Below are 56,513 nucleotides of genomic sequence, written 5' to 3' on the forward strand. Positions count from 1 at the left end.
CGCAAGCCGTGCGGGCGAGAACCCTTGTCTTGATGGATGTGGAAGGGAGACTTTCGATGAAACACCATCGCCGTATCAACCCCACGGCGCGTGAGCCGACCGGGGTCTAATTCCAAACGCTATCCCCCGGTGGCCGCACAGCGGTCATCCGGGGGACCGCGTCACATCCGGTGACAGATTTGGTGAGGTCTCCCGAATAAATCGGGGGATGGCGGGCGGAAGGGGGTGGAAACATAATCCTCGCAGGACATGTTTCCCCCCGCTCCGACCCGGCGCTTCGGCGCCGGGCCACCTCTCCCCGGGGAGAGGCCGGATGTTGAGGGTAGCCTCGCGGGGGCCCGGGTACCCCGCTTCCGCGAGGGCAATCAAGGTCCGGAATGAGGACGCTAAAGCAGGCGCGCCCTCTGTCCCATCCATGCTACCCTCACCCGGTTCCGCGTAAAAAATTTCACCGCCCCTCTTGCATTGTGAGTAAATACTCACAATATGTGAGTGAGTGCTCACCGCAGCGCTTTGCAGCAACCCAACTCCGAAGGGACACATCATGCTGACACGCGAAATTGGACATACCGGGATCTTCGTCAACGCCATCGGTCTGGGCTGTATGGGCCTGTCCGAGTTTTATGGTCCGGCGACTGACAAGACCGACGCCATCAAACTCCTGCACACCGCCATTGAGGGCGGGGTCAATCACTTCGACACCGCCGAAATGTACGGCATGGGCGCTAATGAGCGTCTCCTGGGCGAAGCCTTTGAAGGCAAGCGCGACAAGGTGGTGATCGCCACCAAGTGGGGACCGACCCGCGATCTGGAAACCGGCGCCTTTACCGGTGTCGATGGCTCGGAAGCCAATATGCGCCGCGCCGTCGAGAATTCCCTGAAATTCCTGCGCACCGATCATATCGACCTGTATTACATGCACCGTATGGATCAGACGCGGCCGATCGAGGAGACGGTCGGCGCCATGGCCAAACTGGTTGAGGAAGGCAAGATCCGCGCAATCGGCCTGTCGGAGGCCTCGGCGGAAACCCTGCGCCGAGCCAACGCCGTGCATCCGATCGCCGCGCTGCAGTCGGAATACTCCATCTTCAGCCGCGATATCGAGGACGGCCCGCTCAAGGCGCTTGAGGATATCGGCGGCTCGCTGGTGGCCTATTCCCCGCTTGGCCGCGGCATGCTGACCGGGCGCTATTCGCGTGAGAACAAGCCGGGTGAGATGGATTTTCGCTCCGGGGCCTATTCCCCGCGCTGGGCCGAGGGCGCCTTCGAGGCCAATCTTGCGCTGGTCGACGAGATCACCGCGATCGCCGCTGCGCACAAGGTCAATGCGGCCCAGATCGCCCTCGCCTGGGTGCTCGGCCGGGGTGAGAATATCCTGACCATTCCGGGCACGACCAAGGCGGCCAATCTCGCCGTCAATCTCGGCGCAGCCGAGGTGACGCTGAGCGCGGACGATATCGCCCGTCTCGATACGCTGGCCGACAAGGTCCAGGGCCTGCGCTACGCCGAAGCACAGATGGCCTCGATCAACGCCTGACCTCCCCACGGGCGTCATGCGGCGGCGCTTTTAATCAAAGCGCCGCCGTGCCTTATCTCTCGCACCTTGGCGTCAAATGGCTATGCTGCAGCGCAAACGACTCGCATCGCGGAGCGCGGCACATGGATTGGGACAAGCTGAAGACATTTCACGCTGCGGCGCAGGCCGGCTCGCTGACCAAGGCGGCGGAACGGCTTGGCCTGTCGCAATCGGCGGTCAGCCGCCAGATCGCCGCGCTCGAGGATGATCTCGGCATCACCCTGTTTCACCGTCACGCCCGTGGCCTGATCCCGACCGAACCGGGCAATCTCCTGAATGAAGCGGCGCACGAGATCGCCGCCAAGGTAGCGCTGGCCGAGGCCAAGGTGCTCGACGCCCGGGACGAACCGTCCGGCGAGCTCAAGGTCACCGCCCCGACCGCGCTGGGTGCGATGTGGCTGGCTCCGCGCCTGGCGGAATTCCAGGCCGGCTTTCCCGCCATCCGCATACGCCTGATGCTCGACGACCATGAGCTCGACCTGGCTGGGCTGGAGGCCGAAGTCGGCATCCGCCCCTGGCCCTCGACCCAGAATGATCTCGTACAACGCAAACTCCTGGGCGTACGCCAGCACCTCTATGCGAGCCATGACTATATCGCCCGCCGCGGTGAGCCGAGCAGTGCCGAGGACCTGGATAATCACGACATCATCTATTACGGCCCGCCCCAGCTGGCGCCGATACCGGGACTGGACTGGGCTGCTAAGGCCGGTCGCCCGGACGGCGCTGAACCGCGTCCGGCCGTGATCGAGGTCAATACGATTTACGGCGTCACCAAGACCGTCCAGGCCGGTATGGGCATCGCCGCCCTGCCCGATTATGTGGCGCGGGAGAATCCCAGCCTGGTGCGGGTGCTCCCTGACCTGCAGGGCCCGGATTTCGAAGTTTACTTCGTTTATCCGAGCGAGCTGCGCGGATCGCGCCGGATCATTGCCTTCCGCGATTTCCTGATCGAACAGGCGCGGCGGTGGGAAAGCTAGCGGCGGGCCCGGCTCTCGATCAGGGTTTCGAGCAGGCGGACAACCGTTTCAGACTGTAATTCCATCGCATCGACAGCGTCTTCCGCGCCATCCTTGTCGCCGGCATTGCAGCACTCGATAGCCTGGGCTGCGAGACGGTGGAATTCGGCATGCGGTTTTTCTAGCGCCTGGAAATTGGCGTCTGAACGCAGGATGTCATCACTGACGGAGTAATACCAATTACCCAACCGGCAGCCCTGATGGTTGGACACCTGGTCCTTTTCATGGGCGCTACGACCAACCAGCATTTCCGACAGTTTCTTCTTCCAGATCAGATGATCGGACTTGGCCCGATAAAGCACATAGTCGTGGATCTCGCGCTCATCGAACTCGGAAAAGGCCTGTTCAACCAGCGACTCGCTTTCGGCAACCGCTTCGATCACCGCCTCGATCCGGCCGCGCGCCTTGGTCGCAGACTTGGTGACCTCGGTGACGCCGCGCGCGAGCTCGCCGGTCGCCTGGGATTGTTCATTCATCAGACGGGCAATCTCGGACACCAGATGCGCGCTCTCCTCGACCAGGCCGACACCGGTCTGGACGCTGCTCGTCGCCCGTTCGGTGGCCTGGATCCCGCTTTCGATCGACGTCATGGAGTCGCGAACAGCGCCGATAATGCCGCTGACCTCGCCCTGCAGGTTATCGATCCGGTCGCGGATATCGCCTGTGGCTTTTTCGGTCTGGCCCGAGAGCGCCTTCACTTCCTCGGCCACGACGGAGAAACCACGCCCGGCTTCACCGGCCCGGGCTGCTTCGATGGTCGCATTGAGGGCGAGCAGATTGGTCTGCCCGGCGATCTCGGCGATGGTATCGACGATTTGCGTAATCTGCGCGGAAGCCGCCTCGAGGCGCTCAACCCGGCCCATAATGCTCTGATAGGCGGTATCAATCTCACCCATTTGCCGGGAGGACTGCGCCACTTCATCGAGACCGGTATTGGTCGCGGTGACACAATCGGTGAGGTTGCCTGCCGAGGTCCCGGCGAAGCTGGAGATCTGCTGGATCGAGGCGTCGAGCTCCTCGATAGCCGCCGCCATGGTCTGGCTCTGGCTGGCCACCGAGCGGATATCACCGGTGACCCGTGCCGTTGCCGCCATGGCCGAGCTGGCCTGCATGGAAAACCCGACCGAGCGGTGCAGGGACACCTCGTCACGGCCCGCAATCATGCCGATCAGGCGCGCCAGAGGTCCGGCGAGTGTTTCGGGCACGTCCGGCAGTCCGGTCAGCTCGCCCTCAGCCAAGCGATCAAGCGTTGACGCCAGTGATTGCACCCATTCCGGATCGCGCGCGGCAACGGCCCCGGCCATCACCGGTTCGTCCTCTTCGACAAGGTTGCGGCGCAAAAGTGCGTTCAACATTGGCGTCCTCCTCTTTCCCCGCGTGCGAGGTGCCCCCGACACGGTTAATTAAGGGTAATAATTGTGTGGAGAAACCAGATGCGGCGCATCCGGTCTGCGCGGGGAGATGGCGAGAAAGCCTTGCGTTTTTGCATAACCGATCTGCGAAGTCGGCTCTTCTGCGCAGCCCGGATCTGCGCCATATACGCGTCATCGACGGCGGCGAACACCGCTGTGTACCTCGAGTTTAAAGCATACCCGTCTCCTCCCCTTCAGGTATGCCAATCTGGCGCCGGATCCTCCCCTCCCCTTTATGGATCCGGCGCTATTTTCTTTTCAGGCTTATAAAAAAGAACCCCGGCTCGAAGGCCGGGGCTTTTTTGTGTCTGGAGATGTGAACCGGCGTCAGCCGCGCGGGTCTAGCCCAGGGTCGAGCGCAGCATCCAGGCGGTTTTCTCGTGAATGGTCAGGCGCGGCGTCAGCACATCAGCCGTTGCCTCGTCACCATGTTCGCCGGCCAGGTCGAGCGCCTCGCGGATCGTACCAACAACCTGTTCATGACCGGCGAGAAGATCGGCGACCATATCATTGGCATCAGTCTTGTCGGCTGAGGACGGCAAGGTCGCCGAAGCCGCCATGGCATCATAGGAGGCCGGAGCGGGAACGCCGAGGGCGCGGATCCGTTCGGCAATCTCATCGGTCGCTGTCCACAGCTCGTTATACTGGGTCTCGAACAACATGTGCAGATCGTGGAAACGCGGCCCGGTGACATTCCAGTGATAGGCGTGCGTCTTGAAGTAAAGCGCATAGGTATCTGCCAGGACCGCGGTCACGGCAGCAGCCATATCGGTGCGCTGGTTTTCGGTTAGGCCCATATTGAAGCTCATCGCTCTCTCCTCTGCGTCTCTCCGGTCATCCGGATTTTCTGTAGGGGGTTATAGCGGCGCCTCACCCATAAGCCAAACAAGTCTTATTTCTCGAATCTATCGATTTTGCCGATACTATCGCAGGCTGGCGCAGAACCGCTGGATACGCGCCGCGGCCTCACGCAGGCTGTCATCATCCGTGGCATAGGACACCCGGAAGCCCGGCTCCATGCCGAAGGCAATGCCCGGGACGACGGCCACCGCCTCGGCCTCGAGCAGACCGGCGCAGAAATCGGTGTCAGTTTCGATGACCTGGCCGTTTGGCGCGGTTTTGCCCATCGCCCCGGCGCAATCGGCAAAGATGTAGAATGCCCCTTCCGGCTTCGGCGCCGCCAGCCCGTCGGCAGCATTGAGCCCCTCCAGCATGAAATCGCGACGGCGACGGAAGGCCTCATTGCGCGGCTTGAGAAAGTCATGCTCGCCATTGAGCGCCGCGACAGCAGCCCATTGGCTGATCGAGCAGGCATTGGAAGTGGTCTGGGAAATCACCTTGCGCATGCCGGCGATCAGGGCCTCCGGGCCGGCGGCATAGCCGATACGCCAGCCGGTCATGGAATAGGCCTTGGAGACGCCATTCATGGTCAGGGTGCGCTCGTAGAGGCGCGGTTCGACCTGGGCGATGGTGGCGAACTCAAAACCGTCATAGACGATATGCTCATACATATCGTCGGACATGATCATGACGTGGGGGTGGCGCAGCAGAACATCTGCCAGCGCCTGCAGGTCCGCGGCGCTATAGCCCATCCCGGTCGGGTTGGAGGGCGAATTGAGAATGAACCATTTCGTCTTCGGCGTGATCGCGGCTTCGAGCTGATCCGGTGTGATCTTGAAACTGTTCTCGATCCCGGCCCGGACGATCACCGGTTCGCCGCCGAGCAGGCGGACGACTTCCGGATAGGTCACCCAGTAGGGCGCCGGAATAATGACCTCGTCACCGGCATCAAGGCTGGCGGTCAGGGCGTTGAAGATCACCGGCTTGCCGCCGGGCGCGATATGGACCTGGGAGGCGGTGTAATCGAGATCATTATCGCGGCGGAACTTCTTGACGATGGCGTCCTTGAGTTCGCCGATACCATCGACCGCCGTGTATTTGGTCTCGCCCCGGGCAATCGCTTCAACGGCCGCCTGCTTGATATGGTCCGGCGTATCAAAGTCCGGTTCGCCGGCACCGAGCCCGATGACATCAATGCCCTTGGCGCGCAATTCCTTGGCCTTCTGGGTGACAGCCAGGGTGGCAGAGGGTTTCACGCGCGAAAGCGCGGCAGAGGCCGAAAAAGTCATGGGCATTTCCTGAATCAGGCTTGAGACGTGGCGAGCCTAGTCCCGCGCGAAGATCGGGGCAATCAAAGCCCACACGGCTGATTGTCGCGGTCCTCAATTCGAAATTAAACTTGCATTGCAATATATCATGCATTACAAGACATGATTATGAACATCGACAGCTGGAAATCCCAATTGAGAAAAGGCGCAGCGGAGCTCGCCGTTCTCGCTCTGCTCAACCATACGCCAAGCTCGGGCATTGCCCTGGTCAAGAGGGTCGAGCCCTACCCGAATATCGGCCTGTCCGGCGGCGCTCTCTACCCGCTGCTCAACCGGCTCGAACGCGAAGGCAAGATTGCCGGCCGATGGTCAAGCGAAACCGTGGGGCGGCCGGAGAAGGCCTATGAAGTCACGCCCGATGGCAAAGCCTGGCTGGCGGCCATGCGCGAAGCCCGCACATTTTTCGATCAAGACATGAACGCAATCCTGGAGGCCAAGGCATGAGCACCGATCCGCGCATCGACAAATTTTGCGACGCTCTGGAGCAGAACCTGACCCGGCTCGGCGTTGAGCAACCCGGCGACATCGTTTCGGAGATCCGCTCTCACCTGCTTTCCGCAGCCGATTCAGGCGCGCTCGAAGCCGCTCTCGATGAAATGGGCAGCGCCGGGGATTACGCCCGCCAGTTCCGCGACGAGCTGCGCATCGAGGATGCCTATATCCGCTCCGGGCCGAAACACACCGTTGCGACCCTGATCCTGTTATCGGCGCACCGTCTTGGCGCCGCGATCGGCCTGTTCTTTACCGGAATACTCTATCTCACCGCTGTTTCAGTCCTGGTGACGATCGGGTTCGAGATCTTCAACCCCTCCTCCACCGGCCTGTTCACCGATGACAGCGGTGTCTTCTTCCTCGGAACAATCGCCAGCGACACCAGCGCCTACACCGAACATCTCGGCGGGTTTTACATCCCCGTCGCCGCAGCCATGGCGATGGGCTTCTACCTTGCCGGCGGCGCAATCGCCCGCCTCGCCCTGCGCCTGATGCGAAAGAAATCCAACCGTCAGGTCTGACGCACTCCCCTCCTGTTTGAGAGAGTTTCCATGAAACGCCATCTGATTGCGGCGCTTGCCGCCGTCGTCTTGCCGCTGGGCGCAGCCCTGGCCCAGGACGACACCCCGCTCGAAACCCCGGCTGCAGCCGCAGTTCCTGCCGAACCGGCACCCACGGCAAGCGGTCTCGACCCGGACGACATCGCGCTTTTCTTTGACAGCGCTATCGTAACCAATCTGGCCGAGAACGACATTCCCGGCGTTGTCGTCACCGTGGTGCAAAATGGTGAGCTGGTCTTTGCCAAGGGCTATGGCCACGCTGACGCGGCCCAGACCCGCCCGGTTGACCCGGCCACGACCCTGTTCCGCCCCGGCTCGGTGTCCAAGCTCTTGACCTGGACCGCCGTGACGCAATTGGTGGAGCAGGGACGGCTGGATCTGGATAGCGACGTTAACGCCTATCTGGACGGCACCGGGATCGAAATCCCCGAAGCCTTCGGCGGGCCGGTCACCCTGGCCCATATCCTCGCGCATACCGGCGGGTTTGAAGACGGCGCGGTGGGCTTCCTGTTTGCCGACGACGTGGACGATCTGCGCCCGCTCGGCGACGTCATGCTGGAACACCAGCCCGCCCGCGTCCGCCCGGCTGGCTATGCGGCCAGCTATTCGAACTGGGCGACCAGCCTGGCCGGCGTGATCGTGGCCAATGTCTCCGGCCGTGATTTCGAGACCTATATCGAAGAGAACATCCTGGGACCGCTGGGCATGACCCAGTCGAGCTTTCGCGAACCGCTGCCCGACACCATCGCCGCGGACATGTCAGAGGGCATGATGCGGGAGGCCGGCGAGACGCTGGACCAGGGTTTCGAATACATCGCCAATTTCGGACCGGCCGGAGCGCTGTCAGCATCCGGTACGGATATGGCGCGCTTCATGCTCGCCCACCTCAATGGCGGAGAGCTTGATGGCGCGCGCATTCTCTCGGCCCAGACCGCCGAGCGGATGCACAGCCAGCTCTACACCATGCACCCGGGTCTGCCGGGCATGGCGCACGGGTTCTTCGAGCAGGAATACAATGGCCAGCGGGTCATCTCCCACGGCGGCGATACGCTCTGGTTCCATTCCAATCTGGTCCTCGTACCGGAACACGATCTGGGCATCTACATCTCCACCAATGGCGCGGAAGGCGCCGCCCTGCGCGGCGACGTCTTCGAGGCCTTCATGGACACCTTCTATCCCGGAGAGCCGATTGAACTCCTGACCCCTGAGGCAGATACCGATCTGAGCGAATATGTCGGCCTTTACCGCTATAATCGCCACGCCTACACGACGCTGGAGAAGATCACGGCCGCCAGCGGCGACCTTACCGTCTCCGCAAGTGCGGACGGCGCCCTGCTTGTCACCTCCCAGTCGGGTACACGGCGCTATGTCGCGCTCGGCGATGATGTCTTCCGCAGCTATGACAGCGAAGCCCGCATCGCCTTCATGCGCGATGAGAGCGGCGCGGTGACGCATTACCTGCCCTGGAATGCGCCGATCTTCGCCGCCTATCGCATATCGCCGATGGAAAGCCTGAACACGCAATTGCTTGTGGTTGGCCCGGCTCTGCTCATCTTCCTCAACCTGGTCGCCGGCACGCTGGTGCACTGGCGCCGGGTGTTCGCGATGAACGGGATGCAGAAACTGGCGCGGCTGAATGTTTTCGCACTGGGCGCGACACAGCTGATTTTCATCGGCGGGCTGGCGATGGTGCTGTCGAGCGCCGGCACTGAGATTGTTTTCGGTTGGCCGCCGGCCTTGTCCACGCTGCTGGCCTTCCCGGTGATCGGCGCGGCACTGACCCTGAGCGGCGCCGTGCTGGCGTTCCGCCTGTGGAGCCGTGGTGATGGCAGCGTCCTGGCACGGCTGCGCTATTCTACCGTCATCCTCTTCTCAGCGGGCTATCTGGCGGTTCTGAACTACTGGAACCTGCTCGGCTGGAAGTTCTGAGCACAGCCTCACAAACACTTGATCCGGGGCGGTCTTGAATGACCGCCCCTGCATCACGACCTACAGCGCGACGCCGCTACTGGCGCCGCAAGCGAGGACACACCGTGATGAGTGATTTCACGATCCATACCGTCGACACTGCCCCGGACGGCGCCAAGGCGCTGCTTGAGAAATCCCAGGCGTCCGTCGGCTTCATACCCAATCTGCATGCCGTCATGGCCGAGGCACCGGAACTCCTGGAAGCCTACCAGACGCTCAGCGCGCTGTTTTCCCGGACCTCCCTGAGCAAGGTCGAGCAAAATATTGTCTGGCTCTCGATCAATGCCGAGCATGATTGCCATTACTGTGTCCCGGCCCACACCGCGATCGCCCAGATGCAGAAAGTCCCGCAGGACATTATCGACGCGCTGCGCGAAGAACGCGCCCTTCCCGATGCCAAGCTGGAGGCCCTGCGCCAGTTCACCCTGAAGACCGTGCGTCAGCGCGGCGTGGTGTCCGACGCCGATACGGCGGCCTTCCTGGCAGCGGGCTATACCCGCCGCAATATCCTCGATGTCGTGCTCGGCGTCTCGCACAAGGTGATGTCGAATTATGTGAACCATTTCGCCGACACGCCGGTCGATGAGGCGTTCAAGCCCTTCGCCTGGACCAAAGGCGAGGCTGTTCCGGCGGAATAAGCCAATCGCAACATAGTTTTGCGGGCGTCTCCTCACGGGGGCGCCCGTTTTTGTTTGCCCAATTTCGCCGCAATTTTCCCCGCAATCGCCGCAAACCGGCCCTTTGCCCTCCCCGATCCGGGCGCAGCTTGACCAAGGACAGGGAAGCGAACCGGCCGCGAAACACACGATCGCAACGGTTCGATTTATGGGGAGGAAGTCGATGACTTCATCGCGCACACGCAACGCCGCCGGGGGCCAGGCCTGGATGGGCCTGATGATCGCCATAGCCGCTTTTGCCGCCACGATATTCTTGTGGTCGGAAGCCCGGGCCGACACGGTCGACCCGGTCACGCCGGACGGCATGGTCCGCCTCAGCGAGGTGAATGAAGGCGCCCTCCTCCTCAAAACCGTAGATGCCGGGGTCTATGTGCCCGCTCCGCTCGTGGCGACCGATATTTCCCTGGATGTGTCCGGTCCGGTCGTCCGCGCCACGGTCACGCAACGCTTCGAAAATCCCTCCGAAGCCTGGGTGGAAGGCACCTATGTGTTCCCCCTGCCCGAGGACTCCGGCGTCGACCGCTTGCGCATGCAGATCGGCGACCGATTCATCGAGGGCGAAATTCACGAGCGCCAGCAAGCCCGCCAGATCTATGAGCGGGCACGGGCGGCGGGACAGCGCGCCAGCCTGCTGGAACAACAACGCCCCAACATGTTCACCACCTCGGTGGCCAATATCGGTCCGGGCGAGACGATCATCGTTCAGATCGAGTATCAGGATGTCGCCCGCCTGCGTGACGGCACTTTCGAATTGCGCGCACCGCTGGCGATCACCCCGCGCTATATTCCCCAGGACGGCGGCTACCAGTTCGCCTCGACCGGATCGGCCTCACCCGCCAGCGTGCCGGACGCGCATCTCATTACCCCGCCGATCATGCACCCGGACAGCGAACCCGCCGAAGGCCTTCGCCTGCCGGTGACGATCCACGCCAATCTGGATGCCGGTTTCGAGCTCGGCCCGGTCGCCAGCCGCTTCCACGCGACCTATGTCGAGCACACCGGCCCGGGCCAGGCGAGCGTTCGCCTGGCCGATGGTCCGATCCCGGCCAATCGCGATTTCGTCCTGACCTGGCGGCCAGCCAATGAAAATGTCCCGACCGCAGCCCTGTTCACGGAAACCGTGGGCGAAGAGACCTATCTGTTGGCGCAGATCCTGCCGCCGGCCGAGCTCGGCGCAGACACCCCGCGACGCCAGCGCGAGACCATTTTCGTCATCGACAATTCCGGCTCCATGGCCGGCGAATCCATGCGCCAGGCTCGCGAGGCCCTGATCTTCGCCCTCGAACGCCTGGAGCCGGGCGATCGTTTCAACGTCATCCGTTTCGACAATACGATGGAACTGGTTTTCCCGGACGCGGTGGAGGCCACACCGGTCAATGTCGCGACGGCGATCGGCTTTGCCCGGGGACTGGATGCAGAAGGCGGTACCGAGATGTTGCCGGCCCTGGTGGCAGCGCTCAATGACAGCCGTCCGGAAGAGACAGGGCGTGTGCGCCAGGTCGTCTTTCTGACCGATGGGGCCATTGGCAATGAACAACAGCTGTTCGAGGCCATTGATGTCGGCCTGGGCCGGTCGCGCCTCTTCCCGGTCGGCATCGGCTCGGCCCCGAACACCTATTTCATGAGCCGCGCCGCCCGCGCCGGTCGCGGCACCTTCACCCATATCGGTCAGGTCAGCGATGTGGCCGAGGAGATGGAGAAGCTTTTCACCGCACTCGAACGCCCGGTCATGACCGATCTCGACGCGCTGTTCCCACGCGATGCGCTGGCGGAAATCTGGCCGGCGCCGCTGCCGGATCTTTATTACGGCGAACCGGTCATCATGACCGCACGCTTGCAGTCCACCGAGGGTGTGATGTTGGTGGAGGGTGAGTTGGCGGGCGAGAGCTGGCGTGAACAGCTCTCGCTCGCGAACACAAGGCCCGCTTCCGGCATTGCCACCCTGTTCGGCCGCAACCGCATCCGCTCGATCGAGGAAACCCGCTTCCAGGGCGCGTCCCAGGACACGATCGATGCGGGCGTATTGCGCACAGCGCTGGAATTCTCGCTGGTCTCACGCCTGACCAGCCTGGTCGCCGTCGACGTCACCCCGGCGCGCCCGGCCAATGACCGGCTGGTCCAGCGGGATGTGCCGGTAATGGCACCCGATGGCTGGGATCTGGACGCGGTGTCCGACGAGCGGGTCGCCCCGGTCCAGCACGCTGCGCTCGATACAGCGCTGATTAACAAGCTGCGCCCGGGCCGCGACCCCAATGCCCAGGCCGTTGACGAGAATGGCGTGCCGCTGCCGGCTACGGCCACGCCGCGCGAGCTGATGATGTGGCTCGGTGCCCTGATGATGCTGATCGCCCTGTTCTGGCTGATCGCCAACCGGGAGCGCCGGCTGTGGTGAGCTTGCCCAAACGGGTGCACCCAAAAGCGGGGAGGATGGCGGCATCGCTCGCAGCCATCAGCCTTCTCCTCGCTGGCGGGTTCGTCTTCGGTCAGGGCGTCTACCTGACCGCCAAGGCCGAGATCGCGCAGGTCCTTCTGGCAAAAGCCTGGACCCGTGCACAGGAAGGAGAAACCGCGCCAACACCATGGCCCTGGGCCGATACTTGGCCCGTGGCGCGGCTCTCCGTCCCTTCCCTCGGTGAGCGCGCCATCGTGCTCGCCGAGGGCGGGGGCGAAGCCCTGGCTTTCGGCCCGGCGCATCTCGCTGTCTCGCCCCATCCGGGCGATGCCGGCACGTCGATCATCGCCGCCCATCGCGACACGCACTTCGCCTTTTTGCGCGATGTCAAGCCGGGCGATGAGGTAATTGTCGAACGCGCCGATGGCGAACGCATGGCTTTCCGCATCACCCATACCGAAATCGTCCATGCCGAGCGCTCCGGTATCCAGCCCGACGGCGGCCCTGCGCGTCTCGCCCTGGTCACGTGCTGGCCCTTTGGTTCGCTGACACCGGGCCCGCTGCGTTACGTGGTCTGGGCCGAGAAGATCGTGACAGATCATCCACACACCGGATTTGAGCTGGCCCTGAACGGGCACGCAGGCTAACTCTTCCTCCCAGGCGGGGGCCTGTGAGGAGGAGAATGTGGGCGAAGCGTTGTTCGCGCCCCTTGATCAGCCCTGGCCGCGCCGCGTTTTCGCCGGCGTGCTGGCTGTGTGTGCCAATGCCCTCCTGCTCGCCCTGATCCTTCTAACCCCGCGCCACATCACCGCCCCGCCCGAACTGGATGTGGTGGATGTCATCCTTGTTGAACGGCCTCGGGCGCCGGAAGAGCCGGTCGTGGACGACACAGCGACCGAGGAACCGCCGGTGCAGGAGATCGCGGTCGTACAGGCAGCGGAGCCGGAGACCCCGGAAGACGAAGCCCCGGCGCCCGCGCCAGATCCCGGCCCGCTGCCGCCACGAACTGATCAAGCAGTCGAGCTTTCCAGCCCCCCTGCTGCCAGCCCCTCTACTGATGAAGACGATGAAGACCAGCCGGCTGAACCCGGCGGCAGTAGCGGCTTCCTGGCTTTTGAAGGCGAAGCCCTCCCGCTCCCGGCCGGGCGCGGCTCCACCCCCATGTTGCTGCGCGAAGTTTTCTGCCAGTCCAGCTCTGCAGCCACCCGACAGGCCGGCGCCTGTCCCGATGGCCCGCCGGAACGGGGCCTCGCCTATGCCCGCCATGGATCGGCAGAGGAGCTGGCCCGGGTGCGCGCAGCCTTGGGCCTCGATCTTTCGGCCGAAGACATCCGCGCCCTTTTTGGTGGTCAGCCCCTTGGGAGCCGGGACCTGAGCGGACTCGGGACCACGACCAATCAGCACTCCCTGCCGACCAGCTCGGCCGACAGCATGCGCGACAGCCTGCCCCCGCTGGTCCCCGATCCCGCTTTTGGCGATTGACGCGAGAAGCAGATACCCGCTCTTATCCGGCCATGAACTTCCTCTCCGACACCACCGCCCCGGCTCACCCCTCGTTGATCGATGCGCTTGCCCGCGCCAATGAGGGCTATGCGATGAGCTATGGCGCCGACGACATCTCCGCACGCGTGGAGGCGCGGCTGAAGGAGATTTTCGAAACCGATCTGAAAGTGCTGTTTGCAGTCTCCGGCACGGCATCCAATGCGCTGGCCCTTTCGGTCCTGTGCCCCCCGCACGGCGCCATTCTCTGTCATGACGAGGCGCATATTCACCGCGATGAGCGCGGCGCGCCGGAATTCTACACCGGCGGTGCCAAGCTGATCCCGCTGCGCGGCGCCCATGCCAAGATCGAGCTCGACGAGCTTGACCGGGCGGTGGCGGAAATCCCGGAAGGCTTTGTCCATACCAATCCGGTGCGCGTTCTTTCGCTGTCCAATCTGACCGAGAGCGGCACTGCCTATACGCCGGCGGAGGTCGCCGAGCGCGCCGCCCGCATCCAGGACCGCCCAGCTTTCGTGCACATGGATGGGGCACGCTTTGCCAATGCGCTGGTCACGCTGGGCTGCAGCCCGGCGGAGCTGACGTGGAAATCCGGTGTCGATGTCCTCTGCTTCGGCGCCACCAAGAACGCGGCCATGGGCGCTGAAGCCGTCATCCTCTTCCCCAAGGCCATGGACCGGTTCGAGGAATTGCAGGCGCGCCAGAAGCGCGGCGGCCATATGGCGCCGAAAATGCGTTATATCGCGGCCCAGTTCGATGCCTGGCTGAGCCATGATCTCTGGCTCGATCTCGCCGCCCGGGCCAATAAGCGCGCGAGCCAGCTGGCCGATGGGCTCAGCCGGATCAACGGTGTCGATGTGCTACACAGCGTCGATGGCAATGAGGTCTTCGCCCGGCTGCCGGAGGCTATCGCCGGGCAGATGCGCGATGCCGGGGCCGGGTTCTACCAATGGCCGGACGGATCCGCGCGCTTTGTCGCGAGCTGGTGCACCGGCGAAGACGAGGTTGAGAACCTGCTTCGCTCTGCAAATTAGACACAGCTTGAGATTGCAGAACAAACCGTGTACACTCCCATCTGAAGATGGAGGGAAAAGTGGGATACGGGCACGGCATTGCATTCAAACTCGATCTGATCGACTTCGATGCCTATGGCAGGGCGCGGATCAATGATGATGAAGCTTCAGGCGAGCTGCATGCGCTCTTGCGTGATGCTGACGCCGTCGCCTGCCGCTCGGGATGCGGCCTCCCCCTCGCCTGCGATAGCGCGCTGATACGGCGGGAAGAGCTGGTCCAGACCGGGCCGTCCCTGCTGATTAACAACGCGGATTTCGCCTCCATCATCCGCAAGCGCAAGGCGGTAGATGCGCGCGAGGCTGTGATTGTGTTTGAACCCTACCGGGCCGTGGCAGCCGGCTAGCTCGCTTCGGCCTTTTCCTCATCGGTCGAGCGGCGCCAGGGACCGTTATAGCGCGGATCCTGACGGCGGCGGCGGTCAGGCCCGAAATAGGTCGAGGCTTTGACGAAGCGACGCGGACGTTCAATCAGGGCCGAGATCCGGTGGAAGAGATCAACCGGGCGGACCGGCTTGGCGAGGTATTCATTGACCCCGGCATTGATCGCTTCAAGGACTTTGGATTTGTCCGTGTGGCCGGTGACCATAATGATCGGCAGGTATTTGTTGGCGCTATCCGATGCGGTGCGAACCAGGCGGGTAAACTCCAGCCCGTTTAGATCGCCGAGCATGTAGTCGACCAGGGCAAAATCGGGATTGACGTCGCGCATGGTCTCGAACGCGTCGGCAGCATCACGCACTTCTACGATCGTCCGCACGCCGAACCCCTGCAAAATCGTACGCAGGATGGTCGACATGTGGGCGTTGTCCTCAACAATCAGGACACGAATGCGTTCAAAACTACCGGACATGAGCGCTCTTGCAGCCACGGGAATCGGGTCTGCCGCCATATTCGCCCACCGGTCTTAACCAAGTCTTGACCGCGCCGGCATGTGGCTGCGTCGGCATGCCGCGTGCCCTGGCAGGCCAATCCGGGCGTTTTGTGCTAGGGTGGCAGGCGTAGGGGGCACTCCGATGCGAAGCTGAAAGGGCTTGAGCATGAATATTGCCGAAAACGCCGTCCGCGGTCTCATTCTTCGTGCACGCGGCTATGACGGCAAGGAACAGATCGAAGATTTAGAACGCGACCCGGACACGGATGAAACCGATGCCGTGGAGAACCTGCAGACGGGCGCTCATGATGCCGGCCGGGACGAGATCGAGGCCTGGATTGACGGGCTGGATGAAGAAGCCCAGGCCGAGCTGGTCGCGCTCTACTGGATCGGGCGCGGCGATTATGACGGCCGCGATTTTCCCCGCGCCGTTGAGGACGCCCGCGGGCGCCGCTCGACACCCACAGCCAACTACCTGCTCGGTGCGCCGCTAATGGGGGATTATATCGAGTTGGGACTGGATGCGGTCATTGAGGCCGACGTTTACGACGACGCCTGAGGCCACACGCGAGCGCGCAGCGCCGCGATCAGTTATTGCTACGGCGCCAGACGACTTCGGACACCGGAGCGCCCCGGCCATGATCATTGCGGGATTCCAGCACCTGGACGATCCGCTTGCCAAGCACATCGGGTGCGACCGGCTTGACCAGATAGGCATCGGCGCCTTTTTGCACCGCCTCGGTCACCACATGCGCCTCGGCATGTCCGGTGAGGACGACGACGGCAATATCGCTGTTCGGGTGGTCGGCGCGTAACCGCAGATCTTCCAGGATCGACAACCCATCCTCGCCATTGAGCTCATAGTCCAGCAGCATGACATCGAAGGGCGCCGCATCCAGCGCGGTCCAGGCGGAGGCGACATCGGCCGCATCATGCACTTCACTGGCCCCCAAGCCGGTAACAATGCGGCGGACCAGGGACCGGATCGCGTTGACATCCTCAACAATGAGCACGCGCAGGTTTTGCAAACAGTTCTGAGACATCATTTCCGCCGAACAATCGCGAGGCCCTTTTAGTGCCATGACTAATTGAATATTACCTTAATGCAGCCCCGACGCGCTGAGGATTTCCGGCCGCGCCCGCCGCGCCGCCAGCACCGTCATCAGGCTCTGGCCCAGCGTATTGGCGTTGAGCGGCTTGGGTAGGATGGCACTCGCGCCCGCCTCGCGTGCGCCCTCGAACAGGAAGGGCAATTCGAGCGGGCCCAGCAGCAGGACCGGCAGGTCCGGATCGGGACTGGCCTGCGGATCACGGAAACTGCGGATCACGTCGAGCCCGCTGCAGGCGCCGAGATCATAATCGACCAGGACAATGTCCGGGCGGCAGGTGTGGGCCAGGACCAGCGCCTCGTCGGCCTCGCCGCATTGATAAATCCGCTGCACCCCGAGCCCCCGCAACAGGGTCGACAAGACCGAGCGTACGGCCTGGCTGTCATCGATGAGTAGAATGCCGGCATCGCTCAAGGCTGGGGTGGTCATGGAGGTCTCCTTGTCTCACCCCACAGGGTTAACCGCGACGCTTAATGCCGGGTATCCAGCCGCTCATGCATTATGAGCGGCGATCCGACCAAAGTGCCTGCCCCTTCCCGACACCACGCTGTCAGCACGCCCCTAGCCGTCACCCGCGCGCGTGCGTATATCCGGTCCATGGCCAAGCTGACCGTTGACGACACTCTCACTGCCCCGGAAGACTTCGCGCTGGAGCAGGTGACGCAGACCCCGACCGAATGGACGCCGCACCGCCCCGACCGGCCCGACAAGGCCGAGGGCGGGCTGACCTTCCAGTGCGTGTCCGAGTTCGAACCCATGGGCGATCAGCCGGCCGCGATCCAGGAAATCGTCGACGGGCTGACCACCGGCGAGCGCGACCAGGTCCTGCTCGGCGCCACCGGCACCGGTAAAACATTCACCATGGCCAAAGTCATCGAGGCCGTGCAAAGGCCCGCACTTATACTTGCACCAAACAAAACATTGGCAGCGCAATTATATGGCGAGTTCAAAAGTTTCTTTCCGAATAATGCCGTTGAGTATTTCGTCTCGTATTACGATTACTACATGCCCGAGGCCTATGTGCCGCGGACGGATACCTATATCGAGAAGGAAAGCTCCATCAACGAGGCCATCGACCGGATGCGCCATGCTGCGACGCGCTCCATTCTCGAGCGCGATGATGTGATCATCGTCGCCTCGGTCTCGTGCATTTACGGCATCGGCTCGGTCGAGACCTATACGGCGATGACCTTTGACTTGAAGCCCGGCGATCTGATCGACCCGCGCGCCGTCATGCGCCAGCTCGTCGACCTGCAATACACAAGAAACGACCAGGCCTTCATCCGCGGCACATTCCGCCTGCGCGGCGATAATCTCGAGGTTTTCCCGGCCCACTATGACGACCGCGCCTGGCGCATCAATTTCTTCGGCGACGAGATCGAGACCATTGCCGAGTTCGACCCGCTCACCGGCAAGACCCATAACGAGCTGAAATCGGTCCGCTTCTACGCCAATTCCCACTATGTCACCCCGCGCCCGACCCTCAATCAGGCCATCATCCAGATCAAGGCGGAGCTGAAAGAACGCCTCGCCTGGATGGAAAAAGAGGGCAAGCTCTTGGAGGCTCAGCGCCTGCAACAGCGCACCGAGTTCGACATTGAAATGCTCGAGGCGACCGGCTCCTGCGCCGGCATCGAGAACTATTCGCGCTATCTCACCGGCCGCAAGCCGGGCGAGCCGCCGCCCACAATGTTTGAATACCTGCCGGAAAACGCCCTCATCTTCGCCGATGAGAGCCATGTCTCCATCCCGCAGCTCGGGGCGATGTATCGCGGCGACTATAACCGCAAGAAAACCCTCGCCGATCACGGCTTCCGCCTGCCCTCCTGCCTCGATAACCGCCCGCTCAAATTCGAGGAATGGGAGGCGATGCGGCCGCAAACCGTGGAGGTCTCCGCCACGCCGGGCCCCTGGGAATTAAACCAGACCGGCGGCGTCTTCGTGGAACAGGTGATCCGCCCGACCGGCCTGATCGACCCGCCGGTCGAGGTTCGCCCGGTGGCCAAGGATGGCGCCTCCCAGGTTGATGACGTCATCGACGAGGTGCGCAAGACGACCGAGAAGGGCTATCGCACCCTGATCACCACGCTGACCAAGCGCTTGGCCGAGGATCTGACCGAATACATGCATGAGCAGGGCCTCAAGGTCCGCTACATGCACTCCGATGTCGACACGGTGGAGCGTATCGAACTGATCCGCGACCTCCGCCTCGGCAGCTACGACGTGCTGATCGGCATCAACCTTTTGCGCGAGGGCCTCGACATCCCCGAATGCGGCCTCGTCGCCATTCTCGACGCCGACAAGGAGGGCTTCCTGCGCTCAGAAACCAGCCTGGTCCAGACCATCGGCCGCGCCGCGCGCAACGCCGACGCCAAAGTCATCCTCTACGCCGACCGCATCACCGGCTCCATGCAGCGCGCCATGGACGAAACCAGCCGCCGCCGCACCAAGCAGATCGCCTATAACGAGGAACACGGCATCACCCCGAAAACCATCACCCGCGGGATCAGCGATATCCTGGAAGAGGTGATGGAAAGCCAGGCCAAGGGCCGCAATGTCGCCGCCAAGGGCCGCGGCAAACGCGCGACCGGCAAACCGTCCGGGGTTTCCGATACGGGTCAGACGCCGCTGGTCGGGGAGAACCTAGCAGCCGTGGTGGCGGATCTGGAGAAACAGATGCGCGAGGCGGCGGCGGATCTGGAATTCGAGGAAGCGGCGCGGCTGCGAGATGAGATACAGAAGCTGACGGCGGGGTAGTTGGCCTCATCCGCCGACTCGCCAACCGTAGTTGGCGAGCGAAGGTTGGAGCTTTCGGGAAGGCTCCTCCGGGCTATAGAACAATTTCCATTGGCCCAAAGCGCGCTGCAGCTCAATTCTTAAGGCAGCAGTCCACGAGCTCGGCGAAATCGATTTGCTCTAACTCAAGTCGCCTCTCCAAGTCGTCGAGCTCTTGAATAGAAGGCAATTCTTCAGCCGCTACAATGCTCACCGCAAAGCTCGCGCTGTATCGCGACCCAATTTTCGTCAGCTCGTCACCCAATTGCTTTAGAATGCTATCGCGCAGAATGAGTTGATTTCTCCGAAACCTGATCAACCTATGCCCAACGAAAAAATCTGATTGTTTGACCGAGTCAGTTTTTCGCCCGTTCCATCCGGTAGCGACCGTAGCCCGATATAGCGCCTTATCTTGCATTTCATTCCAAGCGCTGAAGTTAAAATAATTGACAGGGTTCGGGTTCTCATGTGTCGGCTGCGGCAGAAATTCAGACTCTTTGAATAGGTGTGCATCCAACGTGGAAAGAACACTGTTCTGACGCGACAAAGCTTTTTTAAGAACAGTTGGCAGCCCAAAGAGCATAATCGCGCTTTCGTCCAAGAATCGCAGCTCCCGAGGAAACTCCTGCTCTCCTTCGCTGTTAGACCAACTTGTCCTGGGCGGAACCCACTGCACTAAACTGCCCAAAAGACGAAAAACTCCAAGAGGCCGTATCGGCGTAAGACTTATGCCCTCGTTCTGGCAATCATCCCGCCAGAAATAATACGCACGACCATAGCGAATGAGCGTTTGCGCTACATCCTCCACGACCCTTTTGATTCTTCCATTAGTAGACCGCGAAGGGCGCTGCCCACTCATGCCGAATAGAAGTCGGTCTAGGGTTGATTGATCATTACAATCAGCAACGAAGAGGTCCTCTCGATCTCGGTTTTCGAAACTAAATAGGCGGGCAAAGTCCTCGTCGAACATTCGCCGATTATGGCACGAGGTATCCCTTTGCCCCTCAAGGAACCATCGGTCTAGAATACCACTTCCTAGGCGATCGTATCGGTGGCGGACGATCGGGTCAGCTCTGTGAATTTTCATCACGCTCCCGATTCAGATGCCCCGCAACATCTCTGATTTGGTGCCCTACATCACCTTCGAAATCTGGTATTTGGGGGAGAATATGGACTGCGAAGAAGAAGTGAGAAGCGTCAGCCGAGGAGGCTAGATACTCTCGCACCAACGCATCGGGGTGGGATGGGCCGGAGGAGTAACCCTTTTCGCTCGAATAGCCATCAGCATGCGCTCTGCTCTCGAAGTCGGACCTCCAGTGGGTCCTAATGAAACTTCGCGGAGACGCGCTGAAGAGAAGCCATGGTAGGTTTGCGAGCTTTACCATACGCTTTAGGTAATCATCCTTCTCGGGCAGTTTATCTACCCACTCCTGAAACTTGGCGAGCGCTCCTTCCGCCAAATCATCGTCGCCAAAGTACCTCCCATAAAGGATCGAAAGACCCAATACAGACGCTAAGTCGTTAATTACCGTCGAGACCAATTGGAGACGAAACTCATCATTGATCTCAAGTGAAGGGTCAGCGAATTTTGCGTCTGATGCCATGACAGACAGAGACATAAACATGGGAAATATTTTACCAAATCGCTCTGAATCGCTCTGCTTCAGAGCCTCAACACAAGCCTCAGCCAGTTCAAAATAGACTTGACCAAAATGATCTGGAAGTTCGTCGTCATGCTTGGCCGCAAAAATGTGCCCGACCATAGATCCACAGCTTAGTGATTCTATCGCAGCGTCACGAGTCGCGCCTATCTGCGTGGCCATTTCATCTAGATCGAGTTCGGGAAACGCGAGTTGAACATCGGCGTAGTGTGCGAAACTCGCGTACCTTTCAAATAGCATCGAGATATCGGCGAACCAACGTGGAATTTTCCAATGACTATGCAAGCTTGCGAGAAGGACCTGGGTCGCAGCCCTAGACAGTTTTAAATCGGAGAGTTTCTCCACGAACTCCGGCACTGTCGTTTTGTAGAATTCGAGCACCATTGGAACGACTTCTACATACTGACGGAGCAAAGCCTGGACTGTAAGCTGCCGAAGGTATTTGGGTTTCGAGAGGCGCCTCCCCTCTATTTCGCGCTCGAATTCAACTCTTCGCACAATGAACTCGATCTCCACCCGAAGGTAACTCGGCAATCTCTCCAATGCGCGCTCAGACCAATCGTCCGCCGCGAAAAACCGATTCAGCTCATCTTCGAAAATTAGAATTTGGCGCAGCGTCTCCAAACAAAGATTGCTACCCAGTGCCGCCCACGTATCGGCGAGGGCAACTTTTTTGGTATCTGTATCTTCATTTTCGGACTGAGCAGAATGAGCAAAGTCCTTTTCGATAAGTTGCCGAATTGACTCCAATTCGCCCATCCCCAAGCCAAACTGAAATTGTTCAGCGTAAGCCGAAATGCGGGTCGATAGTTGGTGTAACAACGAAAGGGCTAGGTCGTATTCGTTTAGATCAAGAGCCCGTTCGAGATGGCCCTTGAGCTTACCTTGGAGTTCCATCTCGAACCAATCATAATCCGGCTCCTCAGAAACCAAGGGCTGCTGACTACTTGTTCTTAGGGCCATGGAGGTCGTTGAATCCCCGACAAGAAACCACTCTCGGTGTTTCAATCGCCTGGGAAACCAGTAGCTGTCTTTATGAATCCGGCGCTTATGCCCCAGATAGTGCACCAATAATGAGGTGTAGTTGGAAGCGAGAACTGGGATGTTCTCCTCAAGGTGCTCGTTATCAGCAACCAATCGGTCGTTGATGTAGCCTAACTGCTCCAACGCCTGCATCGCCATTCTTGAATGGTGGTTGGCGATAGATCGTGATGCTCTTCGACACCCCGCCCCCTTAATGTGGCGCACTATCGTAGGAATAACCTCCAACCGAGCGATCAAAACCAGATCGAAAAAGTTGAATAGCCGCTGGCCTAGTGGAAATAACGCCAGAGCGCCCAAAACTGTAAGGAATGAACCAGTCAGGAACACATAGGGTCCTGGCTCGAATCCAAATAACGGCATCGCCGTTGCCAACAGACAGAACATGGCCGCGAAGACTAGAATTCTAGAGTAGAAACTGCCAACTTGTTCTTCGGTTAGCATCCGAATGATATCACGACGAAATCTGCTGTAGCCGGCGCTTAAAATGATGCCGATCGAGGCAAAATAGATCGAAAAAATTGCCGTAAGCAGCTGGGCATAAAGTCGAAGCTGCTCCAAATTAAGAAGCTCATCGGCTTCGCTTACCCAGAGCCTACTTCCAAAGACCTTATCTTCAAGCACTAAAAGTCCAGCAAGAAACAGAGCTACCCAGAATAGGGTCTGTACACCGATCCACGCAAAAGCTCCGAAAATTCGCACATTTGAACGCATTTTCGTCGCATAGATGTCAGCCTGATAGCCCGTTCGGTCGAGAGCAAACCAGATTTTTTCCAGTTGTGTTCGAAGCAGCCAAAACCAGCGTTGGGTGCCCGCCCATATTTTCAACCTGTCAATCACAGAGTGGATTTTCTTGTTCGCATGACCTCAACATGTAATTGCATTTTCCACCACTTTCTAGATCTTCGCAAAGTTGGCCAACTTTGCGGCGTCGCGAATAGTCTGGAGTTGCTTGACGTTGGTTGCCGATAAAGGGCAACGCGTGCACCCCCACCCCAAAAACTTATCCCCCGATAAACGGGGACACGTACCGTTTTCTGGATTCCATAGTGCCATAGCCCTAAACGCCACAAACGAACGCTGCTCCATCCCCATGTCCCTCCCCGACCTCACCGCACTCCCCAGCGCCGATCTCCTCCGTCTACACGCCCGCATCTCGCACGCGCTCAATGATCGGGGCATCCTCCGTTCGGCCAATAACCCTACCGGCGACCTGGCGGAATATATTTTCTGCAAAGCGTTTGGCTGGACGCAGGAAGCGAATTCGCAACATGGCTATGATGCGCGCGATGGGTCTGGTTTGCGATATCAGATCAAGGGGCTCAGGCTGCACCGGGCTCGCAAAACCCGGCAGCTCTCAGCGATACGCAAGCTGGATGAGAAACCCTTCGACGTGCTGGCTGGCGTGGTTTTCGGCGATGAATATGAGGTGGTGCGCGCCGCGTTGATCCCGCACGAACTGGTAGAACCGAACGCCCGCTATTCAACACATACCAATGCCCACCTGTTTCACCTGCGCGATAGCGTATGGGAATTGCCCGGGGTCGAGGATGTGACGGCGCGCCTCCAAGCCGTCGAACTTTAGCCCCCCACCCAAAAACTTATCCCCACCCCCGCATCCGCCCGCATACTTGCCCCATGCCCGGACGCAAACGATCCCCTGAAGAACGTGCCGAGATCGAAGCCATCGCCCGGCAGATGCGCATTGATGGCGTCGATATGGTGACGATTTCCAAAGCGGTCGATGTGTCGATTGCGACGCTGTATCTGTGGGCCAAGCAGTCCGGCTGGCGTGAGCAGGACTTGCCGCGGCCGGCGCTAGTCTTGCCGGAGGTGAGGCCGAGCAATGAGGCGCTGCCGCTGGCGCCGGAGGAGCCGGTCCTGGTGGCCGAGGCGGCGAACCAGGCGCTGGGTCTGGCGGCGCGGTTTGCCGCTGCGGGTGATCTGGTGCAGGCGGAGAAGGCGGCGCGGCTGTCGGAGCGTTTCCTGCGCCTGAAGGAGGCGGAAATCCGGCCCGGCGCAGACGACGCGGAGGCTGAGGACGAGGTCGAGACCTATGCCGATATCCGCGACAATCCCGGCTATCAGCTCGGACGCCTTCTAGGAACGATGATGGACAATCTTTATCGCGGCAATCTCGGCGGCCTGCCGGCCTGGGCCCTGGCGGCGCTGCACACCGGCGACCGCTTCGGCCATATGATCGGCCTGTTTCTCGGCGATTGCGACGAGCATGATCGCGAACGCGACCGGATTGAGGCGGAGGGCCGTGGCCGGGACCCGTCCATCGTCTCGGCCCGCCAGCTCGAACTGGTGCGCAAAGCGCATGAAAGCATCGAGCGGGAAGAGGCCTATAATAAGCGCCTCGGGATAGGCCGCTACCGGCGCACGGACTAGCGGGCTTGGGTGCCGAAGGTGGGTGCCGAAGATGGGTGCCGGCGATGGATGCTGTAGACGCCGGTATTGCTTTGCGGCTTCGCCGCGCACCCCATCCGACCCAGTGCTTCGCACTGGCCCACCTTCCCCATCAAGGGGAAGGAGGAGAGCACACTTGCCCTCCTCGCCCTTGATGGGCGAGGTGGATCGGCGCGAAGCGGCGAGACGGAGTGGGTGCGCGCCGAAGGCGCAGGCGAAAACCCGCCCCCTCGCCCGGTTAAACCGCCGCCCCGCCCCCCGAGATCCCCGGCGCCACAGTCTCCCTTCGCGGGCGGGCGCGCAGGCGTTAGGGTGGGGCCCATGTTGACGCGCAAACAGGTTCTGGATTTCTGTCATGCTGCCCTGCTCGGTCTGAGCGGGCTGGCGGTGATCTGGTTTGGGGGCTGGACTTATCTGGGCGCTCAAAGCGGTGCGTCGGCGCTTGAACTGGGTCTGCTGGTCGCGGCCGCCGGGTTGAGCCTGGTCTATGTCGTCCTGTTACTGCGCCGGCGTGGGGCCAGCCTGTGGCCGGCCCTGCTGATGCTGGGCGTCACCGGTCTGGCCCTGCTGAGCGATACGCCCGCACCGGCGTTTACCGAAGGCAAGGTGTGGATGAGTTTCGGGGGCTGGCAATTGATCCTGGTCACCACCGCCACCCTGACCCTGTTGGGACATCTCAAGCTGGGCGAGGGTCTGGGCGAACGGGTGCTGGCGCGCATGCTGCGGCCGATCAGCCGGCTGTTTCATCTCGCCGAGGACGTTACGCCCGACTAGGCCCTATTCGCCGCCATCGCCGGCGTCAGCCGTGTCCGCCCCGTTATCTACCCCGTCATCCGCCTTGGCCGGCGCCGAAACCGCCGCTGCCGGCGCGGCGACGCTGCGGCGCTGAAAGCTGCGCGCCATTTCGCGGGCCAGCTCGATGTTTTTCTGCCGGGCGCGGCTGCCGATGAGGAAATAGTCGACAATGACCCAGATGCCGAAACCGCCAAAAGTGATCAGCTTGAGCACGCCGGCGATGATGTCGCCGACGAGGAAACGGTCAATGCCCAAAAAGCCGAGCCAGATGTTGAAGCCATAGAGCACGACCGGGTTTTTCTCCGAGGCTTGGAAGGCGGTCAGGAAGGCGCCGCGATTATCCTCGGGCAAGGCGCTGATAATATTGGCCAGTTCGAGCGTATAGGATTTCAGATTCATGGCTTGTCCCCTTTTGCGAGCGCCAGTTAAGCGCGATTGAGCGGGGGCGGCTAGCGGGAAGATCGTGGTGGCGCTCCCCTGTTTGTGGCGGCTTCGCCGCGCACCCCATCCGTCCCGCTGCTGCGCAGCGTGCCACCTTCCCCATCAAGGGGAAGGAGGGGCGACAACCACCCTCCTCGCCCTCGATGGGCGAGGTGGATCGGCGCGAAGCGGCGAGACGGAGTGGGTGCGCGGCGAAGCCGCCTCAAGACCCCCATGACATTTCCGTAAGCCCGCCACTTCACGCTCTGTTGGCGTGCCTATCCATGCTAGGGCTTGGCCCGGGAAGGGGTCGTGTTTTGATCCAAATGCCGGGAATGACCTCATGAAAGCCGTATCTGTCCTGTTTGCCGCTGCCAGCCTGCTCACCGCGCCGGCGGCGCTGGCGCAAAATGCTCACCCGCTGCTTGATGCCGCCCTGGCCCGCGGCCTCGACGAAACCGAGGCCAGTGCCTGGCGCTATACCGTGACCGCGACAACGCAGGACGGCGTGATGGTCGGCCGGTTCGACGGTGCCCAGCCGATCGGCCAGGAATGGACGCTGGTCTCGCCGGCCGAGGCGGACCTGTCGGACTTCCAGTCGGAGATCTGGACCGGTTTTTCCCGCCGTGGCGAGAATGCCGATGAAGCAGCCGAGGGCTATGGCTCGGGCCTGTTCTTCTCCGTCGATGACAGCGATATCGTGCCCGGCTCCTTCAGCCTCGCCGAGGAAGCCGCTGACCTGCTGGTGTTCAGCTTCGAGCCGCAATTGGAAGGCAATGAAGAGATCGACATGGCCGAGCACCTTAGCGGGGCGCTGACCGTGTCGCGCGACCCAGCGGTGGTGACGCAGCTGCGGATGTGGGCCCCGGAGAGTTTCAAGCCGCATTTCGCCGTACGCCTCAACACGCTCGATATCGTGCAGGAATTCACCCAGCTCGACGGCATGCCCGCCCCGGTGCTGACGCGGCTGAGCCAGACCATTCGCGGCAGCGCCGCCTTCCAGGAGTTCGACCAGAGTTTCGAACTGGTGTTTTCCGAGATCGAGTATTCCGGTCCGGTGGAGTGACGCGGATTTGTTTGGCCGCACAAATCCTGCGTGTTAAATTTGCCCCTGTGACCGCAGGAGGTGCTCGATGAGCCCGACATATTCCATGGACGGGTTCGAGCTGAGCCAGCGCGACGGGATTATCGAGATCCGGACCTGGGGGGATCGGCCGGCCGGGGAGTTGGACCAGACCACGCGCCTGTTCGACACCCTCGCCGCCCCGCCGCCCGGCGCCATACCGGTCACGGGCGTACTCTATGATGCGCGCGAAAGCTTTTACGACCTGTCCGAAGTCGCGATGCAGCAGCGCGTGCGCACGGTGGCCCGGCAATTGGGCCCGTTCCGCGTTGCCTGCATCATCCGTCCGGACCAGGAGGCGCTGTTCCAGCAATTCCGCAAGGCCCATGCCGGCCATGGCCATGCGGCGTCGGCTTTCGCCTCGGTCGAGGATGGGCGGGACTGGCTGCGCTCGGGCGCCGCGGTGGTGCAGGCTTTGCCGTGAGCGCGAGAGCGTTGGAGACCGGGTAAGCGGGCGCGATCCTGCATTCCCTCAAACTCCATCCGGTTTTTTCTTCGCACCGGGCGTTTTTGCCCTAATCTGCCGTCAGCAGATCAGGGGGATGATGCATGCTGAGCGTTATTCTGGCCGCGACGCTTTTGAGCCAGGCCTCACCGCTAGAGAACTGGGTTACCGAGAACGGCTTTACAGGCCATGTCATCATCGCCGAGGGCGAGACGATCCTCAGCGAAGCTGTGGCCGGGCCGGCCGCGCCCGGGCGCGCGATGACAAGCTCGGAAACCTGGCGCTGGGCTTCGGTCAGCAAGCAGATCGTCGCGGTCGCAGTGATGCAGGACGTGGAAGCCGGACGGCTGCAGCTTGACGCCAGCCTGGATAGCCTCGTGCCGGACTTTCCGGCCCGCCACGCCGACCGCATCACCCTGCGCGATCTGATGCGCCACACGAGCGGCCTGCCACAGCCCGATTATGCCATTGCCCCGACCCTGGATGATCTCAGCCCGATGAGCCTGAGCAGCGCCTGCGATGGTGCGGGCGAGAGGCCGGGCGAGCGCTTCAGCTACAATAATTGCGACACTATCCTGCTCGGCGTAGTGCTTGAACGGCTCCACGGGGAAAGCTGGGTTGAGACGCTGCGACGGCGGATATTCGAGCCGGCGGGGATGAATGAAACGATCGCCCTTACCCCGTCCGGAGAGGCCGAGACGGTCAGCGGCTATGCGGGGGCCGGCAGGCCCGATCCTTCTGACGCGCCGGCACCGGGTTATTACGGTCCCAGCGGCGCTCTGGCCGGGCCGGCGCGCGATCTCGTCGCCTTCAATGCCGCCCTGATGGAGGGACGACTGCTCGGCGATAGCGCCCGCAGCGCGCTCTGGCGCGGCGAAGCGCGGCTGGGCTATGTCGCCCTGGGCGCCTGGAGCTATGCCACGCCGCTGGCCGGTTGCGAGGGTGCGGTGGAGCTGATCGAGCGCCGCGGCGGGATTGGCTATCACCAGGCGCGCACCCTGATGGCTCCCGCGACCGGACGGTCGCTGATCATCCTGACCAATCGCGGCGATTATGATTTCGGCGAACTCTGGATGGGGTCGGGCTGGGGCTATGAGCTGGCCAGCCTGGCCTTCTGTTCCGACAGCTAGCGCCCTGGCACCAAGCACCCGGCGCCTTAGGGGGACCGGCTGCAACCAGCTTCCCTCCTGACGCCGGGCTGGGCCTGCATTAGTGCTCCGGGCGACAACACTATTCGGGGACGTCATGAAGCATTTGATCACCGCCGCTGCCCTCGTGCTCGGCACAGCCGGTGCGGGCCTGGCCCAGGACGGGTTTGAGCGGGCCGCTGATAATCCGCTGACGCTGGACTTCTCCGGCGTGCAATCTGATCTGGCTGGCGGGCCAAACCAGGTCCTGGTCCTGGGCACCCCGCACATCAATGGCGTGCCTTCTGACGTCCTGCCGCTATCGGATCTCTCCCTGCTGCTGGACCGGCTGGAGGCTTTCGCCCCGGATATCATCGCTATCGAAGCGGCCGACGGTATGACTTGCCACCTTCTGAGCGAATATCCGGACCAGTTCGAAGGCGTGTATCAGCGCTATTGTCCGGACCCGTCGCCGGCCCTGGACAGTCTCGGGCTGGACCGGCTCGGCGCGGTGGCCGCCCTGAATGAGCGCCTCGCCAGCTGGCCGCAAACGCCCACACCCGCCGATCACCGCCATCTCGCCGCCCTGCTCTACGCCACCGGGGATACCAATTCCGCTGCCCTGCACTGGCTCGAGCTCGACGCAGAGGAGCGGGTGGCCGCCGATGGTGTCAGCGACGCCCTCGCCTCGGTCCTGGATGAACGCATTACCTATCGCAATGAACTGGTCTCGCTCGGCGCCGTGCTCGGTGCCCGGCTCGATCATGTACGGCTCCATGCCATGGATGACCGGATCGCCAACCGCGTCTATGCCCGCTCCCGGCCCGGCGGCGGTGCGGTGATGCAGTCGATCTGGGCGGAGAATATTGATGGCTTTGATGAAGCTACGGCCGAAGCGGAGGCCCTGCTCGGCAGCCCGGAAGGCGTTCTCGCCTATTACCGAGCGGTCAATGCATCGGACTATCACCGCCGCCTGGTGGCCAATGATTTCGGTCCGGCAGCGACCACGACGGAGAATGACAATATCTCCCGCCATTATCTCGCCTGGTGGCAGTCTCGCGGACTGCGCATGGCCGCCAATATCGTCGATGCTGCATCGGTCACGCCGGGCGCGCGCATCCTGGTCATCGTCGGGTATTCACACAAAGCCTATGTCGAGGCCTATCTCGACCCGATGCACGACTTCCAGATCATCCCGCTCGACAGCGTACTGGCGGACTAGCCCGGGAAGCTCTGCACGCCCATTTCGACGGCTTCGCCATCAATCATGGCAACGCACATCTGGCTTTCCATGCCCTGGATGAAACAGTCCATGGGATAATCGCCGGCGCGCCAGGCGTCGTAGACGGCTTGGTCCGCTGTGCCGGGGTAGAAGGGGAATTCGGCCTGCTGGTCGAAAGGCGGCAGCGCCGCAGTGCTGGTCCAGCGCGGATCATGATCGGCCCACTCGGCAAAAGCCGCGAACAGGGCGTCATCGCTTTCCGCCCAGGCCAGGACAGCGACATGCTCGACCGGGGCACTGAAAGTGTAGAGCGGCTCACCGTCACCGCCGAGAATATCGCGCCGCGCCATGCGCTGCCCATCCGCGCAGGAGATCGCCGCATCGATGGTGGCGCTGGCGCCCTCGCCATAGTCCCATTGGCGCTGCGCCGTCAGGCTGCACACATCCATGGTGACATCGGTGACCTCGACACTGTCCGAAGAGGTGCCGGCCACCACGCTATCGGCCGCATCAGGCGTGTAGGTCTCGGTGATCTCGACACCGCACCCGGCCAGGGCCAGGACAATAACCAGTGCAAACTTGCGCATCTCTTCCCCCATTTGCCCCGCCAGCCTAGCGCTCCCGGACCGCATCGCAAGCTTTGAAACAAACTCGTCTCAATTTGCGCAGGCGCGCTTAGTTTGCCGGAAATTCGCGTCTGGTTTTATCACACCCAGGCCGCAGTGAGAGGCGCGGTCAGACAAGAGGTGAAGCATGACGCAATTGCCGGATCGAGATCCTGATACGACGCCCTTGGCCCAGGTCGTCGTTTTCGCCTCGCAGAAGGGCGGATCCGGCAAAACTACCGTGTCGGCGCACTTGGCAGTTGAAGCCGAGCGCGCCGGCGCCGGCCCTGTCGCCCTGATCGATACCGACCCCCAGGGCTCCATGGCGAAATGGTGGAATGCCCGGGCCGCCGACACCCCCGCTTTCGCCCATATCTCCGTCCCCGATCTGGCGCGGGATATCGAAGCGCTGTCCGCTGCCGGCTACAAGCTCATCGTCATCGACACCCCGCCTGCCATCACATCGGCAATCTCGGAAATCGTCTCCCATGCGGATCTGGTGGTGCTGCCAACCCGGCCGAGCCCGCACGACCTGCGCGCCGTCGGGCCGACCGTCGACATCGTTCAACACCAGAACAAGCCGCTGGTTTTCGTTGTGAACTCCGCCACGGCGCGCGCCAGGATCACCGGCGAAACCGCGATTGCCCTGTCACAGCACGGGACCGTCGCCCCGGTCACCCTGCATCACCGCGTCGATTTCGCGGCCTCCATGATTGATGGCCGCACGGTCGGCGAGGCCAATCCGGGCGGCCGGTCAGCAGCCGAGATCAGCCAGCTCTGGGCCTATTTCGACGAACGCCTGTCCCGGCTGCGCGGCGACACGGCGCGCCTGATCGACCATCCGCTGACCACTTTCGATGACGATATTCTCACGCCAGTGCCGAAAGCGCTGGCCCAACTCAAACAAAGCGGGGAGCGCGCCGCCGCTGCCGCCGTCGAGCACGCCCTGAAGCCGCCGGAAACGCCGCCGGCGGCGGATCCGGGGTCACACCGGTTCGGTGATGTCACCGGACAGTGGGACGGTGTTGAGCGGCGGCGCGAGGATACCGGTCCGCCACCGGGCAAGCCGGACCGGCGTGCCTCGGCTGCGCGGCCCGCCTTCGGCAAACGCTTCAGCGCCTGAGGACATAGCCATGGGTCAAAAATACGCCTCGCTTCATGCCGGATTGCTGGCTCGCAAGGGTGAAGCCATGCCGGCGTCGCGCCCCGGCCTGGTTCCCGGCCTGATCGAACGTGCCGGCCCGGCCGCCGAGCCCAATGTCCCTGAACGGCCGGCTCGATCAACGCCACAGCCTCGTCCTGCGCCTCCCCAAACCACGACTCAGGCCGGTTCAGCTCCGCAACCCTTGAAACCGGTCATGCGGGTGCAGGACACAGCCAAACCCGCCTCCAGCGCCCGGCACAAGACGACACTGCGCCTGAGCCCGGCGCAAAAACGGCGCCTTCGCCTGGCGGCAGCGGTGCTTGATCGCTCACAGCAAAGCCTGATCAGCGAGGCCCTGGACGAGTTTCTGGATATTCTAGCTGCTGACCCGGCGCTGGATTGCCGATGCCTCAGCCGCTGTTCCGGCACCGGCGACGACGCGCAGACAAAGCGCTAGTGCATTGATCCATCGGCGCTGCCGGCAATGCGGGCAGCGAGGATGGTTTCCATCACTTCCAGCCGTTCGGCACAGTCGTTGGCGAGCAGGAGACGCTGGCGCTCGGGCCCGGCAAAGGGCGCAATCATCGCCAGCTGGTCGATCATGCGCGGCAGCGGCGCCTGGGCCAGGCTGTCCCAGTCCGTGCTCAGCCCTTCCGTCTCCAACCAGACTTCCAACAGGCGGATCAGGCGTTCCCGCCCCTCTTCCGGTGCCTGGCGCGGGTCAAGATCATGCTCGAAGGCCAGATAATCGGTCCGTGCGACCCGATAGGGCGTCGGCGTCTCGACCTCGGAAGCAAGGGTGAAACGGCTGACACCGCGCAGCGTGATCAGATAGCGTCCGTCACTGGTTTCCTGGAACTGGTCCAGCCGGCCGGCGCAGCCCACACGGGCCAATGCCGGCTTGTCAGGCGAGCCGCCCTCACGGGTCTGGATAATACCGATATGCCCATGCCCGCGGCGCACATCATCGACCATGTTGAGATAACGCGGCTCGAAGACGTTCAACGGCAGGATCTCACCGGGCAGGAGGATGGTTCCACCCAGGGGGAAGAGCGGCAATTCGCGCGGGAGGGTTCTAGTTTCAGCCATAACTGAAACGTAGGGCGCACACCCGGCTTCGCCAAGTAACCTACAGGTTAAATCTTATCACTTCGAACTGATCATGATGGTCGAACCAGTACACCGCATTCTCGGGCTCGAGGATCCGCATCTCCGCACGCAGGAACCAGTCGCCATTGTCGAGACGAAATGGCGTATAAGCGGAAACCGCGCAGAATTCCCGCCCGTGCCGATTGCCGCGCGCCCAGGTTCTGACCGAGGCGACATCGCCAGACAAAATTTCGGAGCGGACAATGCGGCGATAATTCTCGTCGACCTGCTCGCCAAACTTGCCGTTCATCGGCTCACCGACATCGTCCCGCGTCAGCAGCGGCATCAGGGCAAACCCGGCCTCGCTCTGCGCCTCCAACACGATTTGGTCAGACCGTACCGACAGCAGACCGGTGATGTTCGGGCTTGCGGACACGCTGGCGTGGATCGACCGCAACAGCTGGTCCGATGGGGATGTCGTGAAGCGGCGGCGCAGGATTTCGCGGTATCGCGCAGGCGGGGTCGCGACTCCACGCTCCCACTGGGAGATTAGCGCTTGGGATACTCCGAGCTGTTCAGCAAGGGTGTGCTGCTTCAATCGTTCGTGAAAACGCAATTCGCGTATCTGCTGCGCCCAGTCCATCCACACCCCCTAGTTACCCTACGGCGAGTGTGGATATTACAGATATTCATCTGGATGCAAAACAAATCCGACCTGTAGGCCGCCGCTGAATGTATTTTAACATCCTAGGCTTACGCCCAATCTAACCCACAACCAAAATGCGATCAGAGCTCATCTATCTCAAAGGCGGGCGCGAACTCGATACGGCGATCATCATGGGCAAGGATTTTGATATCGGCCCGTACCAACCAGCGGTCGCGCGCCACCTTGAAGGGCGTATATGTTGACTGTGTGAACAGGCTTCGCCCGTCTCGCTGGGGCCGGCTGGTCACCCGGACACAACGAAGACGGTCTTCAAAGCCTCCGGCCTCGACAAACCGGTGCATGTTGCAGTCAACATCCTGTCCGAGCTTGCCCTCAAGCGGCTGGTCCAGATCCGTAATGGAGAGCAGCGGATAGTCCCTCAATGCCGCGTCATTGCAGATCCGCAACAAGAATTCCCCGTTTACAAATTCCGCCAGGCAGGCCGGGTGGGGGCTGTGGCGAACACTGCAGCAGAGCGCCTCAGCCATCTGGACATTGGGAGCCAGGCGCGTGCGCTTGAGGATTTCATCCTGGATTGGCAATGGCGGATCGCTCAGGCCGCGCTCCCATTGCGAAATCGCGGCTTGGCTGACGCCAAACTCGAGCGCCAAAGCATCCTGCTTCAGCCCCTCCGCAAAGCGGAGCTCACGGATTTTGCTCCCCCAATCCATTACTTGATCACGCTTGTGGGTTGAACATCGCTCGCGTGTAGCGCTCCGCCATGGCTCTACGCCACTTTTATTTTACCAAAAAGCAGCGCGAAGTCCGATTAAGTTCTGTTGTGATTACAAGTGGTTGAACGAAACAACCGAAGCTATGGCCGCACTAAATTTTCCGCTTCGGGCTGTTCTCGATTTGTGCGTAACGGTTGTATTTTGGACGCTGAAACAAGCGCGCCCAATGGCCCTACATGCTGTGCGAGATGCTGCGAGATCTACTAGACATATAAACAGTGAGCCGCGCCGGCGGGACTGTTCCGGAGGAACGACCCATAGGGGCCGACCGGCTGACAGGGCCCACACCACTTTTCGTTGCGCTCGGCCCGGGCGATTTTCAGGCGCTGCTTCAGCTCGCGGCGCGGGTCTCGCCGGTCTCGCCGATATCCGGCAGGACCATGGAGGCCTCGACCGTATTGCCCACGCCGAGATAGGAGACATTGGCAAAGCCCAGCCCCTTGGCCAGCTTGATGCCCCGTCCGCGATGGCCAGTCCGGGTCGGATTTGCCATTTCCGCCGTTTCCGCATCAATGCCTTCGCCATCATCCTGGATCAGGAGCGACATCAGGCGCCGGCCGCGCTGGAAGCGCAGCTTGACCACGCGCTCGGCAAAAGCCGGCTCACGCAAGCGTTTGGCAAGCTTGGCCTCCCACTTGCCCTCGGCGAGGCCCTGGGCCTTCTCTTCCGCGGAGAATTCCAGATTGCCGTGCTCGACGGCGCTGGCGAGGAGGACATAAATCCCCACCGCCGTGGCCACCGGTTTAGGCGCGCAACGGGCAAGGAAGACAGCGACATGCTGGGCTTCAGCCAAGGTGCGAATGCGGAACTCGCCTTCGCTCAGGGACATCACAGCCCCCTGCTCGGCCCCGCCAGCCTTGCTCAGGGCTACTTCCTGGGACCGATAGGCGCTCAGCCCGGAAACGGCATTGACCAGTGAACCGGCATCGGTGTCGTGGGCGAGATAGATATCCGCGCGCGCGCCGGGACGTCCGCCCTGGGTGACCAGGATGGAGCGCTGGCCGGGAGCCGCATTGGTCTTGGCTTCATTGATCCGGTTGGCATGGGCATCATCGGCCACGATCAGCGCGACCGGGCCGGCCGGGTCCATGGTCGGGCCGAGATAGACTGTCATATCCAGCCCCTTGGCGAGCGCCTTGGACAGAACGCGGGTGCGCGGACTGTCGGCCATGCTCAGCCATAATCGTTCGGCGGGTTTACCAACCATGGGCGCTCTGCATCCTTATGCCTTAACCGGGCATTCAACATACACTTGTGCCGACTATCGGATGAAGCCGTTAACAAGAACTATCGCGCAACTGAATGAGAATGCGGTGACTTAGGCGTCGCGGTCCCGCAGTACGCCGGCCCGGCGCTCGCGCCAGTTCGGGAAGCGGTAGAAGATGTGCGTGCCGATATGGCGGGTGCGGATCAGGCTATCATTCCAGATCGGGTCGACCGCCACGGTGTGATAATGCGTCGCCGTGCGGGTCACGTCTTCGCCAAAGCCCATCATCGCGAGGCCGGCCACCTCGACCGCATTGCGCCAGCCACGACCATAGGGCGCGCGTTCCAGCGAACCGTCACAGGTAAAGGTGAACTGACAGCCAGTACGGCGCTCGGAGCCCTGATAGACGACACCGCAGATCGTGTTCGGCCAATGCCGGCTGTCGACACGGTTGAGCACCACCTGGGCCACCGCCATCTGGCCGACGCGGGGTTCGGATCGGGCCTCGTAATAGACCGCCTCGGCGAGGCAATCGAGCTCGGAGGAGCGGCGGGAGATACCGTCAAACAGGGCGCTGGTCTCGGCGTAGAGATCATTGAGCGGACGGGTGCCGACCGTCAGGCCGGTTTCGCCATTGGCGCTCAATTGCTGCGAGGCGAGCTGGATATAGCCCGGAATGCCCGTTGTCGCCTCCTGGTCGAGGATGCGCTGGGCCAGGGCGATGGTTTCCAGATTCTCGTCCTGGGCACGCACACGCATGGAGGCAAAGTGCAAGGCGGAGATGACGGCAATGCCGAGCAGGATCGTCGCCAGCAAATGAAATGCTGTCGCCACCTGCTTTTGCTGGCTGCGTGCCGTGTCCAAATCCATGCGCTCTACTGCACTCATCGTGTTACCGTAACCGCATCGCCTCTCGGCGCGCGGATCATGAGGGATTTAGTTGAATCCTTCATGAAGCGAGCGCGCCTCACTATGGAATAACACCATACGGGTCAACTACCCGGTTGGCTTACAAATATGAAATGATTCGCCTATCGCGGCGGGTTAACGCGGTTGTTTACCTTTTATCAACCACTTAACCCTGTCGCCGCAAATGGGCCTGGGCCGCCGCCAAACGCGCAATCGGGACGCGGTATGGCGAACAGGACACATAGTCCAGCCCTGTCTCCTCACAGAAATCGATCGATGCCGGATCGCCGCCATGCTCGCCGCAAATGCCCAGTTTGAGGCCATCACGCTCGGCCCGGCCACGCTCGGCTGCGATCTGGACGAGGTCACCGACGCCATCCTTGTCGAGGGAGACGAACGGGTCCTTCTCGAAGATCCCGGCCTCGAGATAATCGCCGAGAAATTTGCCGGCATCATCACGTGACAGACCGAAAGTCGTCTGGGTCAGGTCATTGGTCCCGAAGGAGAAGAACTCGGCATCGCGGGCGATATCACCGGCGCGGAGGGCCGCGCGCGGCAGCTCGATCATGGTGCCGATCAGGTATTTCGGCTCACCGCCGGTTTCCTCGGCCACGGCCGCGGCGACGCCAGCGACACGGGCCTTGAGGATGGAGAGCTCGGCCGCGGTGGCGACGAGCGGGATCATCACCTCGGCGACCGGCTTCACACCGGTCTCTTTTTCCACGGCGACCTGGGCTTCAAAGATCGCCCGTGCCTGCATCTCGTAGATTTCCGGATAGGTGATACCCAGGCGGCAGCCGCGATGGCCGAGCATGGGATTGCTCTCGGCCAGATCGCGCGCGCGCTGCATCAGGAGATCAGCCGACAGGCCGGTGGCTTCCGCGACATCGGCGACGTCCTCTGCCGTGTGCGGCAGGAATTCGTGCAGCGGCGGATCCAGCAGGCGGATCGTGCACGGGCGCGTTTCCATGATGCGGAAGATGGCTTTGAAGTCGTCGCGCTGCATCGGCAGGATCTTGTCCAGCGCCGTGACCCGGCCGTCCTGGCCGTCCGAGAGGATCATTTCACGCACCGCCGCGATGCGGTCAGCGTCGAAGAACATGTGCTCGGTGCGGCACAGGCCGATGCCTTCCGCGCCGAACTCGACCGCGGTTTCGCAATCGGCCGGAGTTTCCGCATTGGTACGGACCTTCATCCGGCGCGAGGCGTCGGCCCAGGCCATCAGCTTGGCGAAATCACCGGTCAGCTCCGGCTTGATCATCTTGGCTTCGCCGTACAGGACCTGACCAGAGGCGCCGTCAATGGTGACGATATCGCCATCCTTGATGACGCGGCGGCCGACGGTGAACGTCTTGGCGTTGTAGTCGATCTTGATCTGACCGGCGCCGGACACACAGGGACGGCCCATGCCGCGCGCCACCACGGCGGCGTGCGAGGTCATGCCGCCGCGTGCGGTGACAATGCCTTCCGCGGCGTGCATGCCGTGAATGTCTTCCGGCGAGGTCTCGATGCGCACGAGGATGACTTTCTCACCGGATTTGGCGCGCTCTTCGGCTTCATCGCTGTCAAAGACAACGGCGCCACACGCTGCGCCCGGAGAAGCCGGCAGGCCGGCGGTGAGGACATCGCGCTCGCTTTCGGGATCGAGGGTCGGGTGCAACAGCTGGTCCAGCTGAGCCGGATCGACGCGCATCACCGCTTCGTTCTCGGTGATCAGGCCTTCCGACGCCATGTCGACGGCGATCTTCAGCGCCGCCTTGGCGGTGCGCTTGCCGTTACGGGTCTGCAGCATCCACAAACGGCCCTGCTCGACCGTGAACTCGATATCCTGCATGTCGCGGTAATGGCGCTCGAGCTTGTCGAACACGGCCGCCAGCTCGGCATAGCTGTCCGGCATGGCCGCTTCCATCGACGGGGCGTCATCGCCCATCTTCTCGCGCATCGCCTCGGTCAGGCATTGCGGCGTACGGATGCCGGCGACGACGTCCTCGCCCTGGGCATTGACCAGGAACTCGCCGTAATAGCCGGTATCGCCGGTCGAGGGATCACGGGTAAAGGCAACGCCGGTCGCGGACGTCTCGCCCATATTGCCGAACACCATGGCCTGGACATTGACCGCCGTACCCCAGCTGGCCGGGATGTCGTGCAGTTTGCGATAGGTCTTGGCGCGGTTGGTCATCCAGGAGGCAAACACCGCCCCGATGGCACCCCAGAGCTGTTCGCGTGGGTCGGAGGGGAATTCGCGGCCGAGCTCGGACGCGGCGGCCTGCTTGTAGTCACCGACGATTTCTTCCCAGTCATCGGCGCTCAGATCAGTGTCGAGCTGGTAGTCATTCTCGTCCTTGAAGGCGTCGAGAATGTCTTCGAAAATGCCGTGATCAACGCCGAGCACGACGTCGGAATACATCTGGATGAAGCGGCGATAGCTATCGTAAGCAAAGCGCTTGTCGCCGGAGAGTTCGGCCAGGCCTGCCACCGTGGTGTCGTTGAGGCCGAGATTGAGGACCGTGTCCATCATGCCCGGCATCGAGGCGCGGGCACCGGAGCGCACCGAGACCAGCAGCGGATTGGCCGGATCGCCGAACTTCTTGCCGACAGTCTCTTCCAGCTGCGCCAGGGCGGTCTCGACCTGGCCTTTCAGCTCGGCCGGATATTGCCGGTCATTCTCGTAATAGGCGGTGCAGACAGAGGTAGTCAGGGTGAAGCCCGGTGGTACCGGCAGGCCCAGCTTGGCCATTTCAGCGAGGTTGGCCCCCTTGCCGCCCAAGAGCGTGCGCATGCCCGCTTCGCCTTCCGAATCGCCGCCGCCGAATGCGTAGACCCATTTGGTTCCGGTCATCACGTCTGCGCTCATGACGCGCCCTCCGTCTTTCAATTCTGGCCGCTATTCAAAGAGATAGCGAACTAACCCTCGATCCGTCCGAAATCGGCCACTGCATGGATCGCGGCGCGGATGTCGGACAATAGAAGAAGTCTGTTGCGGCGCAACAAGGCGTCGTCACTGTTAACGGTCACAGACTCGAAAAAAGCGTCAATCGGTGCACAGAGCATCGCCAGCGCCGCCATGGCCGCGGTGAAGTCCTCCGCCTCCAGCGCCGCCTGTGCCTTGGGCCCGGCCTCGGCTAGCGCCCCCATCAGCGCCGTCTCGGCCGCTTCCACCGCCGCGCCGGCATCATGGGCGCCTTCCGGCATGTCTTCGGTCTTGTTGAGAATGTTGGAGGCGCGCTTGTAACCCGCCAGCAGCGCCGTGCCGTCCTCGGTATCAAGGAAGCCCTGCAGCGCCCGCGAGCGCGCCGTCACGCGGACGAGATCGTCATCACCCAGGGCGAAGACGGCGTCGATGACGTCGTGGCGGATGCCTTCATCGCGCAGGTGGACTTTGAGACGGTCGGCGAAGAAGGCGAGGACTGAAGCGACTATGTTTCTTGGCAGCTCGGGATCCGGCACATCACGACCAAGTCGCTCGCGAATTGGATCGGCGGTAAAACCCACAACCATGTCGCTTGCCAAGTCCTGCCAAGACTTCACTGCCGTCGAGTACCCAACATCGTTCGGGTCGGTTCGGCTAACAACATCGCCGTGGCTCCAGATCGTCGTGAAAGTCGTGTTCGACCAACCGGAAAAACCAAAAAGCGCCATAAAGCCGGCCGACGTCAGACTGGGTCGATACTCCCCCTCCAGCAGAATCCGGATCACCCCCAGCGCGGCACGGCGCAGGGCGAATGGGTCTTTGGAACCGGTGGGTTTTTCATCAATGGCCCAAAAGCCGACCAGCGTGTCGAGCTTGTCGGCCAGGGCGACCGCGGCGGAGACGGGCTCCACCGGCACTGCGTCAGACGGGCCCTGCGGCTTGTAATGCGCCTTGATGGCGTCGGCGACGGCAGCGTCTTCGCCCTGCTCCATCGCATAATACCGCCCCATGGCGCCTTGCAGCTCGGGGAATTCATAGACCATTTCGGAGACGAGGTCCGCCTTGGCCAGACGCGCAGCCTTCTCGGCCAAATCCGCGTCGGCTCCCACAACCGGGGCCAGTTCGCGCGCCAGGGCGGCAACGCGGTCGACCTTGTCGGCCACCGTGCCGAGCTTTTCGTGGAAGGTCACCTTGGACAGCTCGCCCGCCATGTCGGAGAGCGGCGTCTTGCGGTCATTGTCCCAGAAGTGGCGCGCATCAGCGAGGCGGGCCGATAGCACGCGGGAATTGCCCGCGGCGATCGCCTTTCCGCCATCCGGCGCGGTCTGGTTGGCCACGGTGACGAAATGGGCGGAAAGCGTGTTCGTCTTGGGATCGCGCACCGCAAAGTATTTCTGGTGCGTCTTCATCGTCAGGGTGATGACTTCCGGCGGCAGATCGAGGAAGTCCGGATCCATCTCGCCGAGCACCGGCACCGGCCATTCCACCAGGCCGCAGACCTCGTTCAAAAGCCCCTGGTCCTCGACCAGTTCCAGCCCGGCATCGCGGCACGCCTTGGTCGCGCCATCCATGATCATCCGCTTGCGGTCTTCCGCATCGAGGATGACATGCCCCTCGCCTTCCAGCTGCGCCTTGTAGTCAGCGAAACCGGTGACGGTGAACGGGCCACGGCCATGCACGCGATGACCTTCGGTGATGTTGGAGGTGTCCAGGCCGAAGACCTTGAACGGCACCACCTCGCCGTCAAAGACGCAAAGCAGGCGCTGGATCGGACGCACCCAGCGCTGCTGTTTCTCGCCCTCGCCGATCTTCATCGATTTGGGCCAGTGGAAATTCTGCAGGATGGCCGGAATGGCCTCGGCGACGACCTCTGTGGTCTGCCGGCCCGGCTTGTCGATAATGGCGACCCAGAAGGCGCCCTTCTTGTCTTCACGCTGCTCGCAGCTGTCCGTGCTGTCCAGGCCCGCACCGCGCAGGAAACCCTGCAGCGCCTTTTCCGGCGCCCCGACGCGCGGCCCCTTGCGCTCTTCGCGCACATCGTCCGCCTTGGCTGGCAAACCGGTCATGACCACGCTCAAACGGCGCGCCCCGACCAGGGCCGTCGTGCTCTCGGCCTTCAGACCCGCCTCACCCAGCGCCTTGACCAGCGCGGCTTCAAGATCCTTGGCCGCCTTGGCCTGCATGCCTGCGGGAATTTCCTCGCAGAACACTTCGAAAAGGAGTTCAGACATCAAGCGTGCTCTTGTGCGGCCCAGCGTTCCATGAGGGCGAAATAGCCATCATCGGGGGCTTCTTCGTAAATCAGGTCTTCCTTGTCGAACATCATCCAGTCCTGGGCCGACTTGACCCAGATATGTCCGACAGGGCTCAAATCAGTGCGGTCATCCAGACAGCCGGCTTTCACCGAAATCGACGGATTGCCCTTGGTGTCGTGAGCAATGCGGGTGCCGCATTTTTCGCAGAACATGGCCGTCTTCTGCACGCCCTTGGCTTCCGCCTTGATGGCAAACGTCCCCGGCCCGCCCTTGAGGAATTTGAACCCCTCGCGCGGTACCAGTAGCGACATGCCGAAGGCCGAGGAGGTCTGCTGCTGGCAATTGGTGCAGTGACAGCAATACAGCGTCAGCGGCTTCTTGGAGATTTCAAACCGGACCGCCCCACACTGGCAGCCCCCACGGAGCGGGAGTTTCATGCGGTGGTCTCCCTGAGGCCCTCCTCGCCCTTGATGGGCGAGGTCCCGCGCAGCGGGGGAGTGGGTGCGCGCCGAAGGCGCAAAAAAGAGTGTTCGATGGGGCGGCTGCGCCGCCGCACCCACTCCGTCTCGACGCTGCGCGCCGATCCACCTCGCCCATCAAGGGCGAGGAGGGTGTGGGCCGCAGCCATCATTCCGCCGCCTCCATGGCTGCGCGTTCCTGGGTCACCCAGGCCTCGGCACAGCCTTTCGCCAGCTCGCGTACGCGGTGGATCCAGCTGGCGCGCTCGGCGACGGAAATGGCGCCGCGGGCATCGACCAGGTTGAACAGGTGAGAGGCTTTCAGGCAGAAATCATAGGCCGGCAGCGGCAGCGGCTTGTCGAGCTCGAGCAGCGCCTTGCACTGGCTCTCCGCGCCCTTGAACCAATCGATCAGCATGTCGACATCGGCATGGTGGAAGTTGAATTCGGAGTATTGCTTCTCCGCTTCCAGGAAGACATCGCCATATTTCATGCCGGCGCCGTTGAAATCGAGGTCGTAGACGTTCTCCACGCCCTGGACATACATGGCCAGGCGTTCCAGCCCGTAAGTCAGCTCGCCGGAAACGAGATCGACATCAAGGCCGCCGACCTGCTGGAAATAGGTGAACTGGCTGACTTCCATCCCGTCACACCAGACCTCCCAGCCCAGCCCCCAGGCGCCCACGGTCGGGTTTTCCCAGTCATCCTCGACAAAGCGCACATCATGCAATTCGCGATCAATGCCGATGGCGTCGAGTGAACCGAGATAGAGGTCCTGGATATTCGCCGGGCACGGCTTCAACAGGACCTGGAACTGGTAGTAATGCTGCAGCCGGTTCGGGTTCTCGCCATAGCGGCCATCGGCCGGACGGCGCGAGGGCTGGACATAGGCGGCATTCCACGGCCGCGGCCCGAGCGAGCGCAGCGTGGTCGCCGGATGCAGCGTCCCGGCGCCGACCTCGACATCATAGGGCTGCAGGATGGCACAGCCCTTGGACGCCCAATAGGTTTGCAAACGCAGGATAAGCTCCTGGAAAGACGGGGCGTTTTTATTCGACATCGATGAATTTCCGGCGATAGGCGCGACAGGCGCTAAATTTTGGCCGGACACTAGGCAAGCCCGGCGGTCAATTCAAGCGCGAGAGTCCTTGTCGTCACTGGGGTCAAGCTGGGCCTCAACCGCACGCCGGGCAGCCTCAGCCGCATCATCACGCTTCGCCGTAGCGCGCTTGCGGCCAAAGAGAAGAAAAACCGCGGCGAGAAGGACCAGGATGAGGCTGAGTTCGAGCATGGCGTTTCTTAGCGGTCATTCTCTCAACTCGCCAATCATTCACGCTCCAATACGTTATGCCCCGGTTTATCCGGGGCACCTCCACGCAAACGGTGAATGTTGAGGTCCCCCGGACAGGCCGGGGGATGACGGGATTGATAGGGTCACGCCGACCTCAGCAATTCCCCCAGCATTTATCGCCTCACTCCAACCCCAGCGCCCCGCCGGCATAAATCGCCTGCACCTCGGGCGCATAGGCCCGTTCGTCGCCCTCATGCAGCACCAGCGGGGCCAGGATGCGTGCCGGGGCGCGACCGCCCTTTCTGACCCGGACGATGACCCGTTTGGCCTCGCGGCCGGCGCGCGGCTGGACCGGCTTGATCACCACGGAGCCGAATTCGCGCTCGGTCGCGCTCAATATGTCCGGCAGCGCATCGGCGCGGTGGATGAAGGTGAGATAGCCCTGCCCCTTGATCAGCCGCGCTGCCGCCTTGGTCCAGACCGGCAAGGGCGTGTCGCCGGTGAGCCAGGCGTGCTGTTTTTCCGGCGCCGGGGTGCGCAGGCTGGAGGGGTCATCGAAAAAGGGCGGATTGCAGAAGACCTGATCGGCCATGGGACGCGGTGCAATGTCCGAGATATCGCCGGAGACGATCTCGACGCGCTCGGCGAGCCCGTTCTCATTGACATTGGTGCGGGCGATCTCGGCCGCCCAGCTTTCCCGCTCCCAGGCGGTAAAACCCACACCTTCGAGGCGCCGGGCGGCACACAGCAGCGCCCCGCCGACCCCGCAGCCGAGCTCGACCAGGTGCATGCCCGGCTTTGCCTCAAGACTGGCCGCGAGCAGGACGGCATCCATGCCGGCGCGATAGCCCTTGACCGGCTGGTTGAGACGCACGCGGCCATCCAGCAGGGTGGAATGATCGGTTTCGATCATTACGCGCCCAGATCCGGCTCTTGCCCGTCGGCTTCCTTGAAGGCCCGCAGCAAGAGCGCCTTGGCCTGGTGCTCGTCTTCATCGGCCACGGCAAGGCGCGGCTGCAATGAGGAGAAGCCGCCGCCATACAGCGAGGAGGTCGCTGTGTCGAAGACAGCACAGTCGATTCCCGCCTCTTCCAAGACGTGCTGGGCAAAGGACATTTTCACCGGATCGGGAGTTTTCAGGACGTCTTTCACAGCGATTTGTGCTCCTGCGCTGAATTGCCACCGCGTTCGCCGCTTGCCGCGACGGACCGGGATTCCTATTGTCACGGTCAATCTTGGGCCCGCAAGAGGTTCGCCGGCGTGGACAGCATGGTCAGTCTCAATTCCCCTGTAGCGCAATCCGCATCCGCGCCAAATGCTGCCGAACGTCTTGCCCAGCTGGCCTATGACGATATGCGGCGCGTGGACAAACTGATCCTGGAACGCCTGGACAGCCATGTCGAACTGATCCCGGAACTGGCGAAATACCTGATCGAGGCCGGCGGCAAGCGCGTGCGCCCGATGATCACGGTCGCGGCCGGCAATCTGCTCGGCTTTACCCAGGACAGCGTCATCAAGCTCGCCGCCGCGGTCGAGTTCATCCACACCGCCACCCTGCTGCATGATGATGTCGTTGATGAGAGCGGCATGCGCCGCGGCAAGACGGCGGCCAATCTGATCTGGGGCAATGCCTCAAGCGTGCTGGTCGGCGATTTCCTGTTCGCCCGCTCCTTCTCCCTGATGGTGGAAGCCGGCTCGATGAAGGCGCTCGGCGTCTTGTCTGCCGCCGCCTCGACCATTGCCGAAGGCGAGGTGCGCCAGCTCTCCGCGATCAAGGACATGTCGGTCTCCGTCGATACCTATATGGAGATCATCGACGCCAAGACCGCTGCCCTGTTCGCTGCCGCAGCCCAGGTTTCCGGCATTGTCGCCGGCCGCTCGCAAAGCGATGAAGACGCGCTGCGGACCTATGGCCGTGAACTCGGCCTCGCCTTCCAGCTGGTCGATGATGCGCTCGATTACGGGGGCCGTGCGGCCAAGCTGGGCAAGTCGGTTGGCGATGATTTCCGCGAAGGCAAGGTGACCCTGCCCGTGGCCCTGTGCCTGAAGGAAGCGACCGGTGAGGAGCGCGAATTCTGGCAGCGCGTGATCGCCGAAACCGATCAGCGCGAGGGCGATTTCGACCGGGCGATGGAGTACATGCAGGCGCGCAAGAGCATTGACGCGACCGTCAATGCAGCCCGTGACCATGCCCGCAATGCCCGCATGGCGCTGCAGCGCTTCCCGGCCAATGACTGGCGCTCGGCGCTGGAAGACCTGGCCGATTTCGTGGTCGAACGCGCCTACTGATTTTACCGAGTCACATCGCCCAGTAATTTCGCCTAGTGCAGGGTGTCGAGCCCGCGATCGCGCGCCTGGCGCCGGACCCAGCGGTGGAACATGGTGAAGGCGCCGATGCCGATCAGCAGCATCAGGAATTTCACCCCTTCCGCCCCGCTGACATGACCGAGCCAGGCCAGCCCGGCCGCGAGCCCGGCCATCAGGGCCCAGACCAGCGCCACATCGCGATGGCTCCAGCGCAGACGCAGGAGCAACTGGTAGGCATGGGCGCGGTGGGCGTGCAGGAGATTGCATTTGGCCCGCGCTCTCGAGGCCATGGTCAAGAGCACATCGCCGAGGATCGGCATTACCAGGAGCGGGGCAAGCCAGACCGAACCGGCCGGACCGGTGACCGCAAACCCCAGCGCCAGGCCGCCCAGTATCATGGCAATGCCAAGCGAACCGATATCGCCCGCAAACAGGCCCGCACGGCCACCCAATAGCGGCATGTTGAGCACCGCAAACCCGCCCAGAGCCGACGCCAACAGCACCGAAAGCGCACCCAAAGCGCCCTCGCCCATCACCCAGAGCGCCAGCGCCGCCGGGATCAGCGACAGGGCCATGAGACCATCCGACCCGTCCATGAAATTGACCGCATTGGTCAGGGTAAACAGCCACAAAGCCGAACCGGCCAGGCCCACAAGCAGGGGCAAGGCGATGCCCAGCTCGGTGACCGGTCCGATGGCTGCGGCGAGCCCCAGGGACAGGGCGATAAAGGCAATGAATTTAAAACCTTCATTGAGGGTGAACAGATCATCCAGCAAGCCGATCACCCCGGCCACGGCCCCCGCCGCCAGGATCGCAATCAGCACCACCGCCTCGTTCGGCGCCAGCGGACCGAGCCAGATCACCCCGGCAAAGACACCGGCCAGTACCGCCAGCCCGCCACCGCGCGGTGTCGGCGTCACGTGACTGGAGCGCCCGTTGGGGGCGTCAACAATGCCCGCAAAGCGCACCAGGACCGCACCCAAAAGAGCCGCCAGGAAAGCGACAAGCGGACCGAAAGCGGGCGCAAACACCTCCATCATGCGAGCTCATCCGCATAGGTAATCTCGCCATCGAGAATGCCGGCAAGCCCGACCTCGATGGCAAACCCATCATAGCTGTCCGCCGCCCGCTCGGCCTTTTCCTCGTCCTTGAACAGCGCGAAACAGCTCGCGCCGGAGCCCGACATGCGCGCCAGTTCAGCCCCGTCCTGGCGCTTGAGCCAGTCCAGGGCGCGCTTGATCTTCGGTTCCAGCCGCATCGCCGGGCGTTCCAGGTGATTGGGTTCACGCACCAGCCAGTCGAGGATATGACCACCCAGAGCGCGCCCTGGCTTTAGCGGAGCCGGTTCTGTTTCATCATATGCAGCAAAGACTTCGCCGGTCGCGACCGGCACGCCGGGATTGATGATCACAGCGGTCAGCGAGGGGAATTTCCCGATCAGCTCGATTGCCTCGCCAATCCCGCGCATATGCAATGGACGCGAATAGACACACGCAGGGACATCCGCGCCCAGCTCGATCGCCAGCTCGGCCAGCTTGTCGAGCTCCCAGTCGATCTCCCAGAGCTGGTTCAACGCCCGCAGGGTCGCGGCCGCATCCGCGGAGCCCCCGCCAAGCCCCGCAGCCACGGGGATCTCCTTTTGCAGATGGATCAGCGCGCCCTTGTCGATCCCGGCACGGTCCTGCAGCAGACGGGCTGCCCGCAGGACGAGATTATTCTCTTCTTCCTGCAAATCGCGGCTGGCCTCGCCGCCCATGGTCATCAGCAAGGCAACCTCGTCACGCACGGTGATCATGTCGCCCCAATCGGCGAAGGTCACGAGGCTGTCGAGCGGATGATACCCGTCCTCACGCGGCGGACCGACGCGGAGACTCAGATTGATCTTTGCGGGGGCGAACTCGCTGATTGTACCCGACATAATGACGCTTTTTCTGTTGCTTACGGAGTGGCGGGCTGTTGAGCACTTTCCACATACTCAACGCTTTCAGGCTCCGGCAGACCATGTTCGAGCCGCTCAAGCAAGGCTTCGCGCTCATCCTCGTCAGCATCAAGATCAAGGGCACGCTGCCACTGGAAGCGTGCCTCCAGCCGGCGCCCGACCTGCCAATAGGCATCTCCGAGATGGAAATTGGCCGTTGCACTGCCCGGTGACAGGGCGGCTGCACGCTCCAGGGTCAGGACGGCAGCCTCGTAATTGCCGAGGCGATAATGTGCCCAGCCGAGACTGTCGATGATATGACCGCGCTCCGGCTCGAGCTCGGCGGCGCGCGCCACCATGGCGAAGGCCTCATCCAGGCGCTCGCCGCGATCAATCCAGAGATAACCTAGATCATTGAGCACCTGGGCCTGGTCCGGTCCGGTCGCCAGCGCCTGCAGGTATTCCTGCTCTGCCGCCACATCATCGCCCTGCAGGAACAGGCAGGAGGCCCGGAAATAATGATAGCGCCAATCGATCGGCAGGCCGCTTTCAGCCTTGCTGGCGATCACGTCGGCATACAATCCTGCAGCTTCACCGCACCCGCCATTGACGCGCAGCAGATCGGCCAGGATCAGCCGGGCTTCATTATCGCCGGTCTCTTGCAGCAGCTCCCGCGCCATCGCCGTGGCCGCCTCCATGCGGTTGAGGCGGGCGGTCAGCCAGATCAGATCGACCTGGGCCGCGATGTAATGCGGACCTTCCGGAACAGATTCGTATTCAACCAGGGCCGCTTCGGGCAGGTTGATCCGCTGCAGCACTTCACCGAGCAAGAGCCGGTTGGCCTGCAGGTCCGGGTCGAGCCGCTGGATCATGCGCAGATAGAGCGCAATGATGTCCATATCCGCTTGTGCTGCGAGACTGGCCGCGGGGCCAAACGCGGCCAGCGCCGCGGCCTGCGCTTCGGTCGGACGGCGCGGCGGGCGGCCACCGGCATCCACGCGGGCCAGCGCATCCAGTACGATCGGGTCAGTCGGTATGGTGGCGAGATATTCCCGGTACAGGGCGCGGGCGTTATCGGCCTCCCCCTGACGCTCGAGGAAGCCGCCATAGATGAGCGTGGTCATGCGCGGGAAGGCGGAACCGAAAACCGCCGCGCGATACCCCTGATCAGCGGCTTCGAGATCTCCGGCCGCTTCTTCGAGCATGGCCCGGTGAAAAGCGATAAAGGGCAGGAGCTCACCATGCGCGGACATGCGCCGCGCCTGGGTCAGCGCGATCTCGCTGCGGTCATCGCCGACCAATGCCCAATGCAGGAAAATTTCGGCGATAAAGGCGTTGAAGGGCCCGTAGGGCGGCGCCGCGTCCAGCACATCGACGGCTTCGGAATAGCGGCGCCCGGCCATCAAGTCGGTGGACAGATACAAGCTGGCGAGACGGCTCGGATCACCCATTTCAACCGAGTCACGGGCAAAGCGGGCGGCATCATCCATCCGGCCAGCCAAGAGCGAGGTGATATAGGTGTGGTCGGCCAGGGTAACATCGCCCGGCGACTGCTCGGCAGCGGCCGCATAGTATGAGGCCGCACCGTCCGCATCGCGATGTTCACGGGCATAGCGCGCCGCAAGGAAGGCGCCATAAACGGAGGGCTCATCCTCCGGCACGCTGACACAGGCGCTCAGCAAGCTGCTGGCGAGAACAATAAAAGACAGGCCGACAACGCGTTTCATGAATTCATGCTCGCGCGAGCGCGCCGCTGAAGCAAGCGCCAAGCACCGCATGGGCTTGCAAATTCGCCAAGCCCAGCGGCGTGCTTTGATTACATATTGGCGTAAATCGGTCCGCCGCCGCCTTCCGGCGTCGTCCAGTTGATGTTCTGGTTCGGATCCTTGATGTCGCAAGTCTTACAGTGAACGCAGTTCTGTGCGTTGATCTGAAAGCGCTTTTCGCCACTCGTTTCGTCGTCGATCCATTCATAGACACCGGCCGGGCAATAGCGGGTCGAAGGACCTGCAAACTCGCCCAGCTCTGACATCTTCTGCAGCTCTTCATCAGAGAGTTTGAGGTGAATGGGCTGGTCTTCCTCGTGATTGGTGTTGGAAATGAACACCGAGGAGAGACGATCGAAGGTCAAAACACCGTCCGGCTTGGGATAGTCGATCGGCTTGTGCTTGGAGGCGGGCTCCAGGCTTTCCGCATCGGTTTTGCCATGCCCGAGCGTGCCGAAGGGCGACCAACCGCCAAAGATCGTGTTGCACCACATGTCGAGGCCGCCCAGGGCCACACCGATCAAGGTGCCGAATTTGGACCAGAGCGGCTTCACATTGCGCACGCGCTTGAGATCCTTGGCCACCCAGGAGCTTTCATAAGCCGCCTGGTACTCGGCCAGCACATCGCCTTCACGGCCGGCGCCGAGCGCCTCGAACACGCTTTCCGCGGCCAGCATGCCGGTTTTCATGGCGTTGTGGCTGCCCTTGATGCGCGGCACGTTGACGAAGCCAGCGGAACAGCCGATCAGCGCGCCACCCGGGAAGGCCAGTTCCGGAACGGACTGGTATCCGCCCTCGGTGATGGCACGGGCACCGTAGGAAATGCGCTCAGCGCCCTCGAAGGTCTCAGCGAAGGCCGGATGCGTCTTCAGCCGCTGGAATTCCTCGAACGGCGTCAAATACGGATTCTTGTAATTGAGGTGAACGACGAAACCGATCGAGACCAGGTTGTCGCCATAGTGGTACATGAAGGAGCCGCCGCCGGTGGAACCATCAAGCGGCCAGCCCATGGTGTGCTTGACCAGGCCCGGCTTGTGGTTTTCCGGCTTCACACGCCACAGCTCTTTCAGGCCGATGCCGAATTTTTGCGGCTCCTTGCCTTCGGACAGGTTGAAGCGGTCGATCAGCGTCTTGGCCAGCGATCCGCGCACGCCTTCCGCGATCAGCGTGTACTTGCCGCGCAGTTCCATGCCGGGCTGGTAGCCATCTTTCTGGCCGCCATCGCGAGCAACACCGAAATCGCCGGTGACCACACCCTTGATGACACCGTCTTCCTCAACGACATCGGCGGCCGGGAAACCGGGATAGATTTCCACGCCCATGGCCTCAGCCTGCTCGCCGAGCCAGCGCGCGACATTGCCGAGCGAGGTGATGTAGCAGCCATGATTGCTCATCAGCGGCGGGAACATCAGCGTCGGCAGCGAGATCGAACCAGCCGGCCCGAGCACTTCGAAAATATCGGTCTTCACCGGGTCGGTGAGCGGAGCACCCTGCTCCTGCCAGTCGGGAATCAGCTCGTTGAGCGCCTTGGGATCGACAACCGCGCCGGACAGAATATGCGCGCCGACCTCGGCACCTTTCTCCAGCAGGGCAATGGAAATCTCCTGCCCCGCTTCAGCAGCGAGCTGTTTCAGGCGGATCGCAGCGGACAGGCCAGCCGGGCCTCCACCAACGATAACAACGTCATACTCCATGGACTCGCGTTCGATTGCGGCGTCGGTCATTGGCCAGACATCCCTCTTTGTCGTCAGTTGGAAGCACAGAGCGTGCTTGCCGGAATCCGGTCATAGCTTAGGATCACGCCTTCATCTAGCGCGACCGGTGCTACGGATCAAAGATTTTACGTTGACGTTCACGTAATGCAAGAAACCTCGCTCACCCGGCAGGACGAAAAAGCACTCAAGGCCCTCATAGACTGGTGGGCCGAGGCGGGGCTGGAGCTCGACGCCCCGATTGTGCGCGCCAAACCCGGCCGTGCCCCTGCGCCGGCCGCTAAGCCGCGCGCCATTGCCAAACCGCCCCGCGCGGCAACAGCCGCCGCAGCCCGGGCTGCCGGCTTTGGCGATACACGAAAGGCCGGGCCGGGGGCCCTGGAAGCGGCCGCCAAGGCGGATACGCTTGAAGCGCTGGAAAAAGTCATCGGGGAATTCGAGGGCTGCGCCCTCAAACGCACAGCCCGTAATACCGTCTTTGCACGAGGCAATGCGGGCGCCCGCATCATGATCGTGGGCGAAGCGCCGGGCCGGGATGAGGACGAGCAGGGCAAACCCTTTGTCGGCCGCTCCGGACAATTGCTCGACCGCATGTTCGCCGCCATCGGCCTTGGCGAGGACGACCTCTACATTTCCAATATCGTCAATTGGCGCCCGCCGGGAAACCGCAATCCGACGCAGGAAGAGATTGCGATCTGCCTGCCGCTGATCGAACGGCATATCGCGCTCAAGGCGCCTGATTTTCTCGTCGTCGCCGGCGGCGTTTCGGCGCAATCCCTGTTGCGCAGCGAGACCGGTATTACCCGCCTGCGCGGACAGTGGTCGGACTACAAGCTGCGCGATGCGAGCGGAGCGGAAACCGGTCAGACGATCCCCTGCCTGCCGGTCTTCCACCCGTCCTTCCTCCTGCGCCAGCCGGCCTCCAAGCGCCAGGCCTGGAGCGATATGCTGGCGCTGGAGGCTCGGCTGAACGGGCGCTAGCCGTCCGAGTTGAGATAGGCGAGTGCAGCATCCAGTGCGCCCTCGCCGGAGGCTTCAATGTCAGCCACGACACCGGTCGCTTCCCAGCCTTCGCCGGTGCGCGGGTCAAAAGTCCGGCCACGCGGCACGAAGATCGCGAATTGGTCGCTGACGCGCTCGACATTTCCGAAATGCCCGCCGCCGCCGGTGGTTTCACCGGCCGTCATGGCGCGACCGGCCACCTGCATCCCGAAGGCGAAAGACTCAGCGGCAGAAAAACTGTAGCGGTCGGTCAGGATGATGAGCGGCCGGTCGACAAACCTCGATCCGGGCACATTGTCATGGGTCCAGCGTTCCCGCTGCGGCGCCCCGCGCATTTCCGTCGAGGTCAGATGCGTCGGCTCGGCAAAGAAGTAGGACGAGAAGTGCAACAGGGTTTGCGGGTCGCCACCGCAATTGCCACGCACATCGAGGATCATGGCCGGTGCATCGGCCAGTGCTTCCATCGCCGTATCAAAGTCGGCGCGGTAGGCGTCATCGCCGAAAATCCGCGGCAACTGGATATAACCGGTGCCATCGTCAAGCGAGCGCCACTCCATCGGGGCGGTCCGGCACCATTGGCTCCGCGCTGCGGCAGCATCGCGCTCTGCGGACGGCCGGGCCGGCGCCGCGGCCTCACCTTCCGGACGATAGATCAGGCGCAGATGAGCATCATTGGTCAGCTCATAAAGATCTGCGGTCACCGCCTCGGCGAACGGGCGCGGCTCGGAGATATCGGCATATCGCTCGCCCTCAGACATCAGGAAGTCCGAAAGCTGCTCCGCCTTGTCCTCATAGATATAGCCGTCTGCCAACAGACTTGCCGCATTGCTCAAGGCCTCCTGCTGCCAGTCCGGCTGGTCCTCGAGAGCCGTCGCGCCGGTGCTAAGCACCAGGGCCAAGCTGGCCCCCATCATCCAATTACCCATTACTGTATTCCTTTTCTGCTTGGAGCTCGGCGAGGCGTTGCCCCACCGGCTTGTTCTTCAATGCTTGCTGAACCGCGCGGCTGACTTGCAGCAGGTCGACACCGACCTCGTCACACAGAGCGCGGTAAACCTGCTCGGTCTCCTTGTGCAGCGCCTCGATCCGGCGCGCCTCGGCCCGCCCGGCTTCGGTCAGGGCCAACAGCCGCACGCGGCGGTCATTGGGGCTGATCTGTGCCTCGACCAGACCGCGCTCGGTCAGTGTCCGGGTGAAATTGATGATCAGGGGATGAGAAAGCCGCAGCCGGTTGGCGATCTCCACCACTCCGAGCGGACCATGCTCGGCCAGAAGGCGCATTGTGGATCCGGCCCGGCCGGGCGCCCGCGGAGCCTCATCTGTCCGGCTCGGCGAGGGTTCTGCCTCTGCCTCATTGGCCTTGAAGCAATCCAGCATGCGCCGGACATGATGCGGCAGAACCGCCATTCCCAACTCGTCTACAAAGTCGTCAGCCATCCCGCGCCTCACTTGCGTAACTAATTACGTAACTAATTACGAAATATCGCCAAGCCAACTTAAATCGCGGCAATATTGGGCGGCGGCGCCGCAGATCGGGCGATACAAGCCGTGATCTCCGGGCGCATCATCAAAGCCATTGATTCCTCTGCAGGACTCAAAAAACCCGGCTGATCTGCGCAAAATGTTCTTGCTTTGTTCCCCGCCGTAAGCCACCTTGGGCTCATGACCGAGCGCCCGGGAGGCTACGCCCTTAACGCCACCGAAATGACCCAGGATGCACGCCCCATCGCCCCGGGAACCCGCATCAAGGGTCGTGGCGCTCGGTCAAACCAATCCGGCCGCTTCGAAGCTTATCAGCGCGAGGCGTTCGATGATGGCTGGGGTGCGGTTGCCAAGACCGGCTCCGAAGGCGATCTGCCGCTGCCGGACAGGCTGGCGACCGTTGTGCTGAAGGATGCCTCGCGCTCCATCGTCTCGACCAATGCCTCGCCGGATATCGCCTTTGACCAGTCTATCAACCCGTATCGGGGATGCGAGCATGGCTGTGTCTACTGCTATGCCCGGCCAAGCCACGCCTATTGGGGCTATTCCCCGGGGCTGGACTTCGAGAGCATGATCTTCTCCAAGCCCGACGGGGCGAAGCTGCTGGAGGATTTCTTCAACCGGCCGCGCTATGAGCCCAAACCCATTGTCATCGGCGCCAATACGGACGCCTGGCAGCCGGTCGAAAAACGCCTGCAACTGACGCGCAGAATTCTCGAAGTCTTCGCCCGTTACAAACACCCGGTCAGCTTCATCACCAAATCCGCCCTGGTGCTGCGCGATCTCGATATTCTCGCCCCGATGGCCGAAGCCGGTCTGGCCAAGGGGGCCATCTCGCTGACCACGCTGGACAATCGGCTGGCGCGCGCCATGGAGCCGCGGGCCGCGGCGCCACATCGCCGGCTCAAGACGATTGAAGGGCTTCATGCGGCCGGCTTGCCGGTCACGGTGATGATGGCGCCGGTTATCCCGGCCCTCAATGATCACGAGATCGAACCCCTGCTCGACGCCGCCGCAGGCGCCGGTGCAAGCGGGGCCGGATATGTGCTCTTGCGCCTGCCGCTCGAGATCAAGGACCTGTTCCGCGAATGGCTGGCTGAAAAATATCCTGGCAAAGCGGCTCATATCATGTCGCTGCTGCGGGAAATGCGCGGCGGGCGCGACTATGATCCCAGCTGGGGCCAGCGCGGCCGCGGCCAGGGCCCCTATGCCGAGCTGATCGGCAAGCGGTTTCGCACCGCCATGCGCCGTCATGGCTATGCCAGCGAGCGCCGGCCGCTCGACTTCAGCCAGTTCCAGCGCCCGCACGGCAGCGCCGACCAACCCGCCCTGTTCGACTGACCGCCTCGGCCCTGCACCCGGTCAAGCAGGCAAGTCGCACGCCGATCGTTCGCCCGCGACGCGACAGAGCTTGCCGCCCGGATGCGGCCATGGCTTTATCCTCCCCGGGTAGGGGGTTTGTCATGCTGTTGCGTTTGCTCTTGTTATTGCCCGCCGTTGTGATGACGGCGGCGTGCTCGGTACAGTTCGAGCCCTATCAGCGCGGCGACACGACCGAAGAAATCGCCGCCTATATCGAGGTCCGCTTTGGTCAGAATGCACGCGAGGCTGCATTCTTCAGCGCGCTGGAGGATGCTGTCACGGACAAGGACGGCCCGGCCCTCCTGCCGCTACTCGCACCGCGCATCATCAGCGACAGTATCGACAGCGATATGGCGAGCTTTTTCGGCGAATTTCCCGACACAGCACCACAACGGTCCGATATCGTCACCTATCGCTTCAACCGCGACCAATCGGGCAATGGCCCGGATCAGCTCTCGGTGACGGCAGAATTCGTCTATATCTATGCCGACACCAACCCGGTTTTCATGACCGTGAGCGGCGAAGCCGCCGGCTCCGATCCGATCCGGGTGATCAATCTTCGCGCCCAGCCCCTCGACCCGCGCAATTGGGCCGCGCCGGCCGAGCTCGGCCCGATCCGCCAGGCCGTGCGCGCCATTGCCTATGCCACACCGGTCATTCTGATTCTGGCCTTTGCCCTCTGGCTCGCCATGCCGCGGCTCAAACACCGTTATCTCTGGCTGATCGCCATTTTCGCGACGACGCCGACCTTCACCTTCAACTGGGCCAGCCAGTCGATCAATGCGCTCGCCCCGACGCTGGAGCGGAGCGATGAAGGTGTCTGGCGTATCGAGCTGGTCGAATGGATCATTACCGGGGTGCAGCTCTCCCGCGTCGGCGATTATCACCCCTGGATCATCACCATCGGCCTGCCGCTGGGCGCGAGCTGGTTCCTCTTCCGGGCCATTGCCGGACGCCTGGAGAAGAAACCGGTATCGGGCCGCCCGGCTGACGCCTGAGGCAGTCAGGCGCGGCGGATCGCCGAAGCGCCGGCCAGGATTTCAGCACGCAGATCGGGCGGCGACGCCATGAATTCGGGGATCTGCCCCCGGGTCAGCGGACGGGCCAGCAAATAGCCCTGCACGATGACCTCGCTCTGCTCGCCGAGCGCGATCAGCTCATCCATGTCCTCCACGCCCTCGACCACTACACCCATGCCGAGCTGGTGCGCCAGGTCGATGGTGGAATGGACGATGATCTGGGCCTCGGGCTGGTTCTGAATGCCGGAGATGAAGGAGCGGTCGATCTTGATCTTGTCGAAGGGGAAGGAGCGCAGATAGTTCAGCGAGGCGAAGCCGGTACCGAAATCGTCAATGGCCAGGCCAACGCCGAGATCCTTGAGGCGACGCAGCACGGTCAGGGCGCGCGCCTCGTCATCGATCAGCACGCCTTCGGTGATCTCGATCTCGAGCCGTGACGGATCCAGCCCGGCCGAGCGCAGGGCCCGCTCAACCGAAAGGACCAGATTGCCCTGCTTGAACTGCGCCGGGCTGACATTGATGGAAACCCGCTGATGAGCCGGCCAGTTGACCGCTTCACGGCAGGCCCGCTCGATCACCCATTGGCCCAGGCGCAGAATCTGACCGGTTTCCTCGGCCAGCTGCACGAATTGCGACGGCGGAACGAAGCCGCGGTGGTCATCATCCCAGCGCACCAGGGCTTCAAAGCCGACAATATCGCCGCGACCAAGATGGGCTTGCGGCTGGAAGTGTAGATCCAGCAGCTCATCCTCGATGGCCAGAGCCAGATCGGCCTCAAGCATGCGCTTTTCCTGCATTTGG

Annotated in this window: 54 protein-coding genes and 1 pseudogene (1 of these 55 running past the window's edge); 26 read left to right on the top strand and 29 right to left on the bottom strand. The window is 62.4% G+C overall.

Translation table 11 applies throughout. The features are described 5' to 3' along the window. Positions 1-544 precede the first annotated feature (544 nt). Both Q1V57_RS05330 and Q1V57_RS05335 read left to right on the top strand, forming a co-directional pair. Positions 545-1,537: an aldo/keto reductase gene (locus Q1V57_RS05330; protein ID WP_300528323.1), complete on the top strand. Its 993-nt coding sequence runs from the start codon at positions 545-547 to the stop codon at positions 1,535-1,537. A gap of 122 nt (positions 1,538-1,659) precedes the next feature. Continuing rightward, a complete protein-coding gene (locus Q1V57_RS05335) occupies positions 1,660-2,553 on the top strand; it encodes a LysR family transcriptional regulator (RefSeq protein WP_300528324.1) in 894 nt (297 codons plus the stop codon). On the opposite strand, the gene Q1V57_RS05340 is transcribed toward Q1V57_RS05335, so the two are convergent. The 3 genes from Q1V57_RS05340 to Q1V57_RS05350 all read right to left on the bottom strand — a co-directional run bounded on the left by Q1V57_RS05340 (position 2,550) and on the right by Q1V57_RS05350 (position 6,133). Continuing rightward, positions 2,550-3,947 carry a methyl-accepting chemotaxis protein gene (locus tag Q1V57_RS05340; RefSeq protein WP_300528326.1) on the bottom strand — a complete coding sequence of 466 codons (1,398 nt, stop codon included), beginning with the start codon at positions 3,945-3,947 and terminating at the stop codon, positions 2,550-2,552. The two genes, Q1V57_RS05335 and Q1V57_RS05340, sit on opposite strands and share 4 nt — an antisense overlap. A gap of 398 nt (positions 3,948-4,345) precedes the next feature. Next, the gene (locus Q1V57_RS05345; RefSeq protein ID WP_300528328.1) at positions 4,346-4,813 is read right to left on the bottom strand and encodes a DNA starvation/stationary phase protection protein; all 468 of its coding nucleotides are present in this window, start codon (positions 4,811-4,813) and stop codon (positions 4,346-4,348) included. Between the two features lie 114 nt (positions 4,814-4,927). Further along, positions 4,928-6,133, bottom strand: coding sequence for a pyridoxal phosphate-dependent aminotransferase (locus tag Q1V57_RS05350; RefSeq protein ID WP_300528331.1), 1,206 nt, complete (start codon positions 6,131-6,133; stop codon positions 4,928-4,930). A 147-nt stretch (positions 6,134-6,280) separates the two neighbouring features. On the opposite strand from Q1V57_RS05350, the gene Q1V57_RS05355 reads away from it, so the two are divergent. From Q1V57_RS05355 to Q1V57_RS05395, 9 genes are all read left to right on the top strand, one after another. Continuing rightward, positions 6,281-6,616, top strand: coding sequence for a PadR family transcriptional regulator (locus Q1V57_RS05355; RefSeq protein ID WP_300528334.1), 336 nt, complete (start codon positions 6,281-6,283; stop codon positions 6,614-6,616). Continuing rightward, on the top strand, positions 6,613-7,185 hold the full coding sequence (locus Q1V57_RS05360; protein WP_300528336.1) for a hypothetical protein: 573 nt from the start codon (positions 6,613-6,615) through the stop codon (positions 7,183-7,185). Before Q1V57_RS05355 ends, Q1V57_RS05360 begins: the two co-directional genes overlap by 4 nt. A gap of 30 nt (positions 7,186-7,215) precedes the next feature. Continuing rightward, positions 7,216-9,153 (top strand): serine hydrolase domain-containing protein, encoded by a 1,938-nt coding sequence (locus Q1V57_RS05365; RefSeq protein ID WP_300528339.1) that lies wholly within the window; start codon positions 7,216-7,218, stop codon positions 9,151-9,153. A gap of 107 nt (positions 9,154-9,260) precedes the next feature. After that, complete coding sequence (locus tag Q1V57_RS05370; protein ID WP_300528342.1) at positions 9,261-9,830, top strand: carboxymuconolactone decarboxylase family protein; 570 nt, start codon at positions 9,261-9,263, stop codon at positions 9,828-9,830. Positions 9,831-10,032: 202 nt separating this feature from the next. Beyond that, a complete protein-coding gene (locus tag Q1V57_RS05375; RefSeq protein WP_300528345.1) occupies positions 10,033-12,261 on the top strand; it encodes a marine proteobacterial sortase target protein in 2,229 nt (742 codons plus the stop codon). A gap of 35 nt (positions 12,262-12,296) precedes the next feature. After that, positions 12,297-12,908 carry a class GN sortase gene (locus Q1V57_RS05380; protein ID WP_300528347.1) on the top strand — a complete coding sequence of 204 codons (612 nt, stop codon included), beginning with the start codon at positions 12,297-12,299 and terminating at the stop codon, positions 12,906-12,908. A 37-nt stretch (positions 12,909-12,945) separates the two neighbouring features. After that, positions 12,946-13,743 (top strand): hypothetical protein, encoded by a 798-nt coding sequence (locus Q1V57_RS05385; RefSeq protein ID WP_300528350.1) that lies wholly within the window; start codon positions 12,946-12,948, stop codon positions 13,741-13,743. Further along, positions 13,740-14,795: a beta-eliminating lyase-related protein gene (locus tag Q1V57_RS05390; RefSeq protein ID WP_300528352.1), complete on the top strand. Its 1,056-nt coding sequence runs from the start codon at positions 13,740-13,742 to the stop codon at positions 14,793-14,795. Before Q1V57_RS05385 ends, Q1V57_RS05390 begins: the two co-directional genes overlap by 4 nt. A 59-nt stretch (positions 14,796-14,854) precedes the next feature. Continuing rightward, positions 14,855-15,178 (top strand): hypothetical protein, encoded by a 324-nt coding sequence (locus Q1V57_RS05395; protein ID WP_300528355.1) that lies wholly within the window; start codon positions 14,855-14,857, stop codon positions 15,176-15,178. Here the strand turns inward: Q1V57_RS05395 and Q1V57_RS05400 are convergent. After that, positions 15,175-15,684, bottom strand: a complete 510-nt coding sequence (locus Q1V57_RS05400) for a response regulator (protein ID WP_300528356.1) — start codon at positions 15,682-15,684, stop codon at positions 15,175-15,177. The genes Q1V57_RS05395 and Q1V57_RS05400 overlap by 4 nt on opposite strands. 187 nt (positions 15,685-15,871) lie before the next feature. Between Q1V57_RS05400 and Q1V57_RS05405 the strand changes: the two genes are divergently transcribed. Continuing rightward, a complete protein-coding gene (locus tag Q1V57_RS05405) occupies positions 15,872-16,264 on the top strand; it encodes a DUF3775 domain-containing protein (protein ID WP_300528358.1) in 393 nt (130 codons plus the stop codon). A 28-nt stretch (positions 16,265-16,292) separates the two neighbouring features. Here Q1V57_RS05405 and Q1V57_RS05410 read toward each other — a convergent pair whose 3' ends face one another. Both Q1V57_RS05410 and Q1V57_RS05415 read right to left on the bottom strand, forming a co-directional pair. Next, positions 16,293-16,748, bottom strand: a complete 456-nt coding sequence (locus tag Q1V57_RS05410; RefSeq protein ID WP_300528361.1) for a response regulator — start codon at positions 16,746-16,748, stop codon at positions 16,293-16,295. 57 nt (positions 16,749-16,805) lie between these two features. Next, a complete protein-coding gene (locus Q1V57_RS05415) occupies positions 16,806-17,243 on the bottom strand; it encodes a response regulator transcription factor (RefSeq protein ID WP_300528362.1) in 438 nt (145 codons plus the stop codon). Positions 17,244-17,411: 168 nt separating this feature from the next. On the opposite strand from Q1V57_RS05415, the gene uvrB reads away from it, so the two are divergent. After that, positions 17,412-19,571, top strand: a complete 2,160-nt coding sequence (gene uvrB / locus Q1V57_RS05420) for an excinuclease ABC subunit UvrB (protein ID WP_300528364.1) — start codon at positions 17,412-17,414, stop codon at positions 19,569-19,571. A gap of 112 nt (positions 19,572-19,683) precedes the next feature. Here the strand turns inward: uvrB and Q1V57_RS05425 are convergent, their stop codons facing one another. Next, positions 19,684-20,190 carry a hypothetical protein gene (locus tag Q1V57_RS05425; protein WP_300528367.1) on the bottom strand — a complete coding sequence of 169 codons (507 nt, stop codon included), beginning with the start codon at positions 20,188-20,190 and terminating at the stop codon, positions 19,684-19,686. A 466-nt stretch (positions 20,191-20,656) separates the two neighbouring features. Next, complete coding sequence (locus Q1V57_RS05430) at positions 20,657-23,131, bottom strand: hypothetical protein (RefSeq protein ID WP_300528369.1); 2,475 nt, start codon at positions 23,129-23,131, stop codon at positions 20,657-20,659. 112 nt (positions 23,132-23,243) lie between these two features. Here Q1V57_RS05430 and Q1V57_RS05435 point away from each other — a divergent pair, with 112 nt between their 5' ends. From Q1V57_RS05435 to Q1V57_RS05445, 3 genes are all read left to right on the top strand, one after another. Continuing rightward, entirely contained in the window at positions 23,244-23,876 is a 633-nt protein-coding gene (locus Q1V57_RS05435; protein ID WP_300528371.1) for a hypothetical protein, read from the top strand. 53 nt (positions 23,877-23,929) lie between these two features. Continuing rightward, the gene (locus Q1V57_RS05440; protein WP_300528373.1) at positions 23,930-24,685 is read left to right on the top strand and encodes a hypothetical protein; all 756 of its coding nucleotides are present in this window, start codon (positions 23,930-23,932) and stop codon (positions 24,683-24,685) included. A gap of 339 nt (positions 24,686-25,024) precedes the next feature. Next, entirely contained in the window at positions 25,025-25,477 is a 453-nt protein-coding gene (locus Q1V57_RS05445; protein ID WP_300528375.1) for a hypothetical protein, read from the top strand. 3 nt (positions 25,478-25,480) lie between these two features. On the opposite strand, the gene Q1V57_RS05450 is transcribed toward Q1V57_RS05445, so the two are convergent. Continuing rightward, positions 25,481-25,897, bottom strand: coding sequence for a TM2 domain-containing protein (locus Q1V57_RS05450; RefSeq protein ID WP_300528378.1), 417 nt, complete (start codon positions 25,895-25,897; stop codon positions 25,481-25,483). A gap of 364 nt (positions 25,898-26,261) precedes the next feature. On the opposite strand from Q1V57_RS05450, the gene Q1V57_RS05455 reads away from it, so the two are divergent. The 4 genes from Q1V57_RS05455 (at position 26,262) to Q1V57_RS05470 (ending at position 29,835) form a co-directional block, all read left to right on the top strand. After that, the gene (locus tag Q1V57_RS05455) at positions 26,262-26,984 is read left to right on the top strand and encodes a hypothetical protein (RefSeq protein WP_300528380.1); all 723 of its coding nucleotides are present in this window, start codon (positions 26,262-26,264) and stop codon (positions 26,982-26,984) included. A 67-nt stretch (positions 26,985-27,051) separates the two neighbouring features. Continuing rightward, positions 27,052-27,465: a hypothetical protein gene (locus Q1V57_RS05460; protein WP_300528383.1), complete on the top strand. Its 414-nt coding sequence runs from the start codon at positions 27,052-27,054 to the stop codon at positions 27,463-27,465. 125 nt (positions 27,466-27,590) lie between these two features. Beyond that, entirely contained in the window at positions 27,591-28,616 is a 1,026-nt protein-coding gene (locus Q1V57_RS05465; RefSeq protein WP_300528385.1) for a serine hydrolase domain-containing protein, read from the top strand. A gap of 115 nt (positions 28,617-28,731) precedes the next feature. Then, positions 28,732-29,835: a DUF5694 domain-containing protein gene (locus tag Q1V57_RS05470; RefSeq protein WP_300528388.1), complete on the top strand. Its 1,104-nt coding sequence runs from the start codon at positions 28,732-28,734 to the stop codon at positions 29,833-29,835. Here Q1V57_RS05470 and Q1V57_RS05475 read toward each other — a convergent pair. After that, a complete protein-coding gene (locus tag Q1V57_RS05475; RefSeq protein WP_300528390.1) occupies positions 29,832-30,422 on the bottom strand; it encodes a hypothetical protein in 591 nt (196 codons plus the stop codon). The two genes, Q1V57_RS05470 and Q1V57_RS05475, sit on opposite strands and share 4 nt — an antisense overlap. Positions 30,423-30,588: 166 nt before the next feature. Between Q1V57_RS05475 and Q1V57_RS05480 the strand changes: the two are divergent. Continuing rightward, positions 30,589-31,248: pseudogene (locus Q1V57_RS05480) on the top strand (ParA family protein); the annotation flags it as partial. Between the two features lie 325 nt (positions 31,249-31,573). Continuing rightward, positions 31,574-32,041 carry a hypothetical protein gene (locus Q1V57_RS05485; RefSeq protein ID WP_300528395.1) on the top strand — a complete coding sequence of 156 codons (468 nt, stop codon included), beginning with the start codon at positions 31,574-31,576 and terminating at the stop codon, positions 32,039-32,041. Here Q1V57_RS05485 and Q1V57_RS05490 read toward each other — a convergent pair. The 12 genes from Q1V57_RS05490 to Q1V57_RS05545 form a co-directional block, all read right to left on the bottom strand. After that, on the bottom strand, positions 32,038-32,673 hold the full coding sequence (locus Q1V57_RS05490; RefSeq protein WP_300528398.1) for an LON peptidase substrate-binding domain-containing protein: 636 nt from the start codon (positions 32,671-32,673) through the stop codon (positions 32,038-32,040). The two genes, Q1V57_RS05485 and Q1V57_RS05490, sit on opposite strands and share 4 nt — an antisense overlap. 40 nt (positions 32,674-32,713) lie before the next feature. Then, positions 32,714-33,316, bottom strand: coding sequence for a helix-turn-helix domain-containing protein (locus Q1V57_RS05495; protein WP_300528399.1), 603 nt, complete (start codon positions 33,314-33,316; stop codon positions 32,714-32,716). A 143-nt stretch (positions 33,317-33,459) separates the two neighbouring features. Continuing rightward, positions 33,460-34,050 carry a helix-turn-helix transcriptional regulator gene (locus Q1V57_RS05500; RefSeq protein WP_300528400.1) on the bottom strand — a complete coding sequence of 197 codons (591 nt, stop codon included), beginning with the start codon at positions 34,048-34,050 and terminating at the stop codon, positions 33,460-33,462. A gap of 394 nt (positions 34,051-34,444) precedes the next feature. Then, a complete protein-coding gene (locus tag Q1V57_RS05505) occupies positions 34,445-35,320 on the bottom strand; it encodes a hypothetical protein (protein ID WP_300528403.1) in 876 nt (291 codons plus the stop codon). 111 nt (positions 35,321-35,431) lie between these two features. Next, on the bottom strand, positions 35,432-36,208 hold the full coding sequence (locus tag Q1V57_RS05510) for a cell wall hydrolase (RefSeq protein WP_300528405.1): 777 nt from the start codon (positions 36,206-36,208) through the stop codon (positions 35,432-35,434). A 187-nt stretch (positions 36,209-36,395) separates the two neighbouring features. Continuing rightward, on the bottom strand, positions 36,396-39,083 hold the full coding sequence (gene ppdK / locus Q1V57_RS05515; RefSeq protein ID WP_300528408.1) for a pyruvate, phosphate dikinase: 2,688 nt from the start codon (positions 39,081-39,083) through the stop codon (positions 36,396-36,398). Between the two features lie 50 nt (positions 39,084-39,133). Next, on the bottom strand, positions 39,134-41,371 hold the full coding sequence (gene glyS / locus Q1V57_RS05520; RefSeq protein WP_300528409.1) for a glycine--tRNA ligase subunit beta: 2,238 nt from the start codon (positions 41,369-41,371) through the stop codon (positions 39,134-39,136). Further along, positions 41,371-41,832 carry a GFA family protein gene (locus Q1V57_RS05525; RefSeq protein WP_300528411.1) on the bottom strand — a complete coding sequence of 154 codons (462 nt, stop codon included), beginning with the start codon at positions 41,830-41,832 and terminating at the stop codon, positions 41,371-41,373. The genes glyS and Q1V57_RS05525 overlap by 1 nt, the downstream gene beginning before the upstream one ends. A 190-nt stretch (positions 41,833-42,022) precedes the next feature. Then, positions 42,023-42,913: a glycine--tRNA ligase subunit alpha gene (locus Q1V57_RS05530; protein ID WP_300528413.1), complete on the bottom strand. Its 891-nt coding sequence runs from the start codon at positions 42,911-42,913 to the stop codon at positions 42,023-42,025. Between the two features lie 72 nt (positions 42,914-42,985). Then, positions 42,986-43,144, bottom strand: a complete 159-nt coding sequence (locus Q1V57_RS05535) for a hypothetical protein (RefSeq protein WP_300528415.1) — start codon at positions 43,142-43,144, stop codon at positions 42,986-42,988. A gap of 181 nt (positions 43,145-43,325) precedes the next feature. Then, entirely contained in the window at positions 43,326-44,057 is a 732-nt protein-coding gene (locus Q1V57_RS05540) for a methyltransferase (RefSeq protein ID WP_300528418.1), read from the bottom strand. After that, positions 44,057-44,296 carry a DUF2007 domain-containing protein gene (locus Q1V57_RS05545; RefSeq protein WP_300528420.1) on the bottom strand — a complete coding sequence of 80 codons (240 nt, stop codon included), beginning with the start codon at positions 44,294-44,296 and terminating at the stop codon, positions 44,057-44,059. The genes Q1V57_RS05540 and Q1V57_RS05545 overlap by 1 nt, the downstream gene beginning before the upstream one ends. A 117-nt stretch (positions 44,297-44,413) precedes the next feature. Here Q1V57_RS05545 and Q1V57_RS05550 point away from each other — a divergent pair, with 117 nt between their 5' ends. Next, the gene (locus Q1V57_RS05550; RefSeq protein WP_300528452.1) at positions 44,414-45,433 is read left to right on the top strand and encodes a polyprenyl synthetase family protein; all 1,020 of its coding nucleotides are present in this window, start codon (positions 44,414-44,416) and stop codon (positions 45,431-45,433) included. Positions 45,434-45,465: 32 nt separating this feature from the next. Here Q1V57_RS05550 and Q1V57_RS05555 read toward each other — a convergent pair whose 3' ends face one another. From Q1V57_RS05555 to Q1V57_RS05570, 4 genes are all read right to left on the bottom strand, one after another. Then, the gene (locus tag Q1V57_RS05555; protein WP_300528422.1) at positions 45,466-46,491 is read right to left on the bottom strand and encodes a hypothetical protein; all 1,026 of its coding nucleotides are present in this window, start codon (positions 46,489-46,491) and stop codon (positions 45,466-45,468) included. After that, positions 46,488-47,369, bottom strand: coding sequence for a 4-(cytidine 5'-diphospho)-2-C-methyl-D-erythritol kinase (locus Q1V57_RS05560; protein WP_300528425.1), 882 nt, complete (start codon positions 47,367-47,369; stop codon positions 46,488-46,490). Before Q1V57_RS05560 ends, Q1V57_RS05555 begins: the two co-directional genes overlap by 4 nt. Before the next feature lie 20 nt (positions 47,370-47,389). Further along, positions 47,390-49,096: a tetratricopeptide repeat protein gene (locus Q1V57_RS05565; RefSeq protein WP_300528426.1), complete on the bottom strand. Its 1,707-nt coding sequence runs from the start codon at positions 49,094-49,096 to the stop codon at positions 47,390-47,392. 89 nt (positions 49,097-49,185) lie between these two features. Continuing rightward, positions 49,186-50,859, bottom strand: a complete 1,674-nt coding sequence (locus Q1V57_RS05570; protein WP_300528427.1) for an electron transfer flavoprotein-ubiquinone oxidoreductase — start codon at positions 50,857-50,859, stop codon at positions 49,186-49,188. 135 nt (positions 50,860-50,994) lie between these two features. Between Q1V57_RS05570 and Q1V57_RS05575 the strand changes: the two genes are divergently transcribed. Continuing rightward, positions 50,995-51,828 (top strand): uracil-DNA glycosylase, encoded by an 834-nt coding sequence (locus tag Q1V57_RS05575; protein ID WP_300528430.1) that lies wholly within the window; start codon positions 50,995-50,997, stop codon positions 51,826-51,828. Here the strand turns inward: Q1V57_RS05575 and Q1V57_RS05580 are convergent. Further along, entirely contained in the window at positions 51,825-52,775 is a 951-nt protein-coding gene (locus Q1V57_RS05580) for a S41 family peptidase (protein ID WP_300528432.1), read from the bottom strand. The genes Q1V57_RS05575 and Q1V57_RS05580 overlap by 4 nt on opposite strands. Next, positions 52,768-53,286, bottom strand: coding sequence for a MarR family transcriptional regulator (locus Q1V57_RS05585; protein ID WP_300528435.1), 519 nt, complete (start codon positions 53,284-53,286; stop codon positions 52,768-52,770). Before Q1V57_RS05585 ends, Q1V57_RS05580 begins: the two co-directional genes overlap by 8 nt. A 267-nt stretch (positions 53,287-53,553) precedes the next feature. On the opposite strand from Q1V57_RS05585, the gene Q1V57_RS05590 reads away from it, so the two are divergent. Then, complete coding sequence (locus Q1V57_RS05590; RefSeq protein ID WP_366145085.1) at positions 53,554-54,672, top strand: PA0069 family radical SAM protein; 1,119 nt, start codon at positions 53,554-53,556, stop codon at positions 54,670-54,672. Between the two features lie 122 nt (positions 54,673-54,794). After that, entirely contained in the window at positions 54,795-55,691 is an 897-nt protein-coding gene (locus Q1V57_RS05595) for a hypothetical protein (protein WP_300528439.1), read from the top strand. Between the two features lie 5 nt (positions 55,692-55,696). Here Q1V57_RS05595 and Q1V57_RS05600 read toward each other — a convergent pair whose 3' ends face one another. Next, on the bottom strand, positions 55,697-56,513 hold the end of the coding sequence (locus tag Q1V57_RS05600) for a GGDEF and EAL domain-containing protein (protein WP_300528441.1). 929 nt of this gene lie beyond the right edge of the window; only the last 817 of its 1,746 coding nucleotides appear in the window; the start codon falls outside the window, past its right edge; the stop codon is at positions 55,697-55,699.

It is taken from the genome of Maricaulis sp. (genome assembly GCF_030149425.1).
In the GTDB taxonomy this organism is placed as follows: domain Bacteria; phylum Pseudomonadota; class Alphaproteobacteria; order Caulobacterales; family Maricaulaceae; genus Maricaulis.

Excerpts from the sequence above, each read along its gene's own strand:
- Q1V57_RS05535 (WP_300528415.1), bottom strand. The coding sequence starts at position 43,144 with ATGCTCGAACTCAGCCTCATCCTGGTCCTTCTCGCCGCGGTTTTTCTT.
- Q1V57_RS05365 (WP_300528339.1), top strand. The coding sequence starts at position 7,216 with ATGAAACGCCATCTGATTGCGGCGCTTGCCGCCGTCGTCTTGCCGCTG.
- Q1V57_RS05595 (WP_300528439.1), top strand. The coding sequence starts at position 54,795 with ATGCTGTTGCGTTTGCTCTTGTTATTGCCCGCCGTTGTGATGACGGCG.
- Q1V57_RS05550 (WP_300528452.1), top strand. The coding sequence starts at position 44,414 with ATGGTCAGTCTCAATTCCCCTGTAGCGCAATCCGCATCCGCGCCAAAT.
- Q1V57_RS05530 (WP_300528413.1), bottom strand. The coding sequence starts at position 42,913 with ATGTCGAATAAAAACGCCCCGTCTTTCCAGGAGCTTATCCTGCGTTTG.
- ppdK (WP_300528408.1), bottom strand. The coding sequence starts at position 39,083 with ATGAGCGCAGACGTGATGACCGGAACCAAATGGGTCTACGCATTCGGC.
- Q1V57_RS05575 (WP_300528430.1), top strand. The coding sequence starts at position 50,995 with ATGCAAGAAACCTCGCTCACCCGGCAGGACGAAAAAGCACTCAAGGCC.
- Q1V57_RS05345 (WP_300528328.1), bottom strand. The coding sequence starts at position 4,813 with ATGAGCTTCAATATGGGCCTAACCGAAAACCAGCGCACCGATATGGCT.
- Q1V57_RS05465 (WP_300528385.1), top strand. The coding sequence starts at position 27,591 with ATGCTGAGCGTTATTCTGGCCGCGACGCTTTTGAGCCAGGCCTCACCG.
- Q1V57_RS05470 (WP_300528388.1), top strand. The coding sequence starts at position 28,732 with ATGAAGCATTTGATCACCGCCGCTGCCCTCGTGCTCGGCACAGCCGGT.
- Q1V57_RS05455 (WP_300528380.1), top strand. The coding sequence starts at position 26,262 with ATGAAAGCCGTATCTGTCCTGTTTGCCGCTGCCAGCCTGCTCACCGCG.
- Q1V57_RS05570 (WP_300528427.1), bottom strand. The coding sequence starts at position 50,859 with ATGACCGACGCCGCAATCGAACGCGAGTCCATGGAGTATGACGTTGTT.
- Q1V57_RS05485 (WP_300528395.1), top strand. The coding sequence starts at position 31,574 with ATGGGTCAAAAATACGCCTCGCTTCATGCCGGATTGCTGGCTCGCAAG.
- Q1V57_RS05440 (WP_300528373.1), top strand. The coding sequence starts at position 23,930 with ATGCCCGGACGCAAACGATCCCCTGAAGAACGTGCCGAGATCGAAGCC.
- Q1V57_RS05450 (WP_300528378.1), bottom strand. The coding sequence starts at position 25,897 with ATGAATCTGAAATCCTATACGCTCGAACTGGCCAATATTATCAGCGCC.
- Q1V57_RS05400 (WP_300528356.1), bottom strand. The coding sequence starts at position 15,684 with ATGTCCGGTAGTTTTGAACGCATTCGTGTCCTGATTGTTGAGGACAAC.
- Q1V57_RS05585 (WP_300528435.1), bottom strand. The coding sequence starts at position 53,286 with ATGGCTGACGACTTTGTAGACGAGTTGGGAATGGCGGTTCTGCCGCAT.
- Q1V57_RS05580 (WP_300528432.1), bottom strand. The coding sequence starts at position 52,775 with ATGGGTAATTGGATGATGGGGGCCAGCTTGGCCCTGGTGCTTAGCACC.
- Q1V57_RS05355 (WP_300528334.1), top strand. The coding sequence starts at position 6,281 with ATGAACATCGACAGCTGGAAATCCCAATTGAGAAAAGGCGCAGCGGAG.
- Q1V57_RS05590 (WP_366145085.1), top strand. The coding sequence starts at position 53,554 with ATGACCCAGGATGCACGCCCCATCGCCCCGGGAACCCGCATCAAGGGT.
- Q1V57_RS05340 (WP_300528326.1), bottom strand. The coding sequence starts at position 3,947 with ATGTTGAACGCACTTTTGCGCCGCAACCTTGTCGAAGAGGACGAACCG.
- Q1V57_RS05495 (WP_300528399.1), bottom strand. The coding sequence starts at position 33,316 with ATGGACTGGGCGCAGCAGATACGCGAATTGCGTTTTCACGAACGATTG.
- Q1V57_RS05505 (WP_300528403.1), bottom strand. The coding sequence starts at position 35,320 with ATGGTTGGTAAACCCGCCGAACGATTATGGCTGAGCATGGCCGACAGT.
- Q1V57_RS05565 (WP_300528426.1), bottom strand. The coding sequence starts at position 49,096 with ATGAAACGCGTTGTCGGCCTGTCTTTTATTGTTCTCGCCAGCAGCTTG.
- Q1V57_RS05475 (WP_300528390.1), bottom strand. The coding sequence starts at position 30,422 with ATGCGCAAGTTTGCACTGGTTATTGTCCTGGCCCTGGCCGGGTGCGGT.
- Q1V57_RS05405 (WP_300528358.1), top strand. The coding sequence starts at position 15,872 with ATGAATATTGCCGAAAACGCCGTCCGCGGTCTCATTCTTCGTGCACGC.
- uvrB (WP_300528364.1), top strand. The coding sequence starts at position 17,412 with ATGGCCAAGCTGACCGTTGACGACACTCTCACTGCCCCGGAAGACTTC.
- glyS (WP_300528409.1), bottom strand. The coding sequence starts at position 41,371 with ATGTCTGAACTCCTTTTCGAAGTGTTCTGCGAGGAAATTCCCGCAGGC.
- Q1V57_RS05350 (WP_300528331.1), bottom strand. The coding sequence starts at position 6,133 with ATGACTTTTTCGGCCTCTGCCGCGCTTTCGCGCGTGAAACCCTCTGCC.
- Q1V57_RS05560 (WP_300528425.1), bottom strand. The coding sequence starts at position 47,369 with ATGTCGGGTACAATCAGCGAGTTCGCCCCCGCAAAGATCAATCTGAGT.
- Q1V57_RS05525 (WP_300528411.1), bottom strand. The coding sequence starts at position 41,832 with ATGAAACTCCCGCTCCGTGGGGGCTGCCAGTGTGGGGCGGTCCGGTTT.
- Q1V57_RS05500 (WP_300528400.1), bottom strand. The coding sequence starts at position 34,050 with ATGGATTGGGGGAGCAAAATCCGTGAGCTCCGCTTTGCGGAGGGGCTG.
- Q1V57_RS05375 (WP_300528345.1), top strand. The coding sequence starts at position 10,033 with ATGACTTCATCGCGCACACGCAACGCCGCCGGGGGCCAGGCCTGGATG.
- Q1V57_RS05410 (WP_300528361.1), bottom strand. The coding sequence starts at position 16,748 with ATGTCTCAGAACTGTTTGCAAAACCTGCGCGTGCTCATTGTTGAGGAT.
- Q1V57_RS05555 (WP_300528422.1), bottom strand. The coding sequence starts at position 46,491 with ATGATGGAGGTGTTTGCGCCCGCTTTCGGTCCGCTTGTCGCTTTCCTG.
- Q1V57_RS05510 (WP_300528405.1), bottom strand. The coding sequence starts at position 36,208 with ATGAGTGCAGTAGAGCGCATGGATTTGGACACGGCACGCAGCCAGCAA.
- Q1V57_RS05460 (WP_300528383.1), top strand. The coding sequence starts at position 27,052 with ATGAGCCCGACATATTCCATGGACGGGTTCGAGCTGAGCCAGCGCGAC.
- Q1V57_RS05490 (WP_300528398.1), bottom strand. The coding sequence starts at position 32,673 with ATGGCTGAAACTAGAACCCTCCCGCGCGAATTGCCGCTCTTCCCCCTG.
- Q1V57_RS05540 (WP_300528418.1), bottom strand. The coding sequence starts at position 44,057 with ATGATCGAAACCGATCATTCCACCCTGCTGGATGGCCGCGTGCGTCTC.
- Q1V57_RS05445 (WP_300528375.1), top strand. The coding sequence starts at position 25,025 with ATGTTGACGCGCAAACAGGTTCTGGATTTCTGTCATGCTGCCCTGCTC.
- Q1V57_RS05330 (WP_300528323.1), top strand. The coding sequence starts at position 545 with ATGCTGACACGCGAAATTGGACATACCGGGATCTTCGTCAACGCCATC.
- Q1V57_RS05360 (WP_300528336.1), top strand. The coding sequence starts at position 6,613 with ATGAGCACCGATCCGCGCATCGACAAATTTTGCGACGCTCTGGAGCAG.
- Q1V57_RS05415 (WP_300528362.1), bottom strand. The coding sequence starts at position 17,243 with ATGACCACCCCAGCCTTGAGCGATGCCGGCATTCTACTCATCGATGAC.
- Q1V57_RS05335 (WP_300528324.1), top strand. The coding sequence starts at position 1,660 with ATGGATTGGGACAAGCTGAAGACATTTCACGCTGCGGCGCAGGCCGGC.
- Q1V57_RS05370 (WP_300528342.1), top strand. The coding sequence starts at position 9,261 with ATGAGTGATTTCACGATCCATACCGTCGACACTGCCCCGGACGGCGCC.
- Q1V57_RS05380 (WP_300528347.1), top strand. The coding sequence starts at position 12,297 with ATGGCGGCATCGCTCGCAGCCATCAGCCTTCTCCTCGCTGGCGGGTTC.